43 protein-coding genes (2 of these 43 only partly in view) are annotated in these 57,671 nt (G+C 39.7%); 21 read left to right on the top strand and 22 right to left on the bottom strand.

Annotated features, from left to right (window positions below; genetic code table 11):
• The 3 genes from WA338_RS03245 to der all read right to left on the bottom strand — a co-directional run.
• On the bottom strand, nucleotides 1-1,251 hold the beginning of the coding sequence (locus WA338_RS03245) for an outer membrane beta-barrel protein (RefSeq protein WP_009779015.1). 1,551 nt of this gene lie to the left of the window's left edge; only the first 1,251 of its 2,802 coding nucleotides appear in the window; the start codon lies at nucleotides 1,249-1,251; its stop codon lies beyond the left edge, outside the window.
• Between the two features lie 115 nt (nucleotides 1,252-1,366).
• A complete protein-coding gene (locus WA338_RS03240) occupies nucleotides 1,367-4,105 on the bottom strand; it encodes an outer membrane beta-barrel protein (RefSeq protein WP_009779014.1) in 2,739 nt (912 codons plus the stop codon).
• 122 nt (nucleotides 4,106-4,227) lie between these two features.
• On the bottom strand, nucleotides 4,228-5,529 hold the full coding sequence (gene der, locus WA338_RS03235; RefSeq protein WP_009779013.1) for a ribosome biogenesis GTPase Der: 1,302 nt from the start codon (nucleotides 5,527-5,529) through the stop codon (nucleotides 4,228-4,230).
• 296 nt (nucleotides 5,530-5,825) lie between these two features.
• Between der and WA338_RS03230 the strand changes: the two genes are divergently transcribed.
• From WA338_RS03230 to WA338_RS03220, 3 genes are all read left to right on the top strand, one after another.
• Nucleotides 5,826-6,629 (top strand): DUF547 domain-containing protein, encoded by an 804-nt coding sequence (locus WA338_RS03230; RefSeq protein WP_009779012.1) that lies wholly within the window; start codon nucleotides 5,826-5,828, stop codon nucleotides 6,627-6,629.
• Between the two features lie 81 nt (nucleotides 6,630-6,710).
• Nucleotides 6,711-7,415, top strand: coding sequence for a TIGR04283 family arsenosugar biosynthesis glycosyltransferase (locus tag WA338_RS03225; protein ID WP_009779011.1), 705 nt, complete (start codon nucleotides 6,711-6,713; stop codon nucleotides 7,413-7,415).
• Between the two features lie 113 nt (nucleotides 7,416-7,528).
• Nucleotides 7,529-7,963 carry a hemerythrin domain-containing protein gene (locus WA338_RS03220; protein ID WP_009779010.1) on the top strand — a complete coding sequence of 145 codons (435 nt, stop codon included), beginning with the start codon at nucleotides 7,529-7,531 and terminating at the stop codon, nucleotides 7,961-7,963.
• Between the two features lies 1 nt (nucleotide 7,964).
• Here WA338_RS03220 and WA338_RS03215 read toward each other — a convergent pair whose 3' ends face one another.
• The 3 genes from WA338_RS03215 to WA338_RS03205 all read right to left on the bottom strand — a co-directional run bounded on the left by WA338_RS03215 (nucleotide 7,965) and on the right by WA338_RS03205 (nucleotide 9,827).
• Nucleotides 7,965-8,489 carry a VOC family protein gene (locus WA338_RS03215; RefSeq protein WP_009779009.1) on the bottom strand — a complete coding sequence of 175 codons (525 nt, stop codon included), beginning with the start codon at nucleotides 8,487-8,489 and terminating at the stop codon, nucleotides 7,965-7,967.
• A gap of 55 nt (nucleotides 8,490-8,544) precedes the next feature.
• Nucleotides 8,545-8,703 (bottom strand): YqaE/Pmp3 family membrane protein, encoded by a 159-nt coding sequence (locus tag WA338_RS03210; RefSeq protein ID WP_009779008.1) that lies wholly within the window; start codon nucleotides 8,701-8,703, stop codon nucleotides 8,545-8,547.
• Nucleotides 8,704-8,801: 98 nt separating this feature from the next.
• Nucleotides 8,802-9,827, bottom strand: a complete 1,026-nt coding sequence (locus WA338_RS03205) for a glycoside hydrolase family 113 (protein WP_273016809.1) — start codon at nucleotides 9,825-9,827, stop codon at nucleotides 8,802-8,804.
• 119 nt (nucleotides 9,828-9,946) lie between these two features.
• Between WA338_RS03205 and WA338_RS03200 the strand changes: the two genes are divergently transcribed.
• The 6 genes from WA338_RS03200 (at nucleotide 9,947) to WA338_RS03175 (ending at nucleotide 17,138) form a co-directional block, all read left to right on the top strand.
• Nucleotides 9,947-11,257, top strand: a complete 1,311-nt coding sequence (locus WA338_RS03200) for an NAD(P)/FAD-dependent oxidoreductase (RefSeq protein WP_273016810.1) — start codon at nucleotides 9,947-9,949, stop codon at nucleotides 11,255-11,257.
• Nucleotides 11,250-12,839 carry a 4Fe-4S binding protein gene (locus WA338_RS03195; RefSeq protein WP_009779005.1) on the top strand — a complete coding sequence of 530 codons (1,590 nt, stop codon included), beginning with the start codon at nucleotides 11,250-11,252 and terminating at the stop codon, nucleotides 12,837-12,839. Before WA338_RS03200 ends, WA338_RS03195 begins: the two co-directional genes overlap by 8 nt.
• A 40-nt stretch (nucleotides 12,840-12,879) precedes the next feature.
• Nucleotides 12,880-13,092 (top strand): PLDc N-terminal domain-containing protein, encoded by a 213-nt coding sequence (locus WA338_RS03190; protein WP_009779004.1) that lies wholly within the window; start codon nucleotides 12,880-12,882, stop codon nucleotides 13,090-13,092.
• 425 nt (nucleotides 13,093-13,517) lie between these two features.
• A complete protein-coding gene (locus tag WA338_RS03185; protein ID WP_009779003.1) occupies nucleotides 13,518-14,207 on the top strand; it encodes a glycosyltransferase family 2 protein in 690 nt (229 codons plus the stop codon).
• A complete protein-coding gene (locus tag WA338_RS03180; protein ID WP_272984491.1) occupies nucleotides 14,207-15,679 on the top strand; it encodes a cellulose synthase family protein in 1,473 nt (490 codons plus the stop codon). The genes WA338_RS03185 and WA338_RS03180 overlap by 1 nt, the downstream gene beginning before the upstream one ends.
• Nucleotides 15,680-15,734: 55 nt before the next feature.
• The gene (locus WA338_RS03175) at nucleotides 15,735-17,138 is read left to right on the top strand and encodes a glycosyltransferase 87 family protein (RefSeq protein WP_009779001.1); all 1,404 of its coding nucleotides are present in this window, start codon (nucleotides 15,735-15,737) and stop codon (nucleotides 17,136-17,138) included.
• Here the strand turns inward: WA338_RS03175 and WA338_RS03170 are convergent.
• The 3 genes from WA338_RS03170 to WA338_RS03160 are packed head-to-tail and all read right to left on the bottom strand — an operon-like array spanning nucleotide 17,135 to nucleotide 20,110.
• Entirely contained in the window at nucleotides 17,135-18,772 is a 1,638-nt protein-coding gene (locus WA338_RS03170) for an ArnT family glycosyltransferase (RefSeq protein ID WP_272984492.1), read from the bottom strand. The genes WA338_RS03175 and WA338_RS03170 overlap by 4 nt on opposite strands.
• On the bottom strand, nucleotides 18,769-19,398 hold the full coding sequence (locus WA338_RS03165; protein ID WP_009778999.1) for a lipid-A-disaccharide synthase N-terminal domain-containing protein: 630 nt from the start codon (nucleotides 19,396-19,398) through the stop codon (nucleotides 18,769-18,771). The genes WA338_RS03170 and WA338_RS03165 overlap by 4 nt, the downstream gene beginning before the upstream one ends.
• Complete coding sequence (locus tag WA338_RS03160) at nucleotides 19,391-20,110, bottom strand: glycosyltransferase (protein WP_009778998.1); 720 nt, start codon at nucleotides 20,108-20,110, stop codon at nucleotides 19,391-19,393. Before WA338_RS03160 ends, WA338_RS03165 begins: the two co-directional genes overlap by 8 nt.
• A 336-nt stretch (nucleotides 20,111-20,446) precedes the next feature.
• Here WA338_RS03160 and WA338_RS03155 point away from each other — a divergent pair, with 336 nt between their 5' ends.
• Complete coding sequence (locus WA338_RS03155) at nucleotides 20,447-22,048, top strand: family 20 glycosylhydrolase (protein WP_272984493.1); 1,602 nt, start codon at nucleotides 20,447-20,449, stop codon at nucleotides 22,046-22,048.
• Nucleotides 22,049-22,114: 66 nt separating this feature from the next.
• Here WA338_RS03155 and WA338_RS03150 read toward each other — a convergent pair whose 3' ends face one another.
• The 4 genes from WA338_RS03150 to WA338_RS03135 form a co-directional block, all read right to left on the bottom strand.
• A complete protein-coding gene (locus WA338_RS03150) occupies nucleotides 22,115-23,089 on the bottom strand; it encodes a deoxyhypusine synthase family protein (protein WP_009778996.1) in 975 nt (324 codons plus the stop codon).
• On the bottom strand, nucleotides 23,079-24,023 hold the full coding sequence (gene speB / locus WA338_RS03145) for an agmatinase (RefSeq protein ID WP_272984494.1): 945 nt from the start codon (nucleotides 24,021-24,023) through the stop codon (nucleotides 23,079-23,081). Before speB ends, WA338_RS03150 begins: the two co-directional genes overlap by 11 nt.
• The gene (locus WA338_RS03140) at nucleotides 24,010-25,410 is read right to left on the bottom strand and encodes an arginine decarboxylase (protein ID WP_009778994.1); all 1,401 of its coding nucleotides are present in this window, start codon (nucleotides 25,408-25,410) and stop codon (nucleotides 24,010-24,012) included. The genes speB and WA338_RS03140 overlap by 14 nt, the downstream gene beginning before the upstream one ends.
• Before the next feature lie 113 nt (nucleotides 25,411-25,523).
• Entirely contained in the window at nucleotides 25,524-26,378 is an 855-nt protein-coding gene (locus WA338_RS03135) for a pseudouridine synthase (protein WP_009778993.1), read from the bottom strand.
• Between the two features lie 432 nt (nucleotides 26,379-26,810).
• Between WA338_RS03135 and WA338_RS03130 the strand changes: the two genes are divergently transcribed.
• On the top strand, nucleotides 26,811-27,152 hold the full coding sequence (locus WA338_RS03130) for a hypothetical protein (RefSeq protein ID WP_272984495.1): 342 nt from the start codon (nucleotides 26,811-26,813) through the stop codon (nucleotides 27,150-27,152).
• A gap of 55 nt (nucleotides 27,153-27,207) precedes the next feature.
• On the opposite strand, the gene WA338_RS03125 is transcribed toward WA338_RS03130, so the two are convergent.
• Genes WA338_RS03125 through mvaD form a run of 3 tightly spaced genes read right to left on the bottom strand, consistent with a single transcriptional unit; the run spans nucleotide 27,208 to nucleotide 30,197 of the window.
• Nucleotides 27,208-28,119 carry a geranylgeranylglycerol-phosphate geranylgeranyltransferase gene (locus WA338_RS03125; RefSeq protein ID WP_272984496.1) on the bottom strand — a complete coding sequence of 304 codons (912 nt, stop codon included), beginning with the start codon at nucleotides 28,117-28,119 and terminating at the stop codon, nucleotides 27,208-27,210.
• Nucleotides 28,120-28,146: 27 nt separating this feature from the next.
• Nucleotides 28,147-29,085, bottom strand: a complete 939-nt coding sequence (locus WA338_RS03120) for a mevalonate kinase family protein (RefSeq protein WP_272984497.1) — start codon at nucleotides 29,083-29,085, stop codon at nucleotides 28,147-28,149.
• Between the two features lie 29 nt (nucleotides 29,086-29,114).
• Nucleotides 29,115-30,197: a diphosphomevalonate decarboxylase gene (gene mvaD, locus WA338_RS03115; protein ID WP_336092003.1), complete on the bottom strand. Its 1,083-nt coding sequence runs from the start codon at nucleotides 30,195-30,197 to the stop codon at nucleotides 29,115-29,117.
• 103 nt (nucleotides 30,198-30,300) lie between these two features.
• Between mvaD and WA338_RS03110 the strand changes: the two genes are divergently transcribed.
• A complete protein-coding gene (locus WA338_RS03110) occupies nucleotides 30,301-30,777 on the top strand; it encodes a TspO/MBR family protein (RefSeq protein WP_336092001.1) in 477 nt (158 codons plus the stop codon).
• On the opposite strand, the gene WA338_RS03105 is transcribed toward WA338_RS03110, so the two are convergent.
• The gene (locus WA338_RS03105) at nucleotides 30,774-32,027 is read right to left on the bottom strand and encodes an NAD(P)/FAD-dependent oxidoreductase (protein ID WP_336091998.1); all 1,254 of its coding nucleotides are present in this window, start codon (nucleotides 32,025-32,027) and stop codon (nucleotides 30,774-30,776) included. The genes WA338_RS03110 and WA338_RS03105 overlap by 4 nt on opposite strands.
• A gap of 481 nt (nucleotides 32,028-32,508) precedes the next feature.
• Between WA338_RS03105 and WA338_RS03100 the strand changes: the two genes are divergently transcribed.
• From WA338_RS03100 to WA338_RS03070, 7 genes are all read left to right on the top strand, one after another.
• On the top strand, nucleotides 32,509-35,652 hold the full coding sequence (locus tag WA338_RS03100; RefSeq protein WP_040532550.1) for a SusC/RagA family TonB-linked outer membrane protein: 3,144 nt from the start codon (nucleotides 32,509-32,511) through the stop codon (nucleotides 35,650-35,652).
• A 12-nt stretch (nucleotides 35,653-35,664) separates the two neighbouring features.
• Entirely contained in the window at nucleotides 35,665-37,290 is a 1,626-nt protein-coding gene (locus WA338_RS03095) for a RagB/SusD family nutrient uptake outer membrane protein (protein ID WP_009778985.1), read from the top strand.
• A 168-nt stretch (nucleotides 37,291-37,458) separates the two neighbouring features.
• On the top strand, nucleotides 37,459-40,758 hold the full coding sequence (locus WA338_RS03090) for a VCBS repeat-containing protein (protein WP_272984501.1): 3,300 nt from the start codon (nucleotides 37,459-37,461) through the stop codon (nucleotides 40,756-40,758).
• Nucleotides 40,751-44,101 carry an FG-GAP-like repeat-containing protein gene (locus WA338_RS03085; protein WP_336091993.1) on the top strand — a complete coding sequence of 1,117 codons (3,351 nt, stop codon included), beginning with the start codon at nucleotides 40,751-40,753 and terminating at the stop codon, nucleotides 44,099-44,101. The genes WA338_RS03090 and WA338_RS03085 overlap by 8 nt, the downstream gene beginning before the upstream one ends.
• Nucleotides 44,094-47,330, top strand: a complete 3,237-nt coding sequence (locus WA338_RS03080; protein WP_272984503.1) for a VCBS repeat-containing protein — start codon at nucleotides 44,094-44,096, stop codon at nucleotides 47,328-47,330. The genes WA338_RS03085 and WA338_RS03080 overlap by 8 nt, the downstream gene beginning before the upstream one ends.
• 78 nt (nucleotides 47,331-47,408) lie before the next feature.
• Nucleotides 47,409-48,758, top strand: coding sequence for a vanadium-dependent haloperoxidase (locus tag WA338_RS03075; protein ID WP_272984504.1), 1,350 nt, complete (start codon nucleotides 47,409-47,411; stop codon nucleotides 48,756-48,758).
• A gap of 5 nt (nucleotides 48,759-48,763) precedes the next feature.
• Nucleotides 48,764-49,672: a GyrI-like domain-containing protein gene (locus tag WA338_RS03070; RefSeq protein WP_272984505.1), complete on the top strand. Its 909-nt coding sequence runs from the start codon at nucleotides 48,764-48,766 to the stop codon at nucleotides 49,670-49,672.
• Between the two features lie 2 nt (nucleotides 49,673-49,674).
• On the opposite strand, the gene WA338_RS03065 is transcribed toward WA338_RS03070, so the two are convergent.
• The 5 genes from WA338_RS03065 to WA338_RS03045 all read right to left on the bottom strand — a co-directional run bounded on the left by WA338_RS03065 (nucleotide 49,675) and on the right by WA338_RS03045 (nucleotide 54,882).
• On the bottom strand, nucleotides 49,675-50,295 hold the full coding sequence (locus WA338_RS03065; protein WP_072985044.1) for a MarC family protein: 621 nt from the start codon (nucleotides 50,293-50,295) through the stop codon (nucleotides 49,675-49,677).
• A 39-nt stretch (nucleotides 50,296-50,334) separates the two neighbouring features.
• Nucleotides 50,335-50,793 (bottom strand): hypothetical protein, encoded by a 459-nt coding sequence (locus tag WA338_RS03060; RefSeq protein WP_009778978.1) that lies wholly within the window; start codon nucleotides 50,791-50,793, stop codon nucleotides 50,335-50,337.
• A 70-nt stretch (nucleotides 50,794-50,863) separates the two neighbouring features.
• Complete coding sequence (locus WA338_RS03055; RefSeq protein WP_272984506.1) at nucleotides 50,864-53,170, bottom strand: glycoside hydrolase family 65 protein; 2,307 nt, start codon at nucleotides 53,168-53,170, stop codon at nucleotides 50,864-50,866.
• 3 nt (nucleotides 53,171-53,173) lie between these two features.
• Entirely contained in the window at nucleotides 53,174-53,833 is a 660-nt protein-coding gene (pgmB, locus tag WA338_RS03050) for a beta-phosphoglucomutase (RefSeq protein WP_273016812.1), read from the bottom strand.
• A 2-nt stretch (nucleotides 53,834-53,835) separates the two neighbouring features.
• Nucleotides 53,836-54,882 carry a LacI family DNA-binding transcriptional regulator gene (locus WA338_RS03045; protein ID WP_273016813.1) on the bottom strand — a complete coding sequence of 349 codons (1,047 nt, stop codon included), beginning with the start codon at nucleotides 54,880-54,882 and terminating at the stop codon, nucleotides 53,836-53,838.
• Nucleotides 54,883-55,080: 198 nt separating this feature from the next.
• Here WA338_RS03045 and WA338_RS03040 point away from each other — a divergent pair, with 198 nt between their 5' ends.
• Together WA338_RS03040 and WA338_RS03035 are read left to right on the top strand one after the other, a co-directional pair.
• Nucleotides 55,081-56,595, top strand: coding sequence for a glycoside hydrolase family 32 protein (locus tag WA338_RS03040; protein WP_272984507.1), 1,515 nt, complete (start codon nucleotides 55,081-55,083; stop codon nucleotides 56,593-56,595).
• Between the two features lie 14 nt (nucleotides 56,596-56,609).
• Nucleotides 56,610-57,671 carry the 5' portion of a sugar porter family MFS transporter gene (locus tag WA338_RS03035; RefSeq protein WP_009778973.1) on the top strand. It continues 276 nt past the right edge of the window, so the window shows 1,062 of its 1,338 coding nt (coding positions 1-1,062); it begins with the start codon at nucleotides 56,610-56,612; its stop codon lies off the right edge, out of view.

Genomic DNA, 57,671 nt, shown 5'->3' with positions numbered 1-57,671 from the left:
TACTGAACTTCCCGAACTGCTGTTGGTTCCTAGCGTATAGTTAAGAGAAGGACGAAATTCTACCATAAATGTCGAATCTATTTCGGCTTGAAACCTAAGGTTTGCAGAATGGTTATCGGTATTAGAATCGGTGCGAGAATCACTTATTGAGGTAAAGCGGTTATCTGGCAAGATGTTTTCACGTACCCTGTCGGTTTCATTAAAACTATTGGCTCCCGAATAAAAGTAATCTGCAGAAGTCTCTATCGCTTCGCCAAAATCATTGGCAAAATTCATCCCTGCGTTACGCGAGTTGACGATACCTTGCCCCATTCCAAAACTTCTTCCACCTACATTAAAACCTCCGTTGCTGCTTACTGAAATATAGCTTGCATTACCAAACATCTTTTCGATCTCTCCAAAACTAAATCCAGGTGAATTGATGTTATTTCCGCTTCCCAGCAAACTGAAACGCAGATCATTGTCAAAGTAATTTCCAATACCTGCAAACTCAAAACGATTATCGGTGCCACCACCCGCAGCTACCCGGCCAAAAAGTCCTTTATTCTTATCTTCATCAATGGTGATGTTGATGGTTTTATTTTCACTATCGCCTTGTTCACCGGCAAATTCTTCAGACTCTGTTTTTGTATCAACAACCTGAATTTTATTGATCAACTCCTTGGTAAGGTTACGTGTAGCAATGGTAGGATCATCGCCAAAGAACGGTTTACCATTAACCAGAATATTATTAACCGGTTTCCCATTGATGCGTATTTGACCATCGGCATCTACCTCTGCTCCCGGTAATTCTTTTAAAAGATCCTCTACCGTTGCATCGGGTTTGGTTTTAAAAGAGGCTGCGTTAAATTCAAGCGTATCCTGCTTGATCACAACAGGCGCAGCTCTCCCTTTTACCACAACATCACCTAAGGACTCTACTTGAAATTCTAGCGGAATATCACCTAGATTAATACTACGCTCGTTAGTAAAGTCAATTTGCTGCTCGTAAGATTGATAACCTACAAAAGTGACAAATAGATTTGCCTTTTGAATATTAGACTTTCCGCTTAGTTCAAAGAGACCATTGCGATCACTTATGGTGTAACTGATCACGGTACTATCCTGAAGGGTTTCTAGAACAACAGTTGCCGCTTCTAAAGGAGTTTTCTGTTCCTGGTCAATAAGTTTACCGGTGATTTGAAAATCTTGGGCAGATGTGCTTAAAAAGAACATGCCTAGCACTAAGGCAATTAAATAACGATTGATCATGATTGTTTTTTGATTGATACACGAATAAATAGATTTCTTAAATAACTAAAAAATTAGTTATCGAGTTTAAGATAACTTTAACGTAAAACGTATTACTTCTGAGCCATTTAATAGATTAACGTCTTCTAGGCGGGCCACCTCGTCGATTACCTGATTGACCACCAAAGTTGCTCAACTTATACGTAAAACTTAGCATCGCGTATTGCGTTAGAATCAAACTGTTTGTATCCTGAATGTAATCGTCACCAATGATACGTCGTGTATCTACTACTTGATCGAGCACATCATAAACTTTAAGTTTCAGTGTAGCTTTCTCATCAAGAAATTGATAGCCTAAACTGGTATTCCATAAAATGGAAGAATTCTGAAATCCGGGAGACACGTTTCCGTTGTAGTTATAACTGATGTCGTTACCAAAAATGACATTCTTTGGCCAAAAAGTAGTCGCTTCAAAACCTACACGGTGATTGATAAAGTCTTCGTTTCGGTTTTCATTGATTGAGTATCTGGTATCGTTATACGTCAGGTTATAACTTGGATTGACTTCAAAAACCTCTTGAATGGCATAAGTCATACGCACTCCGGGAGAAAGACTAAAACGCTCAGAGTTGAATAATGTTCCATTTGTAAAACCTACGTTTCGGCTAAAATTACCCCTTAAGGTGAAATTGTATCTAAATTCTTTCTCCTCTTTGCGGCTGCTTTTAGTATAGAAAATACGTGCTCCCGCAGACATCGCCCCATCAACGTTGGCATAGGTTGTCGTACGTCTTAAATCGTCACCAATAGTACTTACAGAAACTACCTGATTTTCTGTAAAGCTAAGATCAAACGAACTGAAGATTCCGCTTCCGCCACCGGCACCAAAATTGAAACTTCTAAAATTAGCTCCAATATTATGACTATAAGCCGGACGCAATGCAGGATTACCCACTACGATATTTAAAGGATTGGTTCTATCTGCTACGGGTTGTAGCTGGCGAATAGAAGGCGTATTTGCATTGGTACGATAATCTACCGAAATACTTTTTGAACGTTCAAGCTCATAACGTACTCGCGCGCTTAAATACAAGTTGTTATACGTATTGTCAAAATTAGCCGGATTGAGCAAGTTTTCATTCTGAAGAATCGTGTTCAACAAACCTACATTGGTATTGATCCGCCAGGCCTCGTGGTCATAATTAAAACCAATGTTGGGTGTATGTCTATAGGTGTTCACTTCAAAATCACTGCTCAAACTGTCGTTAAGCACCGTATAATTACCACTCGCATCTGCATCATAGATGTAGCGTTTATTTGTAGACCTTGAGGAAGAAAAATCATAGGCCAGATCCATAAAAAAGTCAGTAGCCAGCACGAGACGCTGCTCAACTTCTAAACCGTATTGGTATTCTTTCTCATCTTCATCTATAAATTGATCCTGAATTTCGGTACGTGCATCATCACCAAAAAACTCACTTTCAGAATAGTAAAAGTTGTCATTTTCCTGATTGTCATAATTCTGCGAAACTTCCATTCTTAAAAAGGCGCCACGACTTCCAAAACGTTTTATAAAGTCAATCTCATTTCTAAAATTCAAATTATAAACATCATCTTGACTTGAAGTTTCTGTATTGTTTACCAAATCTCTGTTTCCATCTAAAGAATTTGCCATCGTACTGCGCAAAGACTTTGTTTTACTGGTATTAAAACGCGGTGAATATGACAAACGGGTAAGCGTGTCAAACTCTACTTCAAAGCGTGCATTTGCCCGATGCCTGTCGTTTATAGCATTACTGGTATTCTCTGAATTTGAATAATAAGTAGTATCTGGCAGAATGTTTTCACGCTCGGTGCGGTTGCGAGTATCGGTATTAGACCGGTCAAAATAGTAATCCCCATTCAACTCATATTTATCAGACCATTCATTGCTATAATTAGCTCCTGCAGTTTCAGATTTTGTGATGCCACCACTTCGATTTCCTGAAGCAACCGCACGCGCACCGCTGCGGCCCATCATCCCATAAATATCATCAAACTCAAATCCTGAACTGTTTATATTATTAGAACCTGCAAGAATGGTGGTGCGCATATTGTCTTTAAATATGTTCCCTATCCCGCTCATTTCATAGCGGCCGTCTGTACCACCGCCAATAGTTCCTCTGGCGAAATACCCTTTATTCTTATCCTTTTTAATGGTAATGTTGATTGTCTTATTTTCAGAATCTCCAGATTCTCCGGTAAATTCTTGAGCTTTGGTTTTGGTGTCAACCACCTGAAGCTTTTCAATAATTTCCTTCGGAAGGTTTTTTGTCGCGATTTTAGGATCGTCTCCAAAAAACTCTTTCCCATTAACGAGAATCCTAGAAACCGGTTTTCCATTTATGGTGATCGCTCCATCAGAATCTACTTCTGCACCCGGAAGCTTTTTCAATAATTCTTCGAGGTTGGCATCGGGTCGGGTTTTAAAGGAGTTGGCATTAAACTCTAGCGTATCTTTTTTAAGGGTCACTGGTGCGCGGTCTGCAACGACGATGACCTCATCCAGCAAGTTGTCTTGGACTTCGAGTTTGATTTCGCCTAAAGCGATATTCGGTTTTATCGTTATTACCTGACGCAAAGGTTTGAATCCTGCATAAGAAACAAATAGGTTCAGTTGCTCTTGATCGGTTCTGCCTTCCATCTCAAAAAAACCTTCCCGGTCTGAAATTCCATAAGTAACCAGCGTACTGTCACTTATTTTTTCGACATAAACCGTGGCAGATTCTAAAGGAACTCCATTATTATCTTTTATGGTTCCGTTTAATTGAAAATCTTGCGCAGCACCTTGTTGTAGTGCCAGCAGTCCAACGATTAAGAGTATAATCTGCTTCATAAAGGTAATATATGTACATTGTACGTTTATTCTAGGACTGCAAAAAACATAAAAGGTTTAATGTAAAAACCCACATTTTTTAAAAAATGTGGGTTTTTACAATCAATTATTGAATCCTTATCCTATTTCTTACGGAAGTACACTGCGATAGGCACACCTTCAAAATCAAATTCCTCACGTAATTTATTTTCTACAAAACGTCTGTACGGGTCTTTTACATACTGCGGCAAATTGCAGAAGAATGCAAATTGCGGATGCGGCGTAGGCAGCTGCATACAGTATTTTATTTTGATGTATTTCCCTTTAGTCGCCGGTGGCGGAGTTGCTTCAATTATAGGCAACATATAATCATTGAGCACACTGGTTTTGATGCGTGTACTTCTACTCTCATAAACTTTTACCGCAGTCTCGATCGCTTTATAAACACGCTGTTTTGTCAATGCTGAAATAAACACAATAGGCACATCGGTAAAAGGTTCAATCTGCGCACGTATATGTTTCTCAAACTCACGTATTGTTTTGTTTTCCTTTTCAACCAAATCCCATTTATTGATGAGAATCACAATACCCTTGCGGTTACGTTCTGCCAACCAAAAAATATTTTGCACCTGCCCGTCAAAACCTCGTGTAGCATCTACCACCAATAAGCAAACATCACAATGCTCAATGGCACGTACCGAGCGCATCACCGAATAGAACTCAAGATCTTCTTTTACTTTTGATTTACGACGAATTCCTGCAGTATCTACCAGATTGAATTCAAAACCAAAACGATTGTATTTGGTATCAATGGCATCGCGTGTAGTTCCTGCGATATCGGTTACGATATAACGATCTTCACCTATTAACGCATTGATAAACGAAGACTTCCCGGCATTAGGTCTACCTACCACCGCAAAGCGCGGCAACACAGATTCTTCTTCTTCAACTTTCTCCGGTAACACTTCTACAACTGCATCGAGTAAATCACCGGTACCACTACCGCTTATACTCGCAATCGTATAATATTCTCCTAATCCCAGATTGTAAAACTCAACAGCATCATCTTGACGCATCGCGTTATCAACCTTGTTTACGACGAGGAATACAGGCTTTGACTGGCGTCTTAATAACGTGGCTACATCCTCATCCATCCCGGTAACGCCGGCTTCTACATCTACCATAAAAATAATGGCATCTGCTTCATCGATCGCAAGCTCTACTTGCTTATCGATCTGTTCTTCAAAAATGTCATCACTTCCACGTACATAACCTCCGGTATCAATTACCGAAAACTCCTTACCATTCCAATCGGTTTTTCCGTAGTGACGGTCACGAGTAACACCGCTTACCGAATCAACAATAGCTTCCCTACGTTGAATCAAGCGATTAAAAAAAGTGGATTTTCCCACATTAGGTCTCCCTACAATAGCTACAATACTCATAAATCTTACTTTGTGCTTAAACCCAAAACGGGTTTTGAAAACGCTTTTGTTTCCTATTGAACCACCTTAATCCTTTTTAGGTAAGGTAGTTTTTGCGCTGCAAAATTACGATAATTAACGGCACAGAAATTAATATGCAATATTTTAGCTAATATTCAATAAATCAATACCATAAACACATTTAAGAGCTACAAACTGTAAATTTTACACAAAATCTGTTAAGGATGCTGTTAATATGACGCTGCTCAAATCTGCATCCCGTTATCTTGCGTATATATTGTTAAACAATCTAGTTTATGTATTTACTTATGAAACGCATCGGCATACTTATAATATTAGCCATCACCCTACACAGCTGCAATTTACTTTCTGCTGCCGGAATCACCAGTGGCGGCCAGCCTACGAAACAAGCTCCCGACAAACTCACCTCTTCCACGGCTAATTCAGTTGAAAATGTAGACCACAGCACCTGGGACGCATTGCTTAAAAAACACGTGGATGCAAATGGAATGGTAGATTATAAAGGTTTTGAAAAAGACCGAAGTAAACTGAACAATTATTTAGAACAGCTTTCTTCTTATGAACCTTCAAAGGAATGGTCTGTACAGGAACTTTTGGCTTACTACATCAATCTTTACAATGCCTATACAGTAGATTTGATTTTGAACAATTATCCCGTAGAAAGTATCAAAGACATCAATGGTGCGTGGACCAAAAGCATTGTACCCGTAGGAAATAAAACCCTTTCTTTAGGCGGAATTGAAAACGGCGTTTTACGTAAAATGAATGAACCTCGCATTCATTTTGCCATCAATTGCGCTTCAATGTCTTGTCCAAAATTATTGGATGAAGCTTATACTGCAGGAAAGATCAATGAACAATTAGATCGTGCTACAGAGGAGTTTATCAACTCTGATAAAAACGAAATTTCAAAAAACAGCGCAAAGCTTTCTTCGATTTTTGACTGGTATAAAAAGGATTTCATCAGTGATAAAACACCAACGATTATTGACTATGTAAATCAATACAGCACAACAAAGATCAACTCAGGCACAAATGTCTCTTACAAGAATTACGACTGGAAGTTGAACGAACAATAATTCTAATTGTTATTATAATTAATTGAATTCCATTAGATTTGAAAATCCCCTTCAATCTAAAACCTGCCAGAACATTTTTGAATGATAAGTATCATTATTCCGGTTCTTAATGAATCTGCTCATTTACCCTGTCTTTTAACGCACCTTAAAAACAACGTGGGACGCGTGCTTGCCGTAGAGATAATCGTGGTTGATGGTGGAAGCACAGACGATACCATTACAATAACAAAAAAGTTTGCTAAAGCTAACCGAATTGCATTACAAATCATCTCTTCGCAACGTGGTCGCGCTAAACAGATGAATGCTGGAGCAGAAGTTGCACAAGGTGATATTCTGTATTTTTTACATGCAGATTCTTTTCCTCCAAAGCATTTTGATGTGTTGATTGAAAAAGAAGTGGCAAATGGCAATCCGGCAGGCTGTTTTAAAATGCAATTTGACAGCAAACACTGGTGGTTGAAACTGGCGAGTTGGTTCACCAAATTCAGTTGGAGGGCTTGTCGTGGTGGTGATCAAAGTCAGTTTATCACGCGCCAACTCTTTGATGAGATTGGCGGTTTCGATGAAAGCTACATCATTTATGAAGATAACATTTTAATCAATGAATTGTATGCGCGCAACAGTTTTGTCGTGATTCAACATCCTATTAAATCTTCGGCGCGAATGTATGAGAAGTATGGGGTTTGGTATGTGCAGTATCACTTTTGGGCAATCTACGTTAAAAAGTGGTTTGGCGCTTCTGCCGAGGAATTACTCGCGTACTACTGTAAACATCTTAAAAAGTAGCGTTATTACTCTTGAAGCTAATTTATTTTCTTCAGTTGTAAAATTTGATACTTTCTTAACAGCATAAGCGTTTCGGTAAGTGTAATTTCAGTAGAAACAAAAAATCTACACCAATGAACATTTTTGAAGCCATTCGTAAAGACCACGATAAGCAACGCGAACTTTGCCGACTTGTCACTTCTACTTCGGGAGAATCTAAGGGTCGAAAACAAATGTGGGAAGACCTAAAAAAAGAATTGAAGGTACACGCAGATGCTGAAGAACGCACGTTTTATTCACCACTCATCCATAACGACATGATGCAAGAGCACGCCAGACACGGTATTGCAGAGCATCACGAAATGGACGAACTCATCGAGAAAATTGATGAAACAGATCTTGATTCTCCTGCTTGGTTGGTCTATGCGAAACAACTTTGTGAAAAAGTAGAACACCATCTGGAAGATGAGGAACACAGCTTTTTTCAACTAGCCGGAAAGGTTTTTACCGAAAAGCAAAAAACAGATATCGCTGAAGAATATCTCAAAGAAATGAAAAAGAACCGGTAAACTATCCCGAATAATCACCTATAACCTCAACAAAAGTTCCGTCAGGATCTCGTAAAAGTACAAGGTAAACGTGATCATCAAGTTTTAAAGGCGTTGCAGCTTGAGGTTGCACGCCTTCTTTTTTTGCACGCGCCATAATAGGATCTAGCGAATGTACTTGCAAGGTTAAATACTGCAACCCAAACTGTTCTTGCACCGCATCGTAAACCGCCGCCGCTTCTTGCTTCAATACTTCAGTAAAGGATACGATTTTAAGCTGTGAAGATTCCGGAGTATCTAAAAAGCTCAAAAGCGCTACTTTAAAAGATTTTCCCTTGGAGAGCCCAAGATTTTTGGCAAAGACTGAATCGATCACAAAACCTCCTGCTTCTTGCATCCCCAAAATATCCCTGTAAAAATGCAAGGCTTTTGCCTCATCACTCACCACAATAGCTGCTGTTAATGCATTCTTCTTAAAATTGGTTTGCGCATTTAAAACCAAGCCGGTCGTCAAAAGAAAAAAGCATAGAAAGAAAAATTTCCGCATAAAAAAAGAGTTTTATAAATGTACTTATAAAACTCTTTCTAAATATATTGTTTTCTTAGCCTCTGCTATTCACATAAAATGCGTGTATCACACCCGGCAGCCAACCTAATATGGTTAAGATGACATTGATGACAAAATCTTTGCCAATGCCTTTGGCCATCGCCACTCCAAGTGGTGGTAAAAGGATAGAAATTAAAATTGTAAGAATAGACATAATGGTTCTTTTTAGTTAGTAACCCAAAACTAAAAAGTAGGCTCAACAACAGCTCTTAAACTCTTACCAATTGGCAAGAGTTTGACACTTTGAATCAATCAGTTAACAGAATTTTGATACCATTTTTTTAAAACTTCCTCAGCTTGCTTTCCCTGCGGCGTAAATCTATTATTCTCTTGTTGAATGGCCCGATCGTGATTATGAAACCACTTCCAGGCAAAGCCACCGGCAAACCATGGTTCGTCCCAAAAGCTTTTGAATAAAGCTTCATACAATTGCGCTTGAGCTTCACTATTCATTTTACCTTCGTAGCGATCGCTCGCCCAAGGTTCTTTACCTGCATAGTCTGCACTTCGGTAGCCGAATTCGGTAAAAAGAACAGGCTTGCTGTATTGTTTTGAAAGTGATGCTAATAATTTTTTATGTGGTTTCCAACCTGCAAGAGCATCTTCAATAGTTGGCGTTTGCGCTTCAGAAACCGGAAAATACGCATCAGCGCCAATAAAATCCAGATCCTCCCAAATAGCTACCCGATCTACTTTATCCCAATTTTCGGCATATGTGATCTTCCCTGTGTAGGTAGCTCGTACTTTTTTGATCAATTGCTTCCAGAAGTCTGGCCGCTGATCTACAAAATTGAAAAGCTCGGTCCCAATGCATAGCAGATCTGCATGGGTTTCTTCAGCAAGTTGCGCATACAGGAGTATAAATTCTTCATAACTGTTTTCAAAAAGAACCCAATCGGCTTCAGAATCCATTTCCATATCACCGGTAAAAACGCCACGCCAAATCCAGATATGAGGTTTCAGCATCACTTTTATCTCATTCTCATGCAGCAGCTCAATATATTGCTTTACGCCTTCATAACGCTCCCCAAACCATTGCCGTTCTGAATTAAAATGTAATTCAGGATGGTTTTTATCACGCACAAAACCAAAGGGCATAATCGCAGCATAATCTGCATTGACCTCCAGCAATGGGATAATATGTTTTTTCTGAAGTGTGTCGCGCGACGCCACAAAACTCACCCCATTGATTTTTTCTGAAACCACCGTGGTCGCCGAGCAGCCCAGCAGGCAACAACCTAAAATAAGTAACGCAATACTATGCACATAGTTCTTCATCGCTTTAAAAATAATAGAAAAAACAGATAGCTTCCCGATTTTCTTTCGTCTAAAATTGCAGTTAAAAAGCAATTGAGAGCCTTCTAAGTTGTTATCTTGTACAAATAACCTAGTTATTTATGGAGCATGTGGTCATTGTGGGTAATGGGATCGCCGGGATAACCGCGGCACGACACATTCGCAAAAATTCTAATAAAAAAATCACGATCATTTCTGCGGAAAGCGAACATTTTTTTTCGCGTACGGCCTTGATGTATGTGTATATGGGACATATGCGCTTCAAAGATTTAAAACCTTATGAAGATCATTTTTGGTCTAAAAACCGAATAGATCTCAAGCAGGCTTATGTCGAAAAAGTAGACACAGAAAATAAAACGCTGCTATTCGCTGAAGATGAAACGATGATTTACGATACGCTGATCCTTGCAACCGGATCAGTTCCTGCAACTTACGACTGGAAAGGTCTGGAGCTCAAAGGTGTTCAAGGTTTGGTCTCTAAACAAGATCTTGAGTTACTCGAGAAAAATGCGCCAAATAATGAAGTTTGTCCAAAAGCGATTATTGTAGGCGGTGGACTAATAGGCGTTGAACTCGCCGAAATGCTGCACACGCGCAAGATAGAAGTTACGATGCTTGTGCGGGAAAAAGGCTTTTGGTCTAGTGTCTTACCCGACCCCGATGCGCAACTGATTTCTGAGCATATAAAAAGTCATCATATCAATGTGCTTCACGAAGAAGAATTAGATAAAATTCTTGGCGATGAACAAGGTAACGTAAAAGGTATACGCACAAAATCAGGAAAAGAAATTCAATGCAATCTAGTAGGGATCACAACCGGTGTTAAACCTAAGATCGACTTTTTAGAAGGTAGCGGCATAGCAACCGACAAAGGAATCTTGGTAAACCGTTTACTTCAAACCAATATTAAGAATGTTTATGCCATTGGCGATTGTGCACAGCAACACGAAGCGATAGGTTTACGCAAACCGGTTGAGGCGGTTTGGTACACCGGCCGGATGATGGGCGAGACAGTCGCGCAAACCATATGCGGAAATCCTTTTGAATACAATCCCGGAAATTGGTTTAACAGCGCAAAATTTTTTGATATTGAATATCAAACCTACGGTTGGGTATTTAGTGGTAAAAATAAAAAAACCTATGAAGCGCATTTTCATTGGAAGCATCCTGACAATACTAAATGTATTACGATAGCATACCACAAGGAAAACAGGGAGTTTTTAGGGATTAATACCTTTGGCATTAGATTGCGACATGAGGTTTTAGATCATTGGCTCAACACGCACCAATCGGTTGACGCTGTAGTCCAAAATCTTGATCAAGCCAATTTTGATCCTGAGTTCTACCGATCTTATTTTCCTGAAATCAAAGCCGCTTTTAGCACTTCTAAACAATTTAAAAATCATGAGTAGAGTACAACGCGATATGGCTTTAACAGGTCAACCACCGGCAGCGCTAAACGTCATTCAAAAATTAGGCACGGCTCTTGGCGTGGGCGGATTGCTCATTCTCGTCCTAGCTGTTTTCAATCTGCAACTACCTAGCAAGACTCTGTGGCTTTCAATTGCTTTGAGTGCCCTATTTGGCGGAATTGTCTTATTCTCCTACGGTGCTTATTCTGATAAGCAAGCAGGAATAAAAAATGACGGCGTCTGGTTTAAATCGGTTTCAAGTCGGGGTTTTCTCGCCTGGATTGCCGGACTCGCACTAACCGGATTTTACATTGTGCTTTATTTTAAGGCTGAACTTTTAGGCTTAAATACCGAAGGGAAAAACTTCGGACTCATTGCTTTATTTGATCCGCTAAGTAAATTATTAAGTGGAAATCCGGCCAGCCAATGGTTTGTTTATGGTACCCTCTACACGATTGCTATTTTAGGTTTTGGTATTAAGTTTTTATGGAAATACCGCCACAACCGCTACGAACGCTTACGAACTATAAGTGTGATGTTTTTCCAAACTGCCTTTGCGTTTTTAATCCCGGAGTTTATGGCGCGACTGAATAGTGATGATTTTAGTTTGCCGTACTATGACCTTAAAAATATCTGGCCACTCAATTACTATAATTTTGAACAGTATCGCGTGGATAGCTTCATCTCTTCGGGCACTATTGGTCTGGCGCTTCTAATTTTTGGTATTGCTTCAATTTTTATCATTACACCAATATTGACTTACAAATATGGTAAACGCTGGTACTGCAGTTGGGTGTGTGGTTGTGGCGGACTTGCAGAAACTGCCGGTGACTCCTTCAGACATTTAAGTGATAAAAGTGAATTTGCGTGGAAAGTAGAACGCTGGGTCGTACACAGTGTTTTGGTTTTTGTGGTGGTTATGACCACTGCCGTTGTCGCTACGTATCTTGGCTACGACGCTGAAAAATACTGGTTAACCAAAGATGTCTTTCTCATCGCGGTCGCTGTTTTTCTAACGGTACTCTTCGGTTTGATCTGGCTTTTTAAAAAGGAAGAATTAAAACAAGACGCGCGTTACGGTGCAATAGGTTATTTGGTCATTGTTTTAGCCTTGATAGGAATTCATTTTTCCAGCGGAAGCACGCTATTCTTAATTCCGGCAGAAAGCCTGCGCACAACTTATGGTTTTTTAATCGGTAGTATTTTTAGCGGGGTTATTGGCACCGGCTTCTACCCTATTTTTGGTAACCGGGTGTGGTGCCGCTTTGGTTGCCCAATGGCTGCAATTTTAGGACTTCAGCAGCGCTTATTTTCAAAATTCAGGATCACTACAAATGGTGGTCAATGCATTTCATGCGGAAATTGCTCGAGCTATTGTGAGATGGGAATCGATGTACGCGCCTATGCCCAAAAAGGTGAAAACATTGTACGTGCGAGCTGTGTAGGTTGCGGAATTTGCTCAGCAGTTTGCCCGCGTGGTGTTTTAAAATTAGAAAATGCTTCTACCGAAAAACGCATCAACAGCCGCGAAGTACTTCTGGGCAATGATGTTGATTTAATGGACTATCTAAATCAAAACTAAATTTTATAATGTATCTTAAACAACTAAACTTTTTCACACTATGATACTCGGAATGATAGGTCCTTGGCAAATACTTTTGATTTTAATTTTTGGCATCTTTGGCTTAATACTTCCCATTATCGCTTTGATCGATATTGTGCGCCACGAGTTTTCGGGAAACAATAAAATCGTTTGGGTGCTTATTGTCATATTCTTCAATTTCCTAGGATCTATACTTTACTTCATTGTCGGGCGCAATCAGCGAATTAAGTAAACCACCTCAAGACAATACCATCAGGTATTCGTTAAAACAAATTTTCAATCTCGAGGCAAGCCTTGGAATACAAAACCCTTTGGCGACGCCAATAAAGAAGGCGGAAACTCGCGCTCCCGCCTTCAAAACAAATCATATAACAAACAAACAATCTTTAATATTTTAGTATTAAGGCTAATCAATACAACATGAAATGGTTTCTTCAGATCGTTAGATTTGCATATAAATCGATCTAAGTGTTAATTATCTATACTTACGAGATTTAAACTTAAAAGGTTTTGAATCAAAATGTTAAATTTTTAAAAATCCCGCAAACCGTGAATCCTTAAGAGATTTAATATCGTAAGTGTGTCCCCAAAAAACCGACCTAACAATCAAACCATTTGAAAGTTGCATTTTTGCGCGTTTAAACACCTCTTTTGTTCATGACCCTAATTAAGGTAATTATACCCGCATTTAATGAGGAAGATTCTATTGGTCTGGTCGTGCGTGACATTCCGCGGCACGTAAATGAGATCATTGTTGTAAGCAACAACTCAACAGACCAAACCGAAACGCGTGCTGTCGAAGCCGGAGCTACAATTTTAAGGGAAGACAGACCCGGTTATGGCTATGCGTGTTTAAAAGGAATGCGGTATGTTGCTGCACAAGAGCAAAAACCAGACATTATAGTTTTTCTAGACGGAGATTATAGCGATTATCCTGAACAACTCGACGAACTCATCACTCCCATAATTGAAAAGGATATCGATCTTGTTATTGGGGCACGCGTAAAACGCTTTCGCGAAAGCGGAAGTATGACCTTCCCACAACGTTTTGGCAACTGGCTCGCGACTACTTTAATGCGCTGGTTTTTTAATGCGCGATTTACAGATCTAGGGCCGTTTAGAGCAATTAAGTATGATAAGCTACTTGCTTTACAAATGGAAGACAAAACCTACGGCTGGACGGTAGAAATGCAGCTTAAAGCCTTAAAACAAAAACTTTCGTATATAGAAATACCGGTAAAATACCGCAACCGCATAGGCGTCTCTAAAGTTTCAGGAACGGTCAAAGGTGCTATATTTGCCGGTGTGAAAATTCTAGTCTGGATTTTTAAGTACAGTTTTAAGTAATGCAAACCGCAATTGTCATCATTTATACGCTCGCGCTAACAGTGATCTTTCTTTATAGCCTGGCACAACTCAACCTGCTTTTAAATTATTTAAAAGCGAAAAAAAAGAAAGATGATGCACCGGTTTTTGACTTTTCAAAAGCGGAAGAAATTCCATTTGTGACCATTCAACTGCCTTTGTATAATGAACTGTATGTCGTAGAACGCTTGCTAGAAAACATCAGCAAATTGGACTATCCGAAGGACAAATTGGAGATTCAGGTTTTAGACGATTCTACCGATGAAAGCCTGCAAACCACACGAAACACCATTGAAGCTTTACAGGCAGCAGGAATCCCCATCCAACACATCACGCGCAGCAATAGAAAAGGCTTTAAAGCCGGAGCTTTAAAAGAGGGGCTTGCAATTGCTAAAGGTGAATTTATCGCGATTTTTGATTCAGACTTTGTACCGAATTCTGACTGGTTACAAAAGACGGTCCCATATTTTAAAGATGAAAAAATAGGTGTGGTACAAACACGCTGGGCGCACCTCAACCGAGATTATTCGTTGCTTACCAAAATTCAGGCTTTTGCTTTAGACTTTCACTTTGTGTTGGAACAAGTAGGGCGCAACTTTGGGCATCATTTTATCAACTTTAACGGTACCGCGGGGATCTGGAGAAAAACATGTATTCTGGATGCCGGCAACTGGCAAGGCGACACGTTAACCGAAGATCTTGATCTCAGTTATCGCGCACAATTAAAAAAATGGGATTTCAAATATCTGGAAGATGTTGAAACTCCGGCAGAATTACCGGTTGCGATAAGTGCCGCACGCTCGCAACAATTTAGATGGAATAAAGGCGCAGCAGAGAATTTTCAGAAGCTTTATGGGAAATTGCTAAAAGATCCCACGGTAAGTTTTAAGACTAAATTTCATAGCTTTTTTCATTTGCTCAACAGCAGTATGTTTCTTTTAGTATTGCTTGTAGCCGTTTTGAGCGTTCCTATTTTATACATCAAAAATAACAACCCCGCCTACAGTTGGTATTTTAACGTGATCGCCGGATTTGCAATAAGTACAGTCATTTTTTTTGGTTGCTATTGGGTTACGTACAAGCGTATTCACGGCGGCGGAATCAAGAATTTCTTCAAGTACATTGGGATGTTTTTCACGTTCTTTTCGGTGGCAATGGGTTTTAGTGTACACAACTCTCTCGCTGTTTTAGAAGGCCATTTTGGTAAAAAATCAGAATTTATACGTACGCCAAAGTTCAACATCAGTTCCTTGAGCAACCAGTGGAAATCAAACATCTACTTAAAAAAGCGTTTGTCAAAAAATATGATCTTAGAGAGCTTGCTCTTTCTTTATTTTGGCTTCGCGATTTATAGCGCATTTCTTGTAAACGACTTCGGACTTATTCTTTTTCACCTGATGCTTTTTGCAGGATTCGGATTTGTCGCTTTTAAGTCGATCTTTAGTCGAATCTAATTGAGATTTTAAAGCCAAATAGTTTCTGTATTTTTAGGATTTCAACTACTTCTTAATGCTTGAAACATTAAAAGCTTATAAAATTCAGCTCGCAATGGCGGTAACGCTTTTGGGGTTTTACGCAGCCTTTGCCTATGACCTGGAGCGACACGATTTTACGCGACTCATCAGCCTTTATGCCGGCGCCTTTTTTTTGAGCTATAAACTCATCCCTCTTTTAAAATTCAATTTTAAGATCTTGCTCTTTCTAGGGATTGTTGCGCGACTTGTATTCCTTATGGCAATTCCGAATCTCTCTCAAGATTATTTCAGGTTTTTGTGGGATGGAAGATTACTTGCAGAAGGACTCAACCCTTATCTAAATACACCAGATCAATGGCAAGCTTTAGGGCAGCTGCCCATCACTCAAGCTCAGGAATTATTAGATGGAATGGGCGCTTTAAGCCGGAAACACTTTTCAAATTATCCACCTGTAAATCAGTTTTTCTTTTGGCTTTCGGGTATTTTAAGCGGAAACTCGATTCTAGGAGGAGTGATCGTTTTACGCCTATCCTGTTTCGCCGCAGATATAGGCATTCTATGGATCGGAAGGAAATTACTCAAACAGCTCAACCTACCCGCACATCAAATCTTCTGGTATTTTTTAAATCCGTTTATCATCATCGAGCTTACCGGCAATCTGCACTTTGAAGGTGTAATGTTATTCTTCTTGATGGCTTCTCTCTATCTTTTATTCAGAGGAAACTGGTTCTGGTCGGCGCTCTTGATGGGGCTTTCCATTTCTGTAAAATTATTGCCGTTGCTGATGCTTCCGTTATTCTTTCAGTATTTGGCAGCAGCACATTCAAAAACTGAAGAAAACTCAAAACCTTTTAAGTATCTCACTGAAAAACCGCTGCAATCGCTCTGGAAATTAGTGCGCTATTATGCTGTTGTAATCGCAGTTTTTATATTCAGCTTTGCACCGTTTTTTACGGAAGAATTAGTCGCACATTTCTCTCAAACCATCGGACTTTGGTTTCAAAAATTTGAATTCAATGCCAGTGTATATTACATCATTCGATGGATCGGCTTTCAAGTGAAAGGATACAACATTATTGCAACTGCCGGGAAAATACTACCAGTTGTGGTCATCTTCGGTTTACTGCTCCTCGCTTTATTCAGAAAAAGCAATAGCAAGCAACAATTGATGAGCACACTACTTTTAGGAACTTCCTTATACTTCCTATGCTCCACTACTGTTCATCCTTGGTATGTTGCGACTCCATTAGTGCTTTCTGTTTTCACGCGTTACCGTTTCGCACTGGTTTGGAGCTTTATCGTTTTCCTAAGTTATTCAGCCTATAAAATCGATCAGGTTGACGAAAACCCATGGTTGATCGCTGCGGAATATCTGATAGTTCTAGGATTTTTTACTTGGGAGTTATCCCGTAAGAAAACACAGGAAATTCAGGTTTAATTTTTGGCTTCAACGAGATACAAACAGCCTATTCTTCGCGTTTTGTAATTACGATCTGCCTTGGTGGTAATGTTTCCGTCGTAGCAGCGCATTAATTCTAAGTTATACGTATTTAATAACTCCGTAATTTCTGCTTCGCGCTCTTGTTCTACAATTAAATAAAAACGATCATTTTCTGGTAATTTCAACCCCTCGCGGTCTCTTAAAACCGGCACCCGCTGCCCAAGATCCCAAATAAGTTCTGGGGAAGAATTTTCAAATAAATACAGCGGAAGTTCTTCTTCTAGAAGTGTTGCTACCTTTGGCGCTAGCTTGGCGTAATCCTCATTAGTATAACTCGCACGAACTAACGGAAACCCTAAAGTAACTACGGCACACGTGAAAATGATCACCAGGAAAAAGACACGCTCTATCTTTCGCTTTGCCAAAAACCGAAACATTAAAAACCCGATGATTAACGTCGCCAGACTCAAAAGAACATACCAGATCCATAAACCTTTGAGGTTGTCCTGCAGCAAAAAAAAGCCGGCTACCGGGACTAAAATAGCGACTGTAGCGATGATTCCGAAATTGAAAAAAACGGGAAACGTTTCTCGTTTATCTTTTAATACTGAAAAACGACGCACCAGATATTCGATATAAAAACTGGTATTTAAAGCTAACGGAATAAGCACCGGCAATAGATATCTTGATTTTTTTTCAGGGATACAGGATAAAAGCACCACAGCCGCAAAAGTCCAGATTAGACTGAAACGATAGGCTTTAAGATTAGCAACCCGGGTTTTTAAATACGGATACAGCAGACTCACAAATGCCGGAATGGTCCAAATTCCGCTTTGTGTAAAAAAGCTCCAGTAATAGTAAAAAGGTCTGGTATTGCGGTTTGCCCAGGCGGTAGTTTCTTTATCGGCTATTGCCGCAGCCGTATCGGCATCACCAAAATAAATGGCTAGTGCCCACCACGAACTCAAACCTAGTGTGATCAAGAGCAATAGTATAAATGGAGCAATTCGGGTTTTGTAGGTGCATAATTTAAACACCCAGATATACGCGATCAAAAAAGGAATCAATAGTGCAAAATGACTTACAGGACCTTTACTCATAAACGAAAGTCCGATAAACAACCCGGCTAGTGCAGCGTTGCCATATTTTTGGTCAGTACTGCTGAAAAATCGAAAAAGGAAATAAATCCCTCCTAGCATAAACGCGTGAGCAAAAATATCCCAGGTTCCGTTTCTTCCCGCGAAGAGGATGTAAAAAGAAGTGGCAAGAATCAAACTTGCATAAAAACTTTGCTTTGCACTTAGCTGTAAACGCTTCCGCGAAAGCGAGAAACTAAAGAGCACTAAAACTGTGCTGATAATTGCTGAAGGTAAACGTAAGGCCCATAACTTGGTGATTCCAAAAACACCCGCAGAAATTGCAGCCAACCACGTGGGCAAAGGCGGCTTTTCATAGCGCGCTTCGCCGTTCATTGTGGTCAACACCCAATTGTTATGTTCTAGCATTTCACGCGCGGTATTGAAATTACGCGCTTCCATAATATTGGCATACAAGACATCAAGATGCGGAAAAAACAGCAGCAAGCACGCCGCTATTAAAAGATAAGGATAGTATTTTTCTGAAATTTTCATTCTTTATCGATACCTATAGAAAGACGCATATTTCTAAAGTAAATAAAAACGCCCATAAGATGTCCTACAAATAAAACGGGATCTTTTCTGAGTATTGCGTAGGTAAGAATAAGTAAACCGCCAATGAAACTGAGCAGCCAAAACCCGAGTGGTAAACTTGATTTTTTCTTTCGTTCAGAATAGATCCATTGATAAATAAAACGTAGTGTAAAAATCACTTGAGCGATGCTACCTAAAAGCAATAGCCACAGCGGAATATCTTCATTTTTAAAAAGTTTATCTACATCGTAATCTCCGTTATTATACCCATAAATCACCAGCAAAACCGGAAAAATAAGCAAAAACCAGCGTAGGGCTTTGGGAGATTTGGTCCATTGTCCTTGCAATTGCAAGTTGCGTATGTACAGAAAATAGGTGATCGACTGCCCCAACATAATGGCAAAATCTTCTCGTAAATACCCATAAACGAAAAGTAAAAAAGAAGCACCCAAACTCAACCACCAGAACGTTGAAGGCGTTAATACCCGCTTTTGTTTTTCACTTAAAAACCACTGAATGACCAGTCTGCCCGAAAACATTAACTGAGCAACAAAACCAATGATATATATCCAGAACGGACTATCCATCAGATCGTTTTGCTACGTCGTAGTTGATGTATTTTTTCTTCATCCAGAGATAAGCAAAGCAATCCATCAAAGGACCTAAGAGACGGTTCCAAAGACCAAACTTTGCTGTACCCGCTATACGTGGAAAATGTCGTATAGGCACCTGTATAGTTTTCCCGTTTTGCAACATAATCATCGCAGGTAAAAAGCGGTGCAATCCTCTAAACATAGGAATACGCTTTGCATAATCTGTCTTAATAATCTTTAACGGACAGCCGGTATCGTCCATCCCGTCATGCGTAAATGCACGCCGAATATTGTTAGCAATAGTACTGGACATATTTTTCACAAAAGAATCCTTTCGGTCTGCGCGATGCCCGGTAACCAAGTCATATTCTTCAGCATATTTTATAAGAATATTAAAATCTTCGGGAGTCGTCTGCAAGTCACTATCAATGTAGCCTACAAGTGGTGTGGTGGTGTAATCAAAGCCTGCTTTTATCGCAGCGCTCAACCCACAATTTTGAGCAAAAGATATGAACTGAAATCCTTCACTACGCGCACAAATTTCTTCGATGAGTTCTTGACTTCGGTCTTTAGATCCATCATTCACAAACAATACCTGCGTAGGTACGGCTGCGATTTCAAAATAATCCTTGAAAACTTTTTCTACTCGAAGCAAGTTATCTTGCTCATTGTAAACAGGAACGACTACTGTAAGACGGTATGACATACTAACAAATAAGGCTGCGAAAATAAGCAATTGTTCTAAAGGAAATCTTAAGAAGCCAGATTTTGTTATCGCCTATCCGTTTAAGCAAATCACAGATTTGTGGCCTTAGTTATTAAAAATACATCCTGAAACCTTAATTTGCAGTACGTGCGCGTAGAGCAGAAGCTCATTAATGCAACTAAATAATCCTCGGAGCAAGTGCCGAGATAGTCTTTTTAAACAAATTTTCAATTATGAGGCAAGCCAAAGAATGTTAGACTCTTTGGTAACGCCAATAAAACCTTTTACCAACCTTAATTTCTCCGGCTTAGCAGGAGTACTATTTATTTTACTTTAATGTCACAAATTCGCCCTTCCGTATTTGCAATAAGCTTTATGCTTGTCTTGCTCTTTTCGTGTAAACCTGAAAAAGAACCACGTGTTCTAAACCTTCCCAAAACTGATTTATCTACTGCAGATTTGATTCCTAAACCCGTTTCGCTCAAAGCGACCTATAGCGCATTTCCGCTAGATCAATTTACGGCTATACGTACAACGCCCGACAGTTTAGGCTTTCCTGAAGTTGGTGAATTTTTAGCCGAAAAAATTAAACAGATCACTCAATTACAAGTTCCTGTAAATACTGAATTTCCCAAGCAGGAAAGTGTGGTTTACATCAAGCAGTCAGACAGTCTTTCTAAACTAAATAAGGAAAGTTACGCCTTGAGGATCAATAAGGATTCTATCATCCTTAATGCCGCGAGTGCTGAAGCAGCTTTTAGAGGTGTTCAGACGCTTAGACAACTTCTGCCTTTAAAAGCCAATGATTCTATCATTGATTATCCCGTTTGGCCCATCGCATCCGGGGCGCTCAATGACACTCCGTTTTTTGAATATCGTGGCGCAATGCTTGACGTTGCCCGACATTTTTTTACGGTTGAGGATGTAAAAAAATATATCGATCTACTTGCCTATTACAAATACAATGTGTTGCATTTGCACTTAACTGATGATCAGGGCTGGCGCATCGAGATCAAATCCTGGCCAAAGCTTACCGAGATCGGCGGAGAAACCGAAGTAGGTAATGAACCCGGCGGATTTTACACACAAGAGGATTACAAAGCTATCGTGGCCTATGCTGCTCAACATCATATGACGATCGTGCCTGAGGTGGATATGCCCGGCCACACCAATGCGGCTTCAGTAGCCTATCCTTTTTTGAATGGAAACGGGAAAACCCCAAAAATCTACCGCGGAACTCAAGTAGGTTTTAGCACATTTGACACCCGCAAAGACACCGTGTATAGTTTTATAGATGATGTGGTACGAGAAATTTCAGCGATCACACCGGGACCTTATTTTCACATTGGCGGCGATGAAAGCCACGTGACTCAGAAAGATGATTATATCTATTTTGTGAACAAGGTGGAGCAAATCGTTCAGAAATATGATAAGAAAATGATAGGTTGGGATGAGGTCGCTACCGCAGATATCGACACCACTTCAATCGCTCAATTCTGGCAAAGTCAGAAAAATGCCGAGTTGGCCGTTGCCAAAAATCTAAAAGTAATTATGTCTCCTGCAAAAAAAGCCTATTTAGATATGAAATACGATCTGAAATCGGAATACGGACTGAACTGGGCCGGTTACGTTCCCGTAAATACAGCGTATGTATGGAAACCGGAAGCCTATGAAAATATTCCGCGAGAACATATTCTGGGTATTGAAGCGCCACTTTGGTCGGAAACGATAAGTACGATAAGCGAACTCGAATACCTCGCGTTCCCCAGAGCTATTGGCTATGCCGAATTGAACTGGTCGCAACCCGAGCAGAGAGACTGGGAGAATTATAAAGTGCGTTTAGGAAATCAAGCTCCATTTTTAGAATTGATGGAGGTTAATTACTACCCTTCCCCATTAATTGATTGGAAAACGCAGAATAAAGCGATCAAAGAATAAGACAAAATAAAGAAGCCTCCTAAACTGAATTAGGAGGCTTCTTCTTTTATCGTTAAATCTCAAAGATCACATATCTAGCAGATAGGCAAAAACAAGTGGTGCAACAATCGTTGCGTCACTCTCAATGATAAACTTTGGCGTATTGATATCTAATTTACCCCAAGTTATTTTCTCATTAGGAACCGCTCCTGAGTACGAACCGTAACTGGTAGTAGAGTCAGAGATCTGGCAGAAATAGCTCCAGAATGGCGTGTCTTCACGTTCCATATCTTGGTAAAGCATTGGCACTACACAGATAGGGAAATCTCCTGCGATACCACCACCGATCTGGAAGAATCCAATTCCGTTTTCAGAATTGTTCGTGTACCAATCTGCAAGGAAGGTCATATATTCAATACCAGACTTCATTGTAGACGCTTTCAATTCGCCTTTCAATACATAAGAAGCAAAGATGTTACCCATCGTGCTGTCTTCCCATCCCGGGCAGATAATTGGTAAATTTTTCTCTGCTGCAGCGTACATCCAAGAGTCTTTTAGGTCGATCTCATAATATTCTTCTAAAACACCGCTCAACAACATTTTATACATAAACTCGTGTGGAAGGTAACGCTCACCGGCGTCATCTGCTTCTTTCCAAATTTTATAGATATGCTGCTGTAATCTGCGGAACGCTTCCTCCTCAGGAATACAGGTATCGGTCACCCGGTTGAGACCATTTTCAAGCAAATCCCATTCTTCTTGCGGCGTCAAGTCACGATAGTTAGGCACACGCTTGTAATGCGAATGCGCTACCAAATTCATGATATCTTCTTCAAGGTTAGCACCCGTACAAGAAATGATCTGCACTTTATCCTGACGGATCATTTCTGCAAAGATCTTCCCCAACTCTGCGGTACTCATCGCACCAGCAAGAGACACGAGCATTTTGGCTCCGTTATTCAATTGCTCTTCATAGGCTTTTGCAGCATCAACTACAGAAGCAGCATTGAAGTGTAAATAGTATTTTTCTATAAATTGAGAGATCGCTCCCTTAGTCTTCATCGTCATTTAAATCAAATTTATTAACGCTTCCCTTGCTTGTGTTAGAAACGTATGTATTGTCATAATTGTCTTCAACATCTTCCCCTTCAAATTTGTAACTCAGCATTTTGTAATACAATTTGGCTGCTAAAAAGTCTGAAGATTTATCGTGTTCGGTAGGACAAAGCTCCATAATATCAAACCCTACGATATTTTTTTCAGCAAAAAGGCGCTTTAAAAAATCCATTGTTTCATACCAGAACAATCCGCCCGGCTCAGGAGTTCCTGTAGACGGCATAATTGAAGGATCTAGCCCATCAAGATCAAAGGTGATAAATACATTATCTGTACAAAGATCGATCACGTTATCAACCCAATATTCATCCTGAACCATCTCGTGAGCGAAGAAGGTTTTATCTTCATCCATCACAGTTTTTTCAAGAGCATCCATACTGCGAATTCCTACCTGAATAAGGTTTGTAGTCTGGCTGGCTTCATACATTGCGCAAGCGTGGTTGCACTTGCTTCCCATATACTCTTGACGCAAGTCTGCATGTGCATCAATTTGCAACACGGTTAAGTTATCAAAAAGCTCATTAAAAGCGCGTATCGCTCCAATAGAAACTGAATGCTCCCCGCCAAAAAGGGTCACAAACTTATTGCGCTTGATAAAATCTTTGGTTGTTTTATGCACCTCGGCTACCATGGCCTCTGGCGAACTTGCTTCGGTTATTGCAGGAGCGAGATAGATACCTTGTTGATACACTTCGGTATCAGTCTCGATATCATACGTCTCCATATTTTCAGATGCTTCTAAAAAGGCTTGCGGCGCTTTATCTGCTCCTTTCCCCCAAGTACTCGTACCATCGTAGGGCACCGGGATTAGTACAATTTTTGAAGTTTCAAGTTTGGCAAACTCATCAGGAATGCCAGCATAATTTTTAGTTGTACTCATAACCTAAAATCTTAAGCAATTGTTCTGCTTTTTGTTGTTCATTAAATATACGGGTTGTTAAGTTACCATTTTCATCCCTATCTATCAGAATATGTTTAGGTTGTGGGATTAAACAGTGTTGAAGTCCGCCATAGCCTCCTATGGTTTCTTGATATGCACCGGTATTAAAAAAGCCGATGTATAAAGGTTTATCTTTTTTATATCTTGGTAAATAAATCGCGTTGCTGTGCTGTTCACTATTGTAGTAATCATCACTATCACAGGTGAGACCGCCTAGCAAAACACGCTCATATTCTTCATCCCAACGGTTTACCGGAAGCATAATAAAGCGCTTGCTTATTGCCCAAGTATCTGGCAAGGTGGTGATAAACGATGAGTTAATCATATTCCATTTTTCTCGATCGTTTTGTTGCTTTTGATACAACACTTCATAAATCGCACCGCCACTTTCGCCAACGGTAAAACTTCCAAATTCAGTAAAAATATTAGGTACAGGCACCTCTGCCTCGTCGCAGGTGATCTTGATCTGATTGATGATCTCGTCTACCATATAGGCATAATCATAATCAAAAGCCAGTGAGTTTTTAATAGGAAATCCACCGCCAATGTTTAGACTGTCGAGCGAAGGGCATATTTTCTTAAGACGAATATATACCTTAAGACATTTATTCAACTCGTTCCAGTAATACGCATTATCGCGAATTCCTGTATTGATGAAGAAATGCAACATCTTAAGATCTACCTGATCGTTGTTCTTGATTTGCTCTTCGTAAAACGGAACAATATTTTTATAGCCAATTCCTAACCTGGAGGTATAAAACTCAAACTTAGGCTCTTCTTCTGAAGCGATACGTATTCCTATTTTGAAATCTCCCTTGATACCTTCGGTAAGCAAGTTGATCTCTTCGTAGTTATCAATAATAGGAATACAATTCTTTTGCCCGCCATTGATGAGTGCTGCAATATTATTGATGTATTGATCGCGCTTAAACCCGTTACAGATCACAAAAGTATCTTCGGTTATTTTACCGTTTTCTTTCAGCTTGTTTACGATATCAATATCAAAAGCAGAAGAAGTCTCGATATGAATATCGTTTTTAAGCGCCTCATCCAGCACGTGTTTAAAGTGCGAACTTTTAGTACAATAACAGTAATTGTAAGAGCCTTTGTAGTTGTGTTTTGCAATAGCATCTGCAAACCAACCTTTGGCTCTATTTATATTTTCTGAAATTTTAGGTAAATAACTGAATTTCAAAGGAGCTCCGTATTCTTTTACGAGCGCCATTAAATCTATATCGTGAAATTCAAGCTGATTGCCCTCAAGTTTAAATTCTTCTTGAGGAAAGTAGAAAGATTGATCTATAAGATCGATGTACTTAGTATTCATTAAATCGTTTGAAAAGTGAAATGTAAAAAAAGAATTCGAATTACAATACCCTCATTTCTTAAGGTAATGTAAAAAATATGCTAATTATCACTTTTCAAACGTAAATAACTGCTTTACAGCATCATTAAGTTGTGTATTTCTTGCTCTTTGAGGTGACGGTATTTACCTCGAGGTAGATCTTTTTTAGTCAACGTACCCAAAATCACACAGTCTACACGTACTACTTGATAACCTAAATGCTCAAAAATACTGCGTATGATACTGTTACCTACGTTACGCATTTTAAGCCCCACTTCCTTTTTGGGCGCTCCGTCAACATAACTCAGGTCTTCAATTTCTAAACGTTTCCCATCAACCGTAAGACCCTTCTTGATTTTATCCAGATCTTCAGCCTTTAGGTTTTTATCCAGCTCGATATGAAATAGTCTAGGAAGTCCGGTCTTAGAATTGGTAAGTTTTTTCATCACCTTATCATCATTGGTAAACAATAACAAACCAGTTGCATTGCGACCAAGACGCCCCACCGGCTGAATACGTGATTTTGTAGAACTTGCCACAAGATCCATTACGGTCATTCCTTTAGCATTACTTGTGGTTACCGAAAAACCTTTGGGTTTATTCAATAAGACATATGCTTTTGCTTCTGGATTAATACGACGCCCATCAAAACGTACATCATCATCAAGATTTACTTTAAACCCCATCTCATTGATGATCTCCCCGTTAACGGTAACTTGCCCGGTACTTATATACAAATCGGCTTCGCGACGTGAGCAAATACCGCTATTTGCAATGTATTTATTAAGACGTATACCGCCTTTTCCAGAACTCGTAGTCGCTGTACGGCTACTTCCTGTAGCATTCTTTTTTATTGGTGCATTGCCTCGTGCGTGACTTTTTGCACGATTATTATTTGCTCCACGACCAGACGCTTTCCCGCCCTTCTTACTCTCTTGATGTCTGCTCATAATTCTAAAATTTGGCGCAAAGATACGTATTTAAAAATCGAAACAAATAAATTCCTACAGGCCTTGAATTTGAATGATCAGCACCTATTTAAATGTGTTTTTTCCTCTAGATAATCAAAATAAATCCGCACACCTACCGGCTTAAACTTAAGTTGACATAACCTTAAGTTCACAAATCTTGATTTCACATTATTCAGCTGAATAATTAATAGCACGCTTCACTCAGAAGTTTGTACCAAAACACAGTTAAAAGACCTTAAACTCACAGTTATTCTCGGTTTCAATTACATAAAATGGAAAGGTTTAGAAATTGTAACCAAATCTAAATTTTACACAAACTGAAGGATTTCACCCTGCTTTGGTAACGCCGTAAATACCCTTTAAAACAGAAACTCCAACTACTTTTGAATCATCAATCACAAAAAAAGAAAAATGAAAAAATTACAAATTCTAGCGGCGCTTTTGGTAATGCTAACCACTTCAAGTTTGATCGCCAACACAGACCCAAAACCTGAAACTGCAAGTGCTCAATTACGCCAACAAGTAGTTGAACTTTTAGGAACTCCTAATTTTGAATTAAAAGAAAACAGCCTGAATAGTGAAATTCATTTTATGGTAACTGCTCAAGGCAGCATTGTTGTACTTGATGTAGAAACTCAAGATCAAGCGATCGAAAATTACATCAAAAGCAGATTAAATTATAAACAAGCAAAAGTTGCTATCGCAGAAAACCGATTTTTCAATCTAAGTTACAAGATCGTAAAAGAGCTTTAAATCGTACTGTTTATTTGAATTAGCCCAGAAGGTCATCATTAAAGATGGCCTTTTTTTATACAATACGATTAAGCACCACATCAGGATCGATGAGCAAAATACTAAACACACCAAGCACGAGAATAAATTTCAAAATATTGTGCAGCAATAGATAATGCAGTTTTGCATCTGACCACCACAACAAATACAAAAAGACGAGTAAAAGTAAGGTGCTCACATAAAAGTAATACCGCATTAAACCTACATCAAATTTATTGATAAGTAAAAAAGCCGGAATTACTATAACACCTATAAGCAGCGAGATCAAAGCTTTGGTTGAGCGCTCTCCATAAACCGTGGGAAATGTGTTATAATTTAAAGCTAAATCCCCTTTTAAGTTCTCTAGGTCTTTGATGAGTTCGCGCATCAAAATAATCAAACCCAAAAACACAGCGTGTACAAAAATGACCTTTTCAAAATTTCGGTAGTAAATAAATACTGCAAAGAAAGGGGTAAGCGCAAGCGATGCCGAGACAAGGTTTCCTAAGAATAAGACTTTCTTGAGTTTATGAGAGTAGATCCAAATCCCGAAGATATAGGCAGAAAAAAACAGCACAGCAAAGAACGAAACATAGCTCGCGACGATTATCGCTACAAAGTTTAGCACAAAATACAGCGAAAGTATCTTTTTCTGGCTCACCAAATGATCCAACTTTGTTTTATTAGGACGGTTTATCAAGTCTTTCTCACTATCATAAAAGCTATTAATGATGTAACCACCTGCGATAACCAGCGAAGTAGCGGCGACGATCAGAAAAAGATTGAGATCAAAAAGCACAGCTTTTACAGGTAAATCTGGTGAAAGAATAAAAATAGAAGCCAGATATTGAGCAATAACAATAATGAGAATATTGTACCCGCGCACCACCGAAAACAAACTCAGAAATTTAAGAAGTAACAGTTTGTTTCTTCGGCTTATGCGTGACATAAACGTGTATTTTTAAAAAGAAAAATCCTAGAAGTTGTAGACCACCTCTACTTTGTGCCCGGCAAGCGCTTTACGGGCTTTGTCAATGTCTTCGGTAAATCCTAAAATATAACCGCCACCACCAGAACCGCAAAGTTTTAAATAGTAATCATTTGACTCGAGTCCCTGCTGCCAAAGTTCGTGAAAACTCGCAGGAATCATAGGTTTAAAATTGCGCAGTACCGTTTTAGAAAGCTGTTTCACATTGCCAAAAAGCGATTTTACATCTCCCTTTAAGAAATCGTCAATACACGCATCGGTATGTTTTACAAATTGCGTTTTCAACATATTACGGAAACCATCTTTCTTCATGTTTTCCATAAAAATATTGATCATAGGAGCGGTTTCTCCCACAATACCGCTATCAAGCAAGAATACTGCACCTTTACCATCTGGAGTTTGAGAAGGAATTCCCGCCGGTTCAATATCGTCTTTACTATTAATAAGTATAGGAAGACTCAAATAACTGTTAAGCGGGTCTAAACCGGAAGATTTTCCGTGGAAGAATGATTCCATCTCCCCAAAGATTTTTTTTAGCTTAAGCAGTTTCTCTCGAGTGAGATTTTCAAGAATCGTGATTTTGTCAAAAGCATATTTATCATAGATCGAAGCTACCAGCGCTCCACTACTTCCCACACCATATCCCTGAGGAATCGTGCTATCAAAATACATGCCTTTTGCAACATCTGCCTGTAATGCTTCGATATCAAATTGCACCAATTCTGGCTGGGTCTCTTGCAATTGCTTAAGATATGTAGCAAAGCGACCTAAACTTTGATTGGATTTAACAGCAACTTCATCAGGATTTGCGTCAACCTTTAAAGCACCTTTATAAAAGTTGTAAGGTATTGATAAGCCTTTTGAATCTTTGATGATTCCGTACTCACCAAAAAGTAAAATTTTTGAATAAAATAAAGGTCCTTTCATAAAGCTATCCATTTTAGGCCAGAGCAAATTTACAATTTAATTGCTCCATTTCCCACGTTGTCAAAAATATACCTATTATCTTGACAATATATACTTAAATCATTCTTAATAAATTCCTGAACCGCTTCCTTATCTTTTTTAGGATACAAAACGTGAACATTTGCACCGGCATCAAGAGTAAAACAAACAGGAATAGAAGTGTCGCGGCGATATTCCCAGATCTTATCGATGATCTTTAAGGTGTTGGGCTTCATCAGAATGAAGTACGGTTTACTCGTAAGCATCATCGCGTGTAGCGTAAGGGCTTCACTTTCTACCAAACTCACAAATTCGTCCAGATTGCCTTCCTTTAGAATAGGTACCAGATGCGCAAGATTTTCAACCGCCTGATCAAATCTACTGGCTGAATACGCGTGATTATGCATCAAATTATGTCCTACTGTGCTGCTTACAGGCTTCTCCCCCTTATCAACCAATAAAATAGTGTCTTGATAATGATCAAATACCGAATGTACTTCATAAGGATATTGAACGCCATAAACATCACTGCTTCCTTCAATATCTGCGTGTTCACCCCAAACTACCAACGGACCTTCTAGTGATCTACAACCACTACCTGAACCTAAGCGTGCAATAAAGGATGCTTTTTGATTAAAATGCTTCAAAGACATCTCAGGCTGCATCTCGCGTTCCATTTCCATAAGACATAAAGCCAAGGCGCTCAGACCGCTCGCTGAAGATGCAATCCCCGAACTATGCGGAAAACTATTGGTTGTATCTATTGTAAAACGATACTCCTTTATAAATGGAAGATATTCATCAATTCGCCCAAAGAACTGATGAATTTTAGGCTCAAAACCCGGTTTATGTTTTCCGTCTAAAATAACCTTAAGATCGTATGCCTCATCAAAATTGGTACGTTTCTCAAAACTTAGTTTTGTAGTCGTTTTACAATTGTTCAACGTAAAACTTATAGAAGGATTTTTAGGAATTTGCACACCGTGCTTTCCCCAATATTTAATTAAAGCTATGTTACTGGGCGATTCATAACTTACTGATTGTGTATTTAATGCCTGAGTATACGATTCAGGATGAAATTTGGTAGTTGTCATACTGCAAATATAACCTCTCTAAAAAGTTTTGAAAGCCTCAACATAACTTTTTAGAATTTGAAAATCATAAATATTGTCTAAATTAGTCACAATAGTTAGCACGATGATTACACAAAGAGCAATTAGAATTCTTATTATGATCACGATCTGTTTGATCGTAGGTTTTTTAAGTGCCATTGCTACACAGAGCAGCGTATCCACTTGGTATCCAACTTTGAGTAAACCCGTATTTACGCCACCCAATTGGTTATTTGCACCAGTCTGGACCGTGTTGTATATCTTAATGGGAACCGCCGCAGGAATGGTTTGGAATAAAGGCTATTATCATAAATGGGTAAAAACCGCACTTTATCACTTTGGCTTTCAGCTCATTTTAAATGCCTCTTGGTCTATCCTTTTCTTTGGAATGCATCTCGTAGTGCCTGCACTTCTTATAATAATAAGCTTGTTTATTCTACTTCTTTTCACTTTTAAATGGTTTAAAGTCGTGAAACCTGAAGCAGCCTACTTACTTCTGCCTTATCTTATTTGGGTAGCCTATGCTACTGCACTCAATTTTGAGATCTGGCGCTTAAATTAAAGACGTTTTGCTAAGTCTTGAGCTACAATATAGCCTCCTGTCCAGGCATTTTGAAAATTAAAACCTCCTGTGATCGCATCTACATCGAGTACTTCCCCGGCGAGATAAAGTCCGGCTATTTTTTTACTTTGGTACGTTTTAAAATCAATTTCTTTAAGATTAACGCCACCAGCAGTAACAAACTCCTCTTTAAAAGTACTTTTTCCGCTTACGCGAAAAATACCACTACGCAGTTGTTGTGCTAACTGAAGAAGCATTTTCTTATTCAAATCTGCCCAAATTAGATCCTGAGGTATTCCTGAAGCCTTAACTAAACTTTGCCAAAACCTTTTAGGCAATCCATAAGGTGACCACTTGGCGACATTCTGTTTTGCATATTTGATCTTGTCTTCTTTTAGTTGTTCTGAAAATGTACTTCTTTCCATTTCGGGCAACCAATCTACTTCAATAGTAAACATATAGTTGCAGGCATTTAATTGATGCGCACCCCAAGCCGAAAGTTTCAAAATACCGGGTCCGCTCATACCCCAATGCGTTATCAAAACAGGACCTTGAGTTCCCTCTTGGTCAATAATAGAATGATTTACCTTTAATGCATTTCCTTCATTATCAAGCAATCTAACGCGTGCTTCAGTTGCTAAACCAGCCATATCTTTGATACGCTCGTCTTTAATATTAAAAGTGAATAAAGATGGAACTGCAGGTACAATATTAAGTCCTGTTTCTTCAAGAATTTTCAGCATTTTTGGATTACTTCCGGTAGCAATCACTAGGGTTTTAGCTTCGTAGGTCTGTGATTTGGAACTAATCGAAAATCTATCATTAGTTTGAGAAATTGCTGTAACGGGAGTCTTTGTCACCACCTCTACATTTAAATTTTCAGCCTCCTTAAGAAAACAATCTATAATGCTTTGTGAGCTATCTGACTGCGGAAAAATACGCCCGTCCTCTTCTATTTTAAGCGATACCCCACGCTCTTCAAACCAAGCCATGGTATCACCGGTCATAAATGTGTGAAACGGCCCCAACAATTCACGATTCCCCCGGGGATAATAAGAAGTGAGCGACCTTGGGTCAAACTCTGCGTGTGTCACGTTACAACGACCACCACCAGAGATCCTTACTTTCTCGAGAACCTGCCCACCACGCTCTAGGATCATTATAGAAAGATCGCTTCGTTGTTTTGCCAGATTAATTGCTGTAAAAAAACCTGCTGCACCTCCACCAATAATTATCGTATCATAAATCATAACGCAAAGATACTTTCATTCACACTTAAAGCTAAAACATCGGCTTTTCATCTTTATAATTTAATCGATTTAGCTGGTTCGGATTAAATGTTAATTTAACCTTTAATTAACAAAAGAGGAAAATTGACGTTTTTGAGAAAAATACTTGCATAATCTATGGTCAATATTGCCTCAAATTGGTACAATTTTACCCTTTTTGAGAAAAAAATTTTACTGAAATTTCGTTGAGAGAATCACTGCGCTGTTTCTAGCATAAGTTCAATAGGTGTGAATATTCCATAATATTTTCACTATATTTTCAAATATTATTAATTATTTGATAAATTTTTACGAATAAGCGTATAAAATACAGTTTTCAAAACTACATCGATTTCGCTACTTAAACGTTGTAGTTACCCTTGTTTAATCAATTATTTATATAAATTTGGTCACCAAGAAACATTATTGGAAAACCAAAATAATTCAATTAAAATTCAAACTTATGAAGCATGTAATACTTAGAAGTATGTTGTTTTTCGCTTCGCTTTTACTGGCAGGTATGGCACAAGCGCAAACAGTATCCGGAACAGTATCTGAACCTAATGGTCCGCTTCCGGGCGCAAACGTTCTCGTAAAAGGAACTACCAATGGGACAACAACAGATTTTGACGGAAATTATACCTTAAACGATGTAGCTGCAGGAAGCGTCCTGGTTTTTAGTTATGTCGGGTTTGCTCCTCAAGAAGTTGCCGTTAATGGTAGATCTACCGTTAACGTTACACTTCAAGAAGATGCTGCTGCTCTAGACGAGGTTGTTCTTATTGGTTATGGTTCTACTACAGTTAAGGATGCGACAGGTACTGTTGCTTCAGTAACTTCAGAAGACTTTAACCAAGGGGTGATCGCTTCACCAGAGCAATTAATTCAAGGTAAAACTGCTGGGGTTCAAATCTCTCAATCTTCGGGAGAGCCGGGCGCCGGTATTAATGTACGTATCAGGGGTTCAAACTCTATACGTTCTGGTAATAACCCACTTATTGTAGTTGACGGGGTACCATTAACAACATCAGGAGCTCCTGCAGCAGGTGACTTAGGTGTAGGTGGTGGTTCTTCTAGAAACCCTTTGAGTTTCTTAAACCCAACTGACATTGAAAGTATCTCTATTCTTAAAGATGCATCAGCTACAGCAATCTACGGTTCTCGTGGTGCAAACGGTGTAATCATCGTGCAAACCAAGAGTGGTCGCGGTAGCTCAGGCGGTGCTTGGGAAGTAAGCAGTAATGTGAGCTTTTCATCTCCGGCTAGAGAGTATGATCTTTTAACTGCAGATCAATATCTTGATGCTTTACCAGATTATGGTGGTGATCCAACATTATTAGACTTTGGATTTGCTTCTGATTTTCAAGATTTTTACACTAGAAATGCAATTTCTACACAAAATAACTTGAGCTACGCACACAGCTATACCTCAGGTAACGTTCGTGCTTCTTTTGGTTATTCAGATCAACGAGGTGTTATTAGAAACACCGGACAAGAGCGTATCACAGGTCGTTTAAACGCGACACAGCGCTTGTTTGATGACAAACTTACTTTGAGTTTACAAACGACTTTATCACGTGTAAATGACGACAATGCGCCTATAAGTGGTCAAGCAGGATCTACAGGGGATTTAATCGGTTCATCGATTACTGCCAACCCAACTTGGCCTATCGACGAGACTTTTTCTCCGGGAAGTAACTTATTAAACCCGGTTAACTTATTACGTTATTATCAAAGTGAGTCTAATACCAATCGTTTTTTAGCAAACCTTTCTGCTGAATATAAAATCACCGATGCCATCAGTGCAAAAGTAACCGGAGGTTATGACAAGAGTGATGCTAAAACTATCGCCTTGTTCTCTCCAGACGTAGCAGGTATCAACCGTGTATCTGGAAATGGTCAAGGAACTTATGGGACTTTTGATCAAACAAACAAACTTTTTGAAGCAACTGTAAGCTATAACAAGCAGTTTGAGAATTCTAAAATCGACGTAGTTGCAGGTTACTCGTATCAAGAGTTTGCTCGTGAGGGAATCAATGCAGGTGGTATTGGTTTTGGGTCTGATATGGGCTTAGCTGCTCAGCAACTGGAAGACCAGTACGGTTTGATTGCAAACACAATCTCAGGATCTTTCCAAAACTTTGCCTACGATCAAAATAGAGATTATGTAAACCGTATAGACTTTGGCGCTCCTTTCGATTCAGCATTCGTTTCTGAACCAATTGGAACAAATTACACACAATTATTTACAGCATACTTTGCTAATACGTTTGACAATACAGACGAATTACAATCTTATTTTGCACGTGTAAACTATACGCTTGCTGATAAGTATTTGTTCACTGGTACATTTAGAGCGGATGGTTCTTCTACTTTTGGACCAGAAAATCAGTATGGTTATTTCCCTTCTGGTGCTTTTGCTTGGCAAATTCACGAAGAAGACTTCATCGGAGATAATGTATCAACTCTTAAATTAAGATTAGGTGCAGGTATTGTAGGTAACCAGGAAGGATTAGGTTATGCTAATTTCATCAGAAGAACACGTTTCTCTGATATTGGAATCACAGATAACCTGACAGTTACTAACTCTGGTACTCAGTTTGTAGGTAACAATAACGAAGCGCTTCAGTGGGAATCTACTTTAGATGTAAACGTAGGAGTTGATTTTGGATTTAACAATGATCGCTTTAATGGCTCATTTAACTTATATCGTAAAGAAACTACAGACCTTCTGCTTTTAAGCACGCTTGCTGCTCCACAGGTACCGGGAATCGAAACGATATTCCAGAACTTAACAGATGGAAAAGTAGTAAACCAAGGGGTTGAACTTGCATTGAACTACGACTTCGTACAAACTGAAGATTTCACGTTCTCATCTTCATTCAACATTGCTTACAACCATAATGAAGTGTTAGATACAGACCGTATTATTGATACAGGACCTATTAACGGTAATGGTTTAACAGGAGCATTTGCTCAGCGTCTTCAAGCAGGACAACCTTTATTCTCATTCTATATGGCAGAGTTTACCGGTTTTGATGAAAACGGAAACCCAACCTATGTAGACGTTGATGGTAACGGAGAAGGTGATCCAGATGCAGATAAGAAGTTTGTTGGTGAAGATGCACAACCAGACTGGACCGCAGGTCTTTCATTAAATGCTACTTACAAAAACTTTGATTTCGCGGCCTATTTCAACGGTCAGTTTGGATTCTCTGTTTACAATGCGACGGATAATGCGTTCTTTAACGCGGGTGGTATTACGATTGCTAAAAACGTTACTACAGATGTATTAACGAGCGGAGAAGCTCCTGGTTCTTCTGTAGCCGTATCAACAAGATTCTTAGAAAAAGGAGACTTTGTACGCTTGCAAACTTTAAGCGTAGGTTACAACGTACCTATGAGTGGTGAAGGTTTATTTGATTCTTTACGTTTCTCTGTAACTGGTCAAAACGTATTCCTAATCACTGGATATTCTGGTTTGGATCCTGAAGTTTCTACAAATACAGGAAGTCTTAATGCTTCGAATATTCCTACCGCAGGTATTGAATATGCAGCATTCCCAAGACCACGTACATTCACATTAGGTGTTAACGCAAGATTTTAATAAAAAATAACTATGAAATATTTAAAACAACATTTTAAAACTTCTAGGTTTTTAGTAGGAATCCTTTCCATTGGGTTAGCTATTTCTTGTACAGACCTAGAAATTGAAGAAACAGACTCTAGACAATCGCCAGACTTTCAAGGTGTGGGTGATGTAGATCTATTCATTGACGGAATTTATAACAGTTTAAACGGTATCATTGGTAACCAGGCTGACTTCTTCGCATTAAGTGAAGTAACAACAGATGCTGCGTTGGTTCCTACCAGAGGTTCAGACTGGGGTGATAATGGTATCTGGAGACAGCTTCACCAGCACGACTGGAGAACAGATCACCAGTATATCACAAACACGTTCAACCAGTGGAACCAAACTCAGTTTGCGGCTTCACAAGCCTTATCAGACTTATCTAATCCTAACGAGCAGCAACGCGCTCAAGCTTCTTTCTTAAGAGCTTTAGGGGTATTTTTTGTACTGGATAACTTTGGTCAAGTGCCCATTCGTGATCCCGAAGCATCGCTTCTAGACAATCCAGAAGTGATCACGGGTCAAGAGGCTGTAGATTATATCATTGCTGATCTAAATACAGCTATCGCTGGTTTACCTGCTTTAGGACCTGGATCAGGAGTAGGTACAGCAACTTCAGATCACGCAAGAGCTTCTAAAGCCGCTGCACGTTATTTATTGGCAAAAGTGCTTCTTAACAAACACATTTATGTAGGCGGCGAGCCGACTACCGCAGATATGCAACAGGTAATCGATCTTGTAGATGCTATTACTGCAGAAGGTTATGCTATTGAAGATGACTACTTTGATATTTTCAGAAATGAATTAGATGATGAAACGATCTGGTTTATTCCTACTTCTGTAGGTAACCGCATCTGGAATGGTCTTCACTATAATCAAGCACCTGAAATTGCAGGTGGTGGTTGGAATGGTTTTGCAACACTTGCAGAATATTATGATATGTTTGAAGGTGATGCTAACGTAAACACTCCTGGTTCTGGTCAAGAAGAGCGTCGTGGTTATGTTCCTACCGAAGGTTTACCTGCTGGTTCTTTTGATGGTGCTACAGATTCTAATGATGATGGATATGCAGATGGATCAAATGTTGGTTTTGGATTCTTAGTAGGTCAACAGTATGATTATGACGGTTCTGCACTTAACGACCGTGGTGGAAACCCGCTTACCTTTAAAAGAGATTTCACAGATGGTAATGGAAACCCTAGTCTCATCAATAACAGTGAGTCTACAGGAATTCGTGTTCAAAAGTACAACGCACGTTATGGAGGTTTTGTGGAGCACGAGATTTTCTTCCGTTATTCTGATGCGTATTTGATGAAAGCTGAAGCCATGTTTAGAGCAGGTCAAGATCCTACTGCGATGATGAATGTGCTACGTGGTCTTCGTGAGGCTACTCCTTTTACTTCGGTAACAGAACAAGATATTTTAGATGAAAGAGGTCGCGAGCTTTATGCTGAGTTCTGGAGACGTAATGATATGATTCGTTTTGGTCAATACACCAGAGGATGGGAATTGAAAGCAGATTCTCAAATAGGAAATGAAAACAGAAACTTATTCCCTATTCCTGCAAGTCAAATTATTCTTAACCCGAACTTGACTCAAAATCCGGGTTACTAGATCTTAAGATTTAGCACACAAATAATAAGAAAGGAGGGTCAATTTTGACCCTCCTTTTAAATTAAACGATTTATCCAACTTTTATCTCTCAAATAGTTTTTGTTTTAAACTGAAGTCTCCTAGTTTTAAATCAAACTCCATATTTTCCCTAAACTGCGCGTAAAACCTATGACAAGATTGTACCCTTTTCTTTTAAGTGTATTGCTTGCTTTAAGTATATCGTGCAGCACAGAGACCAAGACTCCAAAATTTGAGTCGGTATCAGATTCTGGGATTACATTCACCAACACACTCAAAAGCACACCTCAACTCAATATTCTCAACTACCTATATTTTTATAACGGAGCCGGAACTGCGGTTGCCGACTTTAATAACGATGGTTTACTAGATATTTATTTTACAGGAAATCAGGTATCAGATAAATTATATCTAAATCAAGGTAATTTTCAATTTAAAGACATTACCGGCAATGCCGGCATAGACACTTCATCTACTTCTTGGAATACAGGTGTAACTACCGTTGATATTAATGCAGACGGACTTTTAGACCTTTATGTTTGTACTGTGAGCGGACATTTAGATTTAAAAGGCCACAATAAACTTTACATCAATCAAGGAACCACCAACGGAATTCCAACATTTAAGGAAGCTGCTTCGGAATATGGACTGGATTTCACCGGCCTTTCTACACAAGCTAGTTTTTTTGATTATGACAAAGATGGCGACCTTGACATGTATTTGCTCAATCATTCTGTTCACCCCAATTCAAACTATGGTAGAGCCGCGATTCGCAAGGTTTCAGACAGTCTTCGCGGGGACAAACTCTATCGCAATGACAATGGGAATTTCACCGAAATAACCCAACAAGCCGGCATCTTCAGCAGTAAAATTGGTTATGGCTTAGGCGTTTCCGTAGCAGATTTAAACAACGATGGCTATCCCGACATCTACATTGCAAACGATTTTTTTGAGAACGACTACGTCTACCTCAACAATCAAAATGGCACCTTTTCTGAAGTCAATACGACGCAAAATTTACTTGGGCATACTTCGCATTTTTCAATGGGAAGCGACATTGCAGATATCAATAACGACGGAAACGCAGATATCTTAAGTCTAGATATGTTGCCCGAAGATCTTCAGGTTCTGAAAGCATCGGGTAATGAATATGCGTATCCTATTTATCAAAATCAAATCAGAAACGGCTACGATTACCAATTTATGCAAAACACCCTACAGCTCAATTTAGGCAATGGCAGATTTGCAGAAACGGCGTTTCAAAGTGGTGTCGCTGCAACCGAATGGTCCTGGAGTCCTTTAATGGCCGACTTTGATAATGACGGTTTTAAAGATATTTATATCGCTAACGGAATTTTAGGCGCTACAAATGATATGGATTTTGTGAATTTCATCTCCAACGAAAGTATTCAAAAACGTTTAGGCAAGAATATGTCTGAAGCCGAGATGGAATTCATCAACAAACTTCCAGAAATAAATGTAGCCAATTATGCCTACAAAAATTTAGGCAACGGCACTTTTGAAGATGTTACCACACAATGGACTTCTAATGAAAAAACCTTTAGCAATGGTGCTGCTTATGGAGATCTGGACAATGACGGCGATCTTGATTTGGTAGTAAATAACGTCAATAAGCCGGCATCTATTTTAAAAAACACCACTGTGGAAACCGCCGAAGGCACGAGCGGAATCTCCATTCATTTTAAAGGAACTGCGCCCAACACCTTCGGCATTGGTGCTAAAGTCACCGCTTATAGTTTTAACAATATTCAGGTTTTTGAAAACTACACCACACGCGGCTTTATGTCGGCGGTTGCTCCTTCCATTTTTGTAGGATTAGGTAATGCTGCACAATTAGATTCGTTAGAAGTGCTCTGGCCTTCCGGAACATCTCAAGTGGTTAAAAACGTTAAGGCTGATCTTGTTTTAGACGAAAAAAACGCATCAACATCAATCCTTGAAAAAGCCTACAAATCTGATCTTGTTTGGGTTCAAGACACTACTCAAATTGACTTTCTACATCAAGATGGAAGTTCAATTGAATTCAGTCGTGATCCTTTAGTTCCTTATGCCAGTACAAACACCGGCCCGGCAATAGAAACCGGAGATTTGAATAATGACGACCTTGATGACATTTTGATTCTGGGTGCCAAAGCGCAACAAACGAGCATTTATCTTCAGCAAGAAAACGGAAGTTTCATAGAAAAATTCCTCCCAAAAAGTGAAGAAGACGCGATTAATGAAGATACCGCTGCGACACTTATTGATGTCAACAATGACGGGTTACTCGATATTGTTATTGCCAGCGGCGGGAATGAATTTGCCGGCGGAAGACAACTCACGCCTCGCCTTTACCTAAATTCGGAAGAAGGTTTTACAAAAGTGAGTAATGCATTTGAAGGCTTGACGCTTAATGCTTCAGCGATCACTGCTGTAGATTTTGATAACGACGGCAACACAGATCTTGCTTTAACCAGCGATTTGGTCCCTCAACACTTTGGTGCTACTCCGCAGCAATTCCTTCTTAAAAATGACGGTAATGGAAATTTTACTGATGTTACATCAAGCTACGCTCCCGACTTTTCTTCCGCAGGAAATGTAAAGGATCTTATCTGGGTCGATCTTGACCACAACGGTTTTAAAGATGCCATCGTCTGCGGCCACTGGATGCCAGTTATGATCTTTATGAATTCGGGTAAAAATCTAAGCCTTTTAAACTCAGAAAGTCTTAACAACACAAACGGCCTCTGGAATAGCATTCGTGCTGAAGATTTTGACGGCGATGGCGATATCGATTTGATTGTCGGCAATTGGGGCTTGAATACCCGCCTGACCGCTTCTGTTGAAAAACCCTTGAATCTGTATCGTTTCGATTTTGATAAAAACGGTAAAATAGATCCGATCACTACCTATTTCTATAAGGGAACCGAAACCGTTTTGGCGACAAAAGATGAGTTGGTTAAGCAGCTTCCGTTCTTGAATAAGAAATTCTTGAGCTATCACGATTTTGCAAAAGCCGGCATCATTGATTTACTTTCTGAAGAAAAACTTGAAAAAGCTGAAAAAAAGCAAGTATTTACGCTTGAGACCACGTATTTTGAAAACCAAGGAAATTTAAGCTTTAAAGCAAAAGCTTTACCACAAATGGCACAGATTTCGAGTGTAAAAACAATGATCACTGAAGACTTTAATGCTGATGGTTTACTAGACATCTTGCTTTTAGGAAATGACAGTGAGATCAGCACCCAATTGGGCAGACTCGATGCCTCACACGGTGTGTTTTTGCTGAATACAGGAACGGGTTTCAACTATACCGGCAACCACAATATTGACCTTAGAGGCGCTGCCCGCAGCAACTCAAAACTGAAAATTAAAGACGACCTTCTTTACATTATAGGTCGTAATAATGATAAACCGCTTTTTATTAGAAAAGAGACTGCACATGATTAGTTTTAAGAAAATATACTTTATCGGTATTTGTTTAGCTTTCGCTGCTTGTGATCAGGATAAGCAAGAAAATGATGCTGTAATTGATCAAGAGCCTACTTTGTTTACCACAATGTCTACCGAGGAAACCGGTATCGACTTTGTGAATGCTATCAAAAATCAGAGCGATTTCAATATTTTTAAATACCGAAATTTCTATAATGGTGGTGGTGTTGCTATTGGAGACATCAACAATGATGGCCTTGCAGACATCTACTTGACCGCTAATATGGGCCAGAACAAACTTTACCTCAACAAAGGAGATTTTAAGTTTGAAGACATTACCGAAAAAGCCGGTGTAGGCGGAAACAAGCCATGGTCTACAGGCGTGGTGATGGCAGATGTAAATGCTGATGGTTTGCTGGATATTTATGTGAGCAATGCCGGAAATATGAAAGGTAACAACCACGACAATGACCTGTACATCAACAACGGTGATCTCACTTTTACCGAAAAAGCACAGGAATTTAATCTTGCAAAATCAGGATTTTCTACGCAAGCGAGTTTCTTTGATTATGATAAAGATGGTGACCTTGATGTGTATATTTTAAATAACAGCAACGTTCCTGTAAGCGGCTTGGGATATGCTGAGCAGCGCGATACGCGTGCAGAAAACTGGGAGAATGTTCCTGATGTTTTTAAAGGTGTGGGCGATCTCCTTATGCGTAACGACGGCGGAACTTTTACCGATGTTAGTGAAGAAGCCGGTATTTATGGTAGTTTAATTGGTTTTGGCCTTGGCGTGATGATCACAGACATCAACAATGACCTGTATCCGGATATCTATATTTCCAATGATTTCTACGAGCGTGATTATCTCTACATCAATCAAAAAGATGGCACTTTTAAAGAAGAAATAAAAGAATGGACTTCCCACCTATCTCTATCTGCGATGGGTGTTGATATGGCAGATATCAATAACGATGGACTGCAAGATATTTTTATTACCGATATGCTTCCCGAGCCGGAAGAGCGTGTAAAATCGGTAATGGAGTTTGACAATTATAATGTGTACAAACTCAAACAGAGTAAAGATTTTTATCAGCAGTTTATTCAGAATACACTTCAAGTAAATAATGGTAACGGCACCTTTTCTGAAACCGCCTATTACAGTGGCGTAGATGCTACCGACTGGAGTTGGGCCGGACTCCTTGTCGACCTAGATAATGACGGATATCGTGATATCTATGTCACCAACGGAATCAACCACGATTTGACTGATCTTGACTTTGTTGACTTTTTTGCCAATGAGATCATTCAAAATATGGCGATGACCGGTAAGCGTCAAGCGATAGATTCGATCATTGATAAAATGCCTAAAAAGCCGCTACCTAATGCGGTATATCGCAATAAAAAAGATTTGACTTTTGAAGATGCCGGTAAAAAGTGGGGACTTGATATGCCGAGTATGTCTAATGGTTCAGCATACGGGGATTTGGATAATGATGGCGATCTCGATCTGGTTGTGAACAACGTAAATATGCAAACCTTCATTTACCGCAATGAAGCTGCGCAACAAACGCAAAACCACTATTTGAGCCTAACCTTTAAAGGCGGGGAGCAAAACCCATTTGCCGTAGGTGCTTCGGTGCGTTTGTATTTTGATGATCAGGAGATTTTTCAGGAATTGTATCCGGTTCGCGGGTTTCAATCTTCTGTAGATTATAAAATGACAATTGGTTTAGGCGCTACGCAAACTATTGATTCACTTCGCGTTTTATGGCCTAATGATAAAACACAGCTTTTAACCCAAGTTGCGACCGATCAAACTTTAGCTTTAGCTCAAGCTGATGCTACGGAAACCTACATTCCAAAAAAGCGACAGCCACAAGCTCAATTGCTTACCGAATTAAGCAACGAGAAGCTCAAAGCAAATACCGAAAACAATTATAACGACTTTGATTACGAAGGTTTGATCGCTAAAAAACTTTCGCAGGAAGGTCCGGCGCTAGCTATAGGAGATGTTGATGGCGATGGTAATGAAGATGTTTATGTGGGAGCTCCTAGTGGAAGCGCAGGAACGCTGTATTTACATCAAGGCAAAGGCAAGCTGAATATCAAAAATCAGTCGGTATTTACTGAAGATGCTTTTTATGAAGACACCGCTGCTGCCCTTTTTGATGCCGATGGTGATGGTGATCTGGATTTAATGGTTGCTTCCGGCGGAAATGAAGTAGGTAAAAAAGAACAATTAAAACCTAGATTGTATTTAAACGACGGCAAAGGAAACTTCAACAAAGCCCCCGAAGAGTTGCCTTCAGCATTTCAAAATATGAGCGTTGTTGCGCCTTACGATTTTGACGGCGACGGCGATATGGATGTGTTTATAGGCTCTCGCAGCGTGGTTGGCGTTTATGGGGTAGACCCTAAACAACTCTTCTTAGAAAATACCGGCAATGGTGTTTTTGTAGATGCGACCGAGCGTTTGGCTTACGACACCAAAGATGCAGGAATGGTGACTGACGCACTTTGGCTGGATATAGACGAAGACGGTAAAGCTGATTTGATCACGGTTTCAGAATGGGGTGCACCGCTTGTGTATAAAAATTCGGGAAGACGACTTTCGCTAAAAGAAACAAGTTTAAGCGATAAAACCGGCTGGTGGAATACTATCGCAGCGGTTGACATCGACAATGACGGCGATATGGATTTAGTATTGGGTAACGAAGGAGAAAATCTACACTATCTGCCTTCTGAGCAACGCCCGATGTCTATGTACATCAACGATTTTGACAACAACGGAACAATTGAGCAAATCACTACGATGCATAAAAATGGGAAGGATTACCCATTACATCAAAAGAAAGAGATCACCGCACAAATGAGTTCGCTTAAAAAGCAAAACCTCAAAGCTTCAGATTATGCAAACCGTTATATTGACGAGATTTTCACTGAAGAAAGTCTTCAGAATGCGATTAAAAAATCGGTGAAATATGCACAAACTATGATCGCGGTAAATGATGGCAAGGGTAATTTCAGTTTAAAGCCACTTCCCTATCAAACGCAATTATCGTGCGTTTGCGATATTGTCGCGACAGATATTAATAAAGATGGTTTAGCCGATTTGATTATGGCAGGAAATAACTTTGAGTTCAAACCGCAATATTCTCAACTCGACGCCAGCTTTGGAAATGTATTGCTTAACCAAGGTGACGCATCTTATGCTTGGCAGAATTATGACAAGAGCGGCTTTTTCGTAAAAGGAGAAGTCAAGCATCTAGCGACCTTCAAAGATAAAAATGGAACTACCTATTTAATCGCTTCGGTTAATGATCAAAAACCAAAAACCTTTGTGCTCAATGAATAAGTTTTTCTCACTGCTCATTTTAGGTTTATCGATCGTTTCTTGTAAAGACGAGCCGGAATTATTTTTAAACCCCAGCCCTGAAAAAACAGGAGTGACCTTCAAAAATACGCTCGAGGCTACAGAAGATATGAATATTCTGGACTACCTCTATTTTTATAATGGTGGCGGACTAGCAATTGGCGATATCAATAACGACGGCTTGCCTGATATTTATTTTTCAGGAAATCAGGTTAAAAATCAGCTATACCTCAACAAGGGAAATCTAAAATTTGAAGATATAACCGAAAAAGCCGGAGTCGCAGGAAATAGCGATTGGAACACAGGTGCCGTTATGGGTGACGTAAACGGTGATGGCTTTCTTGACATCTATGTGTGTGCGGTGGTTGGCCTCAATGGTTTAGATGGCTACAACGAACTTTTTATCAATAACGGCGATGGCACTTTTACCGAACGTGCTGCAGCATACGGCCTTGATCTGGACACTTATTCTTCTTCTGCGGCATTTTTAGATTATGACCTGGATGGAGATCTGGACATCTACATTCTCAATCATGCCGTACATACGCAGAGTTCGTTTGGAAAAGCTGACTTACGCTACGAACGCAATCAACAAACCGGGGATCGTCTGATGCGTAATGATAACGGTATGTTTACCGATGTGAGTGAAGAAGCAGGGATTTACGGTGGAATCAACGGCTACGGATTAGGAATTGCGGTAGCAGATTTTAACCTTGACGGATATCCAGATCTGTATATTGGTAATGATTTTCACGAAGATGATTACTACTACATCAACAACGGTGATGGCACTTTTACAGAAGATTTAAAAAATCATTTTGGCCACACCAGCCGTTTTTCAATGGGAAGCGACGTGGCCGATCTCAATCACGACGGTTGGCCTGATTTGATTTCGTTAGATATGCTTCCGCAGGATGAGAACGTTTTGAAAGCTTCTGAAGGTGATGATAATATTCAGACACAGCGTTTGCGTACAGATCGATATGGCTACCACTATCAGTTTACGAGAAATATGTTGTTTATCAATCGTGACGGAAAGGATTACCAAGAAACCGCGTTACTAAGCGGAGTCGCCGCTACAGACTGGAGTTGGAGCGCCTTGTTTGCCGATTTTAACCAAGATATGCAGCAGGATCTTTTTATCTCTAACGGAATCCCAAAACGCCCAAACGACCTAGATTACATCAAGTTTGTATCCAACGAGCAGATTCAAAGTAAGATCAATAACACTGGCTTGATCGACACTAAAGCGCTCGATCTGATGCCTTCTGGAGTAACGCATAATTATGTGTATGAAGGAAGCGCCGATTTACAGTTTAAAGATCAGTCGGGTAAATGGATCGCGAACGACACCATTGTTTCCGGAGCGACGGCCTACGCCGATCTTGATAATGACGGCGACTTGGATTTGGTCACTAATAACATCAATGCTTCGCCTACCTTTTACATCAATAGAACTGATGAGAAAGCCAATTATCTTAAGCTAAAATTGAAAACGCAAAGCTCAAACACCTATGCCATTGGCGCTAAAGTGTATGCGTATGCCAACGGCATTAAGCAGTTTAAAGAATTGTTTACCGTGCGTGGTTTTCAGGCTTCTTCAGAGCCTTTGATCCATTTTGGATTGGGTGATGCCAAAGTTGTTGACTCTGTGAGAATCATTTGGCCCGACAAGACAAGCCAAGTGCTTAAAGACATCAGCGCCAATCAAAGTCTCGTAGTAAATCAAGAAAATGCTCAGGCTTTTGATTACAACCTTTTAAAACCAAAACAGCAAAAGCTTTTCTCAAAAGTCACCGATTCTTTAATACTTGATTTCACACACATTGAAGATGCCTACTCTGACTTTGACCGTGAGAAATTAATCCCTTATCAACTAGGTGATCGCGGGCCGGCGGTGGCAGTTGGCGATCTTGATGGGGACGGGAAGGATGATGTGTTTTTTGGTGGATCGAAATACATTCCGTCGCAAGTTTTTATTCAGCAGGATTCAGCTTTTGTAAAAACAGAATTTACTATCATTAAAAAGGATTCGATCAATGAAGAAGTAACCGCTGTTATCGCTGATTTCAACCAAGACGGAAAAAACGATTTGATGACCGGTACTGCAGGTGGTGATTTTTTCAACAGAGCAAAACCCTTGATTGACGGACTTTATCTAAACAACGGCGCAGCTTTTTCTTCAGCCGCAATGCCAGAGCTTTTTGATAATACTTCGGTGCTTGCAACTTATGATTATGACGGCGATGGTGATCTTGATGTTTATGCCGGAACCCAAGCCATAACAGGAAGTTTTGGCAAAACACCGGTTTCCTATCTTTTAGAAAATGAGAACGGAAGTTTTCGCGTGGCGCAAGAATTTAAAGATCTCGGAATGGTAACCGCTGTGGTTTGGAGCGATTTTAACAAGGACGGAAAGTTAGACCTTGTGGCCGTTGGCGAATGGATGGCACCCACTTTTCTAGAAAATAAAAATGGTAGATTAACTAAAGTCGATTTAGGAACCGAAAATTTGAACGGACTATGGCAAAGCGTGATTCCGTTTGATATTGACGGTGATGGTGATGAAGATTATTTAGTTGGAAACTGGGGTGAGAACAGCAAGTTTAAAACTTCGGCTGACGCACCTATGGTGATGTTTTACAATGATTTTGACAATAATGGCCAAACAGAAACTATTGTCACCACAGCCAAAGAAGGCAAGTATTATCCTTTAATGGGACTTGATGCGCTGGCTTCTCAAGTGGTGTTGTTCAGAAAAAAATATCAGAATTACAGAGATTTTGCCGGTCAAACCATCGAGCAAATTCTTAGCAAAGAACAGTTAGAAACAAGTACAAAACTAGAAGTACAAACCTTAGAAACCGGTTATCTGCGCAATGACGGTGGCAAATTTGAATTTGTAGCTTTAGGTCGTGATTTTCAGGTTGCACCCGTGTTAAGTTTTTGTAAATTTGATTTCGATAATGATGGTAAAGAAGAAGTTCTTGCTGCCGGAAATTACTTTGGTGTACAGCCGTTTCACGGAAGATTAGACAGCTTTAACGGCGCCTTAATCAAAGATGAAAACACGGTGATTCCGGGAGATCAGATAGGTCTCGATTTTGCACGAAAATCTATACGAGATCTTTCGATACTATCATTAAATGGTCAAAAGTATTTGCTCGCGACTCCCAACAACGCCACCAGCCAGCTATACAAACTAGATTAATCGGGTGATAGAACACCTTAAAACAATTTAAAGTAGAAATCGTTTTAATCAAGGTTTCCCTAAAATAATTTGAAGATTATGCTTAAAAAACTGAGCTTACTGGTTCTTTCTGCAGTTTTGATTACTTCTTGCTCCAAAGAAGAAAAACCACTTGTAGTTACACCAGACGATTATAACAATGCGGTAGATAAAGTTACCGAGGTGATCATTCATGATATTTTTTCGCCACCAGTGGCTAGCCGAATTTACGCCTACTCAAATATGGCGGCTTACGAAGTTTTGGTACAAAATAATCCTGAGTATAAAAGTCTGGCAGGTCAAATTCATGAGTTGGGAGAAACGCCAAAACCTGATACGGACGCCGCTGTAAATTATGATGTGGCTGCGCTTGTTGCACAGATGGAAATGGCAAAAAGTCTAATCTTTTCAGAAGATCGCATCACTGAAATGCGCGACAGTTTGTATACACAATGGGAGGAGCAAAACCCAACCGAGTTGGAAGCTTCAAAAGCTTATGGACTTAAAGTTGCAGATCACATCAAAGCTTGGATGGATGGGGATATGTATAAGCAAACGCGCACCATGCCAAAGTTCTCGGTAAATCCTGACAATCCTTCTCGCTGGCAACCTACGCCTCCTGCATATATGGACGGTATTGAGCCACACTGGATGAAAATCAGAACGCTGGTAATTGATTCTGCAGATCAATTTAAACCGATTCCTCCTCCAGAATTTTCTATGGAAGAAGGTTCTGAATTTCACAAACAGTTGATGGAAGTTTATGACGTGCGTAACGCTATGACCGAAGAAGGTGATGAATCTGAAAAAATGGAAATTGCCAAATTTTGGGACTGTAATCCTTACGTATCTACACATAAAGGACACTTGATGTTTGCTACCAAAAAGATCACGCCCGGCGGCCACTGGATCGGGATTGTAAAAATCGCGACCAAAAAAGCCAATGCCGACTTGATGGAAACGGTTTATGTGTACACCAAGACTTCTGTAGCCCTTTTTGACGGCTTTATCAGCTGTTGGGATGAAAAATACCGCAGTAACCTCATCCGTCCTGAGACGCTTATCAATCAATATATCGATGATGCCTGGGCACCTGTTTTACAAACTCCACCATTTCCTGAATACAGCAGCGGTCACTCTGTAGTTTCGGGAGCAGCAGCAGAAGTACTTACCCAAATTTATGGAGATAATTTTCAGTTTGACGATGATACAGAAACCGCTTATGGCTTGCCTGTACGTAGTTTTGATTCGTTTAGAAATGCTTCTTCAGAAGCCGCTTTAAGTCGCCTTTATGGGGGTATTCACTATCGTGCAGCAATTGAAGAAGGGCTTAAACAAGGGCGTCAATTAGGACAGTTTGTTGCGCAAAATTTACAAATGAAATCAAATACTGCTCAAGCTTCTAACTAAAGATTATGCTTAAAAAAATCGGAGTTGGCTTCTTAATCCTAGTTGCCGTAGCCTTGATCTGGTATCTTTTTATAAAACCCAGCGATTACATCATCAATTTTAAAGTCGTGACCACACCGGGTACCGTCACACAATCAGTAAAAAGCTGGAATTATGATGTGCCCGACAGCGAGATCATAGCGCAAGACGGACTAAATAAAGTGGTGCAACAGCGGCATTTTGGCGATTCCGTAGTGAATTATAGTTACGAGGCTAAAATGATTAACGATTCTGTTACTCAAGTAAGCGTTGGAGTAAAAGATCTTGATCATAGTGTGGTCAACAGGCTTACCGCACCGTTTAAAAACACCCTTTTTAGAAAACGTAGCACCGAAAATGTTGAAACTTTTTTTGAGATCCTTCGGGAGCATTTAGATCAGATCAACATCGAAGTTACCGGCTTAGATCAAACCCGATCAACGTATGTAGCTTATGTTCCGCTGAAAGGATTACAGGTAGAAAAAGCACGTGGTATGATGCAGTATTACGGCTATATAGGCGATGTTTTACTTAAAAATAATGTAGAGCTTAATGGCCCGCCGATCATTGAAGTTACAGACTGGGATACTGAAACTGATAGTATTGCCTATAACTTTTGCTTTCCTATCATCAGGTCTGAAAACTTACCCATTTCAAAAGACATCAAGTACAAGCGCCTTTTTCAGAAAGAAGCCATTCACGCGGTTTACAATGGAAACTACATAACTTCAGATCGTGCGTGGTATGCCCTGCTTGAATATGCTGAGAGAAACAATCTGGAGGTTGAACATAAACCGGTTGAAATTTTCTACAACAATCCTAATATGGGCGGAAACGAGCTCGACTGGAAAGCTGACATCTACTTACCGCTGAAACAAGATTCTCCGCTGGAATAAGATTAAGCTAGAAAATCAAAAGATAGCTTTAACCCTTGAATCACCATTGTAGTACCTATAATGGCGATGATCAATCCCATAATTTTACCAATTACAGAGATTACGTTATTCCCCAATTTTCGGGCGATAAAGTCGCTTAAACTGAAAGCCAAATAGGTTAGCGCGCACATTAAACCGAAGATTAAAATCACCAAACCTATATTTACATAAGTAGCGTTGGACACAAAGTTCATCGCGGTAACTATTGTTCCTGGCCCGGCAAGAATAGGAATCGCGAGAGGCGAAACCGCAATATTCTCATCAAAATTAGGTTCCTTTAAATGCTTTACATTTGACTTTTTAGACTGAAGCATTTCAAAACCTACAAAGAAAATTAAGATCCCTCCGGTGATTTTAAACGCAGGAATCGTGATCCCAAAAAGCTCAAATATAAATTTACCCAGCACTACAAAAATAGCGATGATGATAAAAGCTACCATCACGGCTTTTTTGTTTACCGTTTGCTTTTCAGTTTTACTGGCACCTTCGGTTAAGGATAAAAAAATAGGAATATTAGAAACCGGGTTCATAATGGCAAAAAAGCCCGTAAATACCGAAATTGAGTAGGTTAAAATTTCATCCATATAGTGTAGGTTAGATTTAAGGATACAGCGAAATTACAACTAAATCTCTACATCAAGCACCTTCCCCTCTGCTGCTGCTGCCTTATCTTTTTTAGTTCCAACAGCTGCACCTATAACCATTCCGATAGGAAAACCTATACCTAAAAATCCCATATTTCCTAATGCCGTACCAAAGCCTACCCCTAACGGCACTCCAAAAACACTCATCCCTAAAGCCGTCCACATTTGTTTATAATGGCCCTTTTTAACAATGCCTATTTCCTCCTTGAGCAACCGTAAGATGTTATGTTGAAATTTTATATACGCTTTATACAATTCCTTTTCTGAGCCTTCTAGATCATTGAGTTTTTCGACCTTTTTATTTATAGTATTGCTTAAAGATTCAGGTAAGTTGCGCGTTTCCAATTCGGCTAAAAGCGTATTGAGCTTCTCTTGCTTTTTAAATGCTTTACCTTCTTGTTGAAGTGCCGGTCTATTTTTGAGTCGGTATAAGTTCATATTAACATATAAAACAAAAAGCCTTTGTTCTTTACAGAACAAAGGCTTCAATTAAAACTATAGTATAGTACTAAACTTCGGTAGGCTCATCTGCAGAAATGGTAATCTCTTTTCCGTCTACCAAAATATCAAGATCATCTCCTCCATCCAGGCTGAAGGTATATTTATCTTTTGAAACAGCTACTTTCACGATCTGATTTCTAAAATTCAATTTAAAAGAAAAACCGTCCCAGGCTTTTGGCATTTTTGGCGCAAAAGAAAGCTTGTCGTTCTTGATGCGCATTCCGCCAAAACCGGCAACAATGCTCAACCAAGTTCCCGCCATACTGGTAATGTGTAGTCCTTCGTGCACTTCTTTATTATAATCGTCAAGATCTAAACGTGCCGTGCGCAAATAAAACGCATACGCTTGATCCATCTGGTCTAATTTTGCCGCCTGAATCGAATGCACACAAGGACTTAACGAAGATTCATGAACTGTGAATGGCTCGTAAAAATCAAAATGCTTTTTGAGTTCGTCCTGAGAAAAATCATCTTCAAAAACATAAAAACCTTGTAGCGTATCGGCTTGCTTAATGTAAGGTGATCGCAAGATGCGGTCCCAACTCCATTTTTGATTGATTGGGCGCTCGGCTTTATCCAGATCGGCTACGGTTACCAATTCTTTATCTAAGAAGCCATCTTGCTGTAAATACACGCCATTTTCTTCAGAAAAAGGTAAGTACATCTTCTCTGCTACTTCGGTCCACGAATTCAATTCTTCATTAGAAATCCCAGTAGCTTCTACAATTCGTTTATAATCAGAAGCAAACTCTTTGCTTACTTTCTTGGCGTTTTCAACTGCATAATTCAAACACCATTTTGCCAGATAATTGGTGTAAAAATTATTGTTTACGTTGTTCTCATATTCATTAGGCCCGGTCACGCCAAGGATCACGAACTGCTCTTTTGTGCTTGACCAGGTTGCTCGTTGTTTCCAGAAACGCGCTACCCCGATCATCACTTCTAAACCTTTTTCTGGAACGTAGCTAAAATCACCTGTGAAATTGACATAATCTCTGATCGCGAAGATCATCGCGCCATTACGGTGAATTTCTTCAAAAGTGATTTCCCACTCATTATGGCACTCTTCGCCGTTCATCGTAACCATCGGGTACAAGGCTGCGCCATTTTTGAAACCTAGCTTTTCAGCATTTTCAATGGCTTTCTCAAGATGGTTATAACGATAGGTTAACAAATTACGCGCTACCTGCTGATCTTTGGTCGCCATATAAAACGGCAAACAATAGGCTTCGGTATCCCAATAGGTAGAACCGCCGTATTTCTCACCGGTAAATCCTTTGGGCCCAATATTCAATCGAGCATCTTTACCCAAATAGGTTTGATTCAGCTGAAAAATATTGAAACGAATACCTTGCTGTGCTTTGACATCTCCTTCGATAACAATATCTGCCATCGACCAGATCGCCGCCCAGTCTTCTTTTTGTTTGTTCAATAAATCTTCAAAACCTGTTTCTAAAGCGGTATCAAGAACAGCTTCTGCAGCTTGCTTTAATTCGTCTTTATCGTGATTGAAGGAAGTGATATAACCTGCATATTTCTGAATAGCAAAAGTCTCTCCTTCTCTGATATCGGTCTCATAAACGTGGCCAATATAGGTTTCTGTTTTGTTGGTTTTAAGCGTTAATGAAATCTCTTTCCCATCAACGGTAAAAGTGTTTGACATTGCCGTACACACGTAAAACATCGTTTTCATCGTGTGCGCTGTAATGTAGGCTTTGTTTCCGTCTTCTTCTACGTCAAGCGTATTCCAAAACTTATCATCCCAGTTGGTATCTTCGTTGGTAATACCACTATCTAAATACGGTTCATAACTTATACTCACATCTTTATTGAGCGGGGTCACTTCGTAATGGATCGCGCCCAACTCGTCGTGTTCTAAACTCAGGAAGCGTTTTGCTTTCACTTTCAGCTGTGTTCCGTTTTGCAATTCGGTTTCAAAACTACGTCCCAGCCAACCCTCTTTCATATTGAGTTCGCGACGAAATTTTGACACCGTCTTTACGGTATTTAAATCGAGAGACTCACCATCTACGGTTACTTTGATCCCGATCCAGCTCGGAGCATTAAGCACCTTTGCAAAATACTCTGGATAGCCGTTTTTCCACCAGCCAACTCGAGTTTTATCAGGATAATAAACACCTCCTATATAGCTTCCCTGAAAGGTTTTTCCGCTGTATTCTTCTTCAAAGTTAGCGCGCTGTCCCATAGCACCGTTTCCGATACTAAAAAGACTTTCTGAAGATTTTACGCGTTCCTTTTCAAATCCTTCTTCTATAACTGCCCAGGGAGCAGGAATGATATAATCTTGATTCATAGTTTATGCGTTGATTAGTTGATCTAAAAATGAGGTATCGATCTCTGTAAAATCATTAAAATTATGATCGGCTTCGTTCAAAACCTGAGCATCGCCAATACCCACACTCACCATATTGACGCGGTTTGCTGCTTGAATTCCTGCAATTGAATCTTCAAAAACTATCGCATCTTCATAAGCAACTCCCAATTCATCTGCCCCAATGGTAAAAACCTCTGGATCGGGTTTTGCCTTGGTAACGTGGTTACCATCAACAATACAGTCAAAACGCTCAAAAAGCCCTACACGCTTTAAAATAGGCTGTGCATTTTTGCTTGCAGAGCCCAACGCCATAGGTATGTTTTTATCTCTTAGATAATTGAGTACTTTAAGCACACCCGGCAAAATATCATCTGCAGTCATTTTTGAGATATAGCTCAGGTACTCTTCGTTTTTAGAAATGAGCCATCCGTCTTTTTGTTCCTGAGTAGCTTGCACTCCTCCTATCTCCAGAAGGATTTCTAAAGATCGCACCCGGCTCACACCTTTAAAACGCTCGTTTTGTTCTTCGGTAAATTCAAAGCCTAATTCATTAGCCAGATTTCTCCACGCCAAGTAATGAAATCCTGCAGTATCTACGATTACTCCGTCTAAATCAAAAATAAAACCCTTTTTACTACTCATATTTATCTGCGGATAACTTCTTTAGTAGATTCACGCTCTACAAGGCTTGTCTCGATAAATGCCGTTGTATACTCTTCCTCTTCTTCCTCAGGGTTTTCTAGTTTATTGATGAGAATGGAGGCTGCTTTACGCCCCATTTCTTCCCCGTGCTGACTTACAGCGGTTAGGCTTGGCACAGCATGTTCTGACAACTGACCGTCTGTAAAACATACCAAAGAAATATCATCTGGAATCTTTTTACCTAATGCATTGATCACCCGTGAAGCGTGCACTGCAAATAATTCGTTTACGGTAAACACACCATCAAGATCATTGTTGGTTATAAAATCTTCGATGCGCTTTTTAGATTTATCTGAAAGGTCATCAATATTATCAAGCTTCAAGATAAGATTATCATCTGCCTTGATTCCAAAATCATCAAGAGCATCAAGGTAACCTTCAGTACGCAGACGTCCTACACTTACATAATCTTCACTTGTGATGATTCCTATCTTACGACATCCTGAACGTATCATATGAGAAACTCCCTTCTTAGCTCCGGCTTTATCATCGATCAATACACGATCGCATTGAATACCTTCAACCACACGGTCAAACATAACCACCGGCATTCCTTGATCGATCACTTCATTTAAATGATGATAATCTTCTTTCATCATTGTTTCTTTTGATACAGAAAGAATAAATCCGTCTGTACTTCCGTTGGCCAAAAGCTCCATATTAAGAACTTCTTTATCAAAAGCGTTGTTTGACAGACAGATGATCACATTATAATTATTTTCTCGCGCTTCCTGCTCGATACCATAAATCACGGTAGTAAAAAAGTGATGTACAATTTGAGGAATAATAACTCCTATCGTATTGGTCTTACGGTTTTTTAAACTCAACGCAATATTGTTGGGTTTGTAATTATAAAGTTTTGCGTAAGCTTTGATCTTCTCACGCGTTTCTTCACTGATTTCTGGGCTGTCTCTCAATGCTTTTGAAACTGTTGAGATCGATACTCCCAGTTCTTTTGCTATTGACTTTAGGGTTAACTTTCTTTTCATAATTTGAAAAATCGAATTAATTCTTTTTGTCTATCTTACATAGACGAGATACTAAAATTACTTGTGGCAAATTTAAGCGACTAAATCGATTAAGTTTTCTTAATTTGTTTTAATTTTCAAGCCGCGCTGACCTTAAAATTTAAATTAATGTAGTTTAAAATGAAATACTTACATTCCATTCTGCTAATCACACTAATTATGAGTTCTTGCAAAAAAGAAAACACCGCAAATAACACCCCTAAAGATACGGTAGTTAAACCATATTACGAAAATTTTCGCCCACAATATCACTTTTCTCCGGAAGCACATTGGATGAACGACCCTAACGGTCTCGTTTACAACGATGGCACCTATCATCTTTTTTATCAATTCTATCCAGATTCTACGGTTTGGGGCCCTATGCACTGGGGGCACGCGACCAGTGAAGACCTGAAAAACTGGAAAAACCAGCCCATTGCGCTAGAGCCTGATGAATTAGGCTATATCTTTTCTGGAAGTGCCGTCGTAGATCACAACAACACTTCTGGTCTTGGAACTGCTGAAAAACCACCTTTGATTGCGATGTTTACCTATCACGAACCCAAAGGTGCTGAAGCAAAAACTACAGATTACCAATATCAAGGAATCGCTTACAGTCTCGATAACGGGAAGTCGTTTACAAAGTATTCTGGAAATCCTGTTGTGCCGAATAACGAAAACCTTGTAGATTTTAGAGATCCTAAAGTTTTCTGGCACGAAGACTCTAATAAATGGATTTTAGTGCTAGTTGCCGGCGATCGTGCGATGATTTACAATTCTGATAATTTAATTGACTGGACTTACCTCAGCGAATTTGGCAAAGACATCGGTGCTCACGGTGGCGTTTGGGAATGTCCTGATTTATTTCCGTTGATCGTAAAAGAAACCGGCGAGACCAAATGGGTTTTGTTTATCAGCATCAATCCGGGCGCTCCTAACGGCGGTTCGGGAACACAATATTTTATTGGTGACTTTGACGGAAAACAGTTTACAACCAACCAAACCGATGAAAAATGGATCGACCTTGGCCGTGATAATTATGCCGGGATCACTTACAACAACTTACCTGATGAAGAACGCACGTTTATTGCTTGGATGAGCAACTGGGAATACGGCCAAGAAACACCTACCGAAAAATGGCGCAGCGCTATGACGCTTCCACAGCAAGTGAGCTTACATAAAAATGAGGATTACTTTTTAGCAAATACTCCGGTAGCTTCAATTACTGAAGGTTTAAGCGAAGCTTCCATCAAAATTTCAAAAGAGGAAAACACATCTTCATTTTCACATAAAGACCTCAACCAATCAGCAGTCTCCTTTGAGCTACCCAAACCACTTAAAGATTTCACTATTGTTCTGGGGAATGCAGAAGATGAGAAAATTACTATTTCATTTGACGCACAAGCATCAAAATACAGTTTGGACCGAAGCAAAAGTGGCTTAACCGATTTTTCAGATAAATTTGCACTCCCAATAATGGAAGCTCCTGCTGACTTCATCGACAGCGATTCAGCGGAATTTCAAATTTTTCTGGATGCGTCTTCGATAGAATTTTTTGCAGATAGCGGCGCTAATGCGATCACCGCACAGTTTTTCCCAAATAAGCCTTACACGCAATTCAGTATCACTACTGAAGACGAAGTGAAAAATTTAAAAATCACCCCTATTCCTTCGATCTGGAAGGACAATAATTAATTGAATACAAGTTTATGAAAGCAGTACAAAAATGGTCTGTCACGGTAGCACTTGCCGGTTTTTTATTTGGTTTTGACACCGTAGTAATATCTGGAGCTAATTTACCGGTTAAAGAATTATGGAATCTCTCACCTTGGTTTCACGGCCTGTTCATTATGTCTATGGCACTTTGGGGTACCGTTCTGGGCTCATTGACCGGCGGAATCCCTTGTGACAAGTTCGGGCGTAAAAAGACTTTATTCTGGATCGGGATTCTCTATTTTGCTTCGGCTTTAGGTTCTGCCTTGTCTCCCGACCCCTATTTATTTTCCTTTTTTAGATTTATTGGGGGTGTGGGTGTTGGTGCTTCTTCCGTAGCTGCGCCTACGTATATTTCAGAAATCACAACCGCTTCTAATCGCGGTAAGCTGGTCGCTCTGTATCAATTTAATCTGGTATTAGGTATTCTTATCGCATTCTTTTCAAATTATCTTTTAGAAGGTTTTCAAGGTGAAAATGACTGGCGCTGGATGATGGGTGTTGAAGCGATTCCTGCGTTTTTATATACGGTTCTGGTAATGACCGTTCCTGAAAGTCCGCGCTGGCTGCTTCATAAGAAAAAGGATGAAAAAGCTGCTTTTGCCGTGCTTAATCAGGTTTATGACAAATTGCAAACACAGCGTAAAATTGACAGCATTAAAACCGAATTAGCAAAAACTACCGATGATGTAAAACTCTTTACCGCGCGTTTTAAAAAACCACTGATTCTGGCCTTCTTAATCGCCTTTTTCAATCAGGTTTCCGGGATTAATTTTATTCTGTATTATGCCCCTGAAATTTTGGTAAAAGCCGGTTTAGCTACTGAAGATTCTTTACTAAACTCTATTTCAATCGGCGTCGTGAATCTGGTCTTTACATTTGTTGGTGTTGGTTTGATCGATCGTTTGGGACGTCGCACGTTGATGTTTATTGGCTCATTTGGTTACATCATCAGTCTCGTTACGGTTGCTTGGTGTTTTTACAGCGGAGCGAGTTCGGCAGTGTTGCTCACTTTTATCTTGATCTTTATCGCTTCACACGCAGTGGGTCAAGGTGCC

This window comes from Leeuwenhoekiella sp. CH_XMU1409-2 (assembly GCF_037029365.1).
Lineage (GTDB): Bacteria > Bacteroidota > Bacteroidia > Flavobacteriales > Flavobacteriaceae > Leeuwenhoekiella > Leeuwenhoekiella blandensis.
This window is presented reverse-complemented; position numbering and strand designations above follow the sequence as displayed.

Coding starts and splice junctions, on each gene's coding strand:
- WA338_RS03130 (WP_272984495.1), top strand. CDS start 26,811: ATGAAAAAATTACAAATTCTAGCGGCGCTTTTGGTAATGCTAACCACT.
- WA338_RS03150 (WP_009778996.1), bottom strand. CDS start 23,089: ATGAAGACTAAGGGAGCGATCTCTCAATTTATAGAAAAATACTATTTA.
- WA338_RS03230 (WP_009779012.1), top strand. CDS start 5,826: ATGTATTTACTTATGAAACGCATCGGCATACTTATAATATTAGCCATC.
- WA338_RS03220 (WP_009779010.1), top strand. CDS start 7,529: ATGAACATTTTTGAAGCCATTCGTAAAGACCACGATAAGCAACGCGAA.
- mvaD (WP_336092003.1), bottom strand. CDS start 30,197: ATGACAACTACCAAATTTCATCCTGAATCGTATACTCAGGCATTAAAT.
- WA338_RS03120 (WP_272984497.1), bottom strand. CDS start 29,085: ATGAAAGGACCTTTATTTTATTCAAAAATTTTACTTTTTGGTGAGTAC.
- WA338_RS03085 (WP_336091993.1), top strand. CDS start 40,751: ATGATTAGTTTTAAGAAAATATACTTTATCGGTATTTGTTTAGCTTTC.
- WA338_RS03125 (WP_272984496.1), bottom strand. CDS start 28,119: ATGTCACGCATAAGCCGAAGAAACAAACTGTTACTTCTTAAATTTCTG.
- WA338_RS03110 (WP_336092001.1), top strand. CDS start 30,301: ATGATTACACAAAGAGCAATTAGAATTCTTATTATGATCACGATCTGT.
- WA338_RS03090 (WP_272984501.1), top strand. CDS start 37,459: ATGACAAGATTGTACCCTTTTCTTTTAAGTGTATTGCTTGCTTTAAGT.
- WA338_RS03225 (WP_009779011.1), top strand. CDS start 6,711: ATGATAAGTATCATTATTCCGGTTCTTAATGAATCTGCTCATTTACCC.
- pgmB (WP_273016812.1), bottom strand. CDS start 53,833: ATGAGTAGTAAAAAGGGTTTTATTTTTGATTTAGACGGAGTAATCGTA.
- WA338_RS03185 (WP_009779003.1), top strand. CDS start 13,518: ATGACCCTAATTAAGGTAATTATACCCGCATTTAATGAGGAAGATTCT.
- WA338_RS03065 (WP_072985044.1), bottom strand. CDS start 50,295: ATGGATGAAATTTTAACCTACTCAATTTCGGTATTTACGGGCTTTTTT.
- WA338_RS03200 (WP_273016810.1), top strand. CDS start 9,947: ATGGAGCATGTGGTCATTGTGGGTAATGGGATCGCCGGGATAACCGCG.
- WA338_RS03195 (WP_009779005.1), top strand. CDS start 11,250: ATGAGTAGAGTACAACGCGATATGGCTTTAACAGGTCAACCACCGGCA.
- WA338_RS03060 (WP_009778978.1), bottom strand. CDS start 50,793: ATGAACTTATACCGACTCAAAAATAGACCGGCACTTCAACAAGAAGGT.
- WA338_RS03045 (WP_273016813.1), bottom strand. CDS start 54,882: ATGAAAAGAAAGTTAACCCTAAAGTCAATAGCAAAAGAACTGGGAGTA.
- WA338_RS03080 (WP_272984503.1), top strand. CDS start 44,094: ATGAATAAGTTTTTCTCACTGCTCATTTTAGGTTTATCGATCGTTTCT.
- WA338_RS03140 (WP_009778994.1), bottom strand. CDS start 25,410: ATGAATACTAAGTACATCGATCTTATAGATCAATCTTTCTACTTTCCT.
- WA338_RS03160 (WP_009778998.1), bottom strand. CDS start 20,110: ATGTCATACCGTCTTACAGTAGTCGTTCCTGTTTACAATGAGCAAGAT.
- WA338_RS03180 (WP_272984491.1), top strand. CDS start 14,207: ATGCAAACCGCAATTGTCATCATTTATACGCTCGCGCTAACAGTGATC.
- WA338_RS03190 (WP_009779004.1), top strand. CDS start 12,880: ATGATACTCGGAATGATAGGTCCTTGGCAAATACTTTTGATTTTAATT.
- WA338_RS03095 (WP_009778985.1), top strand. CDS start 35,665: ATGAAATATTTAAAACAACATTTTAAAACTTCTAGGTTTTTAGTAGGA.
- WA338_RS03165 (WP_009778999.1), bottom strand. CDS start 19,398: ATGGATAGTCCGTTCTGGATATATATCATTGGTTTTGTTGCTCAGTTA.
- WA338_RS03210 (WP_009779008.1), bottom strand. CDS start 8,703: ATGTCTATTCTTACAATTTTAATTTCTATCCTTTTACCACCACTTGGA.
- WA338_RS03135 (WP_009778993.1), bottom strand. CDS start 26,378: ATGAGCAGACATCAAGAGAGTAAGAAGGGCGGGAAAGCGTCTGGTCGT.
- WA338_RS03105 (WP_336091998.1), bottom strand. CDS start 32,027: ATGATTTATGATACGATAATTATTGGTGGAGGTGCAGCAGGTTTTTTT.
- WA338_RS03175 (WP_009779001.1), top strand. CDS start 15,735: ATGCTTGAAACATTAAAAGCTTATAAAATTCAGCTCGCAATGGCGGTA.
- WA338_RS03240 (WP_009779014.1), bottom strand. CDS start 4,105: ATGAAGCAGATTATACTCTTAATCGTTGGACTGCTGGCACTACAACAA.
- WA338_RS03215 (WP_009779009.1), bottom strand. CDS start 8,489: ATGCGGAAATTTTTCTTTCTATGCTTTTTTCTTTTGACGACCGGCTTG.
- WA338_RS03055 (WP_272984506.1), bottom strand. CDS start 53,170: ATGAATCAAGATTATATCATTCCTGCTCCCTGGGCAGTTATAGAAGAA.
- speB (WP_272984494.1), bottom strand. CDS start 24,023: ATGAGTACAACTAAAAATTATGCTGGCATTCCTGATGAGTTTGCCAAA.
- WA338_RS03075 (WP_272984504.1), top strand. CDS start 47,409: ATGCTTAAAAAACTGAGCTTACTGGTTCTTTCTGCAGTTTTGATTACT.
- WA338_RS03205 (WP_273016809.1), bottom strand. CDS start 9,827: ATGAAGAACTATGTGCATAGTATTGCGTTACTTATTTTAGGTTGTTGC.
- WA338_RS03155 (WP_272984493.1), top strand. CDS start 20,447: ATGTCACAAATTCGCCCTTCCGTATTTGCAATAAGCTTTATGCTTGTC.
- der (WP_009779013.1), bottom strand. CDS start 5,529: ATGAGTATTGTAGCTATTGTAGGGAGACCTAATGTGGGAAAATCCACT.
- WA338_RS03040 (WP_272984507.1), top strand. CDS start 55,081: ATGAGTTCTTGCAAAAAAGAAAACACCGCAAATAACACCCCTAAAGAT.
- WA338_RS03100 (WP_040532550.1), top strand. CDS start 32,509: ATGAAGCATGTAATACTTAGAAGTATGTTGTTTTTCGCTTCGCTTTTA.
- WA338_RS03170 (WP_272984492.1), bottom strand. CDS start 18,772: ATGAAAATTTCAGAAAAATACTATCCTTATCTTTTAATAGCGGCGTGC.
- WA338_RS03070 (WP_272984505.1), top strand. CDS start 48,764: ATGCTTAAAAAAATCGGAGTTGGCTTCTTAATCCTAGTTGCCGTAGCC.